Consider the following 57,671-nt stretch of genomic DNA (forward strand, 5'->3'; position numbering starts at 1 on the left):
GCAGAAGCAGGGATTTTGCTATTTATTCAAATGCTTGATTTATGCGTAATGGCTAAAACTGCTTACTTAAGCGATGCAAGTCATCAAACTAGCGTAAATCAACCTGCAGTGCGACACCTGAACTTTGGGGCTCACTCTGCACTGTGATGTAATACCAACCCACGTTTGGTGCATTGACTGTGATACTTTCCCGCGTGTTGGCGGGTGTCACAGAGGCTGCATCGAAGTGTTGAGCATTCGCCCAAGTCGTCCCCGAAAACAGGCTAACATCACCACTGCCGTGGGCGGAGTTTATACTTAGCTGATTCGTTCCCTCTGGTACCCAAAGGTAATAATCGTTGCGCCCATCGGCGGTGCAAATGGCTTTGCCAGCACTGAGCTCACCATAACTTAAGGGTGATTGCGTCGCGCAGGCGTTGGCAATGAGCACCGGATCGGGTGTGTTGCCCGTGCCTGTGCTAAAGGTCAGTGTTACGCCGCTAAACTCAGTGGCAGTATCAATCGTGATATAACGCCAGCCACGATTGGCGCTGAAGCTAAGCGACTCTTGATTTCCTGCTTGAGCACTCTTTGCATCGGCATTATCTGCGTCGGCCCACTGACTGGCATTGAAGTAAATATTGGCATCCCCAGAGCCGCCCTTAGTGGTGACAGTGAACTGGGTGTTATCTTCCTCAACCCAGAAGTAGAAGCTGTTACGCCCGCCACTGATGCACTCATTTTTGCCTAGGGTGAGCTTACCGTAATCTAAGGTCACTGCGCCACAATTGGCTGGTGGCTCAGGATCCACGCCGCCATCCCCCAGATCGGGGTCGATATCAGCAAATAGCTCAGTGGTGCTGACTTGCATATCGACGCCGCCAAAGTCCCCCGATAAGGTAATGTAGTGCCAATACTCGTTAGGGTTTAACTGCACCTTAATCACTTGATAATTACCATTACCGATACCAGCCCCTTGGTTTTGCTCTGGGCTTGCCCAGCCTCTAGAATCGAAATAAATGTCGGCATCTCCCCAACCACCGCCAATCTTGATCCAGAGCTCTTGGGCTGTGCGATCGGTATTGGTGAAGCTGAAACTGGCGCGGCCGAGTTTTGAATCGATACATTCCATCGGCACATCAATTTTCAGGCTGGCCGATTCAGTGTAACGGTAGGCTTCGTTCGTCACTTGGCAAGGTGAGTAATCCTTACTGATAGTGCCTGCTGGTCCTGTCCAGTTGCCTTCGCGGCCACTGGGCTCAGCGTCGACATCACTCGGGCCCTTATCGACTATGCCATCGTCAGCCGTGCTTAAACCACTGGCGAGCCAACCCTGCCATTCGTTATCGTAACGTGTGCCGATATTATCCATAAAGGCTTGATATTTTGCATATTGATCGTTGCGTAGGTAGGCCAGAATCTGTCTCACATCGTCCCTGTGGTGTTCAAACATGAAACGCACCGCTAGATAGCCCCAGCGATAGATGCGGTCTTGGCCAGATTCATAGTTGTTTTTGAATATGGTCGATAACATATACTCACCTGTTTCGCCCATGGCAATTGCCGCAGGGTTTGCGTCACGGTAAGAGATGTATTCCGCGAGGCCTTCAATCCACCAGATAGTATTGGCCGAAGTACCACGACTAAAGTCACCAAACAGGTTATAGCGTCCATCGAGGTAGTGTACGTATTCGTGTTGCAGGTTCCAGACGTGGAAATCCGGCGTGCGCCATTCGGCTTCATAGGCGATGAAACGTGCCTGATTTTTGAGTCCGGCGGGCGAACCTTCTAAATACATGCCGCCATTGTCGGTACTGATACCAAAGATACTGTTGGCTAAGGATTTATACTCAGACGAACTGCCGAAGATCACTAGCTCTAAGTCATCGTTGTTATCCTGCGCCACGGGTTGCATGCCCGTTTCGAGTTTACTGTGGAAATAACTTTCTTGGCTGGTCAGCACATCACAGGCCCATTTGGCTTGATCTTGATAGAGATCTTGGGCGCGGATCTTGAGGCTGTCGGAGCATTTCCAATTAAAAGGTAAAGCATCGGCTTCTAACTGCGCCTTAAAACCACAGATATTGTAATCGTTACAATGGCTGCGATCGTAATAGTCGGCCATTTCTGCCGCCGCGTACCAAAGCACTTTGCTCGGTTCGGTTTTGCTGGTGCTACTGAGGATGTTTTTGACCAGCTGGGTCACTCGCGGGCGCATGGCATCAATGTAATACAGCCTAGACAACTCTTTAACTGAATTGACCAAAAGGTACTCTGCATTGGTGCCTAACAAGTCGCGATGTTCGAGTTGGAAGTTATTCAGCGCATCTAAAATGCTTTGGTCACGCGCGAACAGCGCCTGCATGTCATCATTCCATTGAGCGCGGAATAAGGTGGTAAACACTGAGTTGGCTGCGGCGTTCATGGCGAAGCTGGCTTGCCAATTAGCATCATAGTCCGTAAGCACTTTGATAGTGACATGATTGAAATCGGCGCCGAGCTCGGCTGAGTCAATCAGGATTAAGGCTTCTTTCAACACGCCAGCATTAGCATCGGAGACTGTCCAAATCGCAGCGTTCGCAAATAAAGCGTTGAGGGCTGATTTTAAGCTGGCCTTAGCGGCGCTGCTGTAAGCGGGCACATCATTTGGGCTGTAAAACTGCACATAGAGGGCGGCGCGGACAAAGTAAATATGGGACTCAAGATGCTGAACATCGACCCCAGTGTAGTCCTTGGCTTTAGCGGCAATGGCATTAGCCACACTGATCACATTGGCCTCGCTAAATAGTGCGGTCGCGCTACTGCCTTTGAGGCTATAGAGTTTACCGACACATTCGGGAGTAGATTGGCTCAGTTCATTGACTAGTGCCTGACCTGATTTCCCAACAAAGTCACTGCAGTCGCTGACTTGCATCGCGGCGCTACGATTCTGCAACTTAAGTGGGGGTTGCTCCGAGACCTCTATCTGACGTTTTTGGCGTGAATGAATCTTAGGCTGCTCTGTCATCGTCGGATCATTAGGGGATGCCATCAATGGCGTCTCCCGCAGTAGCGGTCTATGTGATTCAATTAAGCTAATTGGTGCAGAGGGCGGTGGCGGGACGGGTTGAGCTGGTGAACTGTTTGGTGTGTTGTTGCCTAATGGGGGGCTTGCATGGGTGTTATGGGCAAGAACGGGAGTTGCAATCGCTAAGCTAATTGCTGCGAAGAGTAGTGTGTTTTTCATTGTGTATCCGTAGTTATCTAGTCTGCAAAGCAGATCTTCCTTGGGCGTTATTTGATGCATTTAACACAGACTTGCATCAAACCTCATTGGATTATTTGCGTGATAACAATAGCGCGACAAACATCGCAGTCAGCAAATAATGCCTCAGAATAATGGCTGTAAGTTTTTAATATATCTAGTATTTGTCATAATATTTTTTTGATACATCTTTTCTGTTCAGCTTAGGTTCAGCTTTCAGTTCAAATGGTTAACGTCAGCCGCTTGATTTAGTGCGATGGAATATAGAATGGAATAACTGTGGCTATTTGGCTTGAAATTGCGCTAGCTTAGCCGCATTAAGGTTTAGCAAACGAACCGTTTAAGCATAGCAATCTGCTATTAGGTTGGTGCCATTCTCACAGGAGCTTTTATGTCAGCTTTACCAAGCGAGTACACCCATATTCATGTTGAGCAACCTGGGGCGCCCGAGGTGATGCGGCTATCGTGCTCGCCTTTGCCTATCCCTGCGGCGGGGCAAGTGTTGATCCGCGTACATGCAGCAGGAGTGAATGGCCCCGATGTTAAACAAAGGGTGGGCGCGTATCCACCGCCACTGGGTGCATCACCGATTATTGGTCTTGAGGTTGCTGGGGATATTTGTGTCCTCGGTGACGGCGTGAGCCAATGGCAAGTTGGCGATAAGGTATGCGCCTTAGTGCCGGGCGGTGGTTATGGCGAGTATGCACTGACCTATGCGGCCCATTGTTTGCCGATCCCGACGGGCTTTAGTTATGTGCAGGCGGCTGCGCTGCCAGAAACCTTCTTCACCGTATGGGGTAACCTGTTTATGCGTGCGGGACTGAAAGCGGGCGAGACGGTACTGATCCACGGTGGCTCAGGTGGCATTGGTAGTACGGCTATTCAGTTGGCCAGTGCGCTGGGTTCAAAAGTGATAGCGACGACGGGACAGGATGAGAAACGCGATTATTGCTTGAGTCTTGGCGCCGCTGAAGTCATCAACTATCGTACTCAAAACTTTGTTGAACCTGTGATGGCACTCACTCAAGATAAGGGCGTAAACGTGGTATTTGATATCGCGGGTGGCGATTTTATCAATCTCGACTTACAAGCCTTAGCGATGGACGGGCGTATGGTGTCGGTAGCTATGCAACGGGGGCCTAAGGCCGAGGTCGAGATTTTCCGCCTGATGGCAAAACGTATCATGTGGACAGGGTCGACCCTAAGACCGCAGAGCGTGGAGGCCAAAGCAGCCATTGCTGCTGAATTATTGGAGAAAGTTTGGCCGTTGTTAAACGCCCATAAAATTGTCCCCAATATTTTTGCAACCTTTCCATTAGCACAGGCCGCTAAAGCCCATGCTTTGATGGAGTCGGGTGAGCACAGGGGCAAAGTAATACTGACTGTCATTTGAGCTAGGCATACTTGGTTTTGCAGCGACATATTTGCTTTAAGTCGCTGCCATTCGAGTCAATCTAGAAGACATTCTGACATCATAGTGGCTTAGTCATTGTTCGGTAAATATGAGTTTGTAGCGCTGTAATTAAATCTTCATGGATAACCTTGATGGTTAACTTTACAGCAACCTCGAATTGTTAACGTTGATGACTCATCAAACACCATAGATATGATTGCTTTTTCTTGGGAATAAAACTTGCCGCGTCGATTTTTTAGACTAAAGTCGTTAATGATTAAACTTTTTGGGTACTTTGGCAGAAATTAATACGTAATTAGTGAAAATTTCATGGTATGAGGCATTGATTATCGGAAATATTCTGTAAAAATACCCAGTTGAAAACGTCAGAGACTTTCAGGCGCTATTCGTGGATCAAAGCAAGCGATGCTTCGCTTATTCAGGCTAAAAAACTCATGGTGTATGTGTTGATTTAAGGGTATTAGCATATATGTATAACACAGCAAAGAAACAGGTTTGGTATGGTGAGCTGAGAACATCGAAAGGCAACGCGATTGTCGTCCATGACAACCAGCTGCCCGATGCCTCCCCAGGACGTATCTACCTATACAATACCGATCGCGATGCGATCATTGAGTATGTGGAAGATATAGTCAAAGTGAACCTATACGACTTAGATGAGGCTGCGTTAAAAGCTGCTGAGGCTAAGTTTGGTGGTGCATGGAAGGCGGCAAGATCTCAATTTATGAGTAAACATCAAGCTCGCATTGACTTGAACAACGTGAAGGAAACTGCGCCTGTACGTAAGGCTAAGCCTGAAGTTGAACCAGAAGTCGAATCTGATGCCGTTGGCGTGGATTTTGACGATGATTGGGGCGATGATTTTGATGATTAACACAGTGTCGGCCTAAGGGCTAACACTGTGAGTGTAAGGAATAAAGTAGTGTTTATTTTATTCCTTATCGCTTTATTTCCTTCTGATAAACAGCACTTTCCCTCGTTTTCTCAATTTTTTATTGCGAATTGCTACGCATCGGTATCGAACTGATAACGACTGATGTGGTGATAAACCTTGCCTGGCATTAACCAAACGTCATCACCAAAGCGCTCGCCTTGGTTCGGTGAGTCTGGCAGCATCTGCGGCTCTAAACACACAGCATGATGTTGATTTAATACCTGTTGATTGCGACCTACTGTGCCATTTAAAAAATTAGCACAGTACAGCTGCACACTCGGTTGATTAGTATAAACCGTCATAGCACGACCGCTAATGGGGCTGCTTAAACAGCCAAAACGGGCGAGTGAGCCATCGGGATTATTCATCATATAACAGTGATCATAACCGCGAGTGCTTGCGAGTTCAGCGGCATGCAGCTTGTCACCTAAGCGTATTGGTTGACTTAAATCGAAAATCGACCCAGTTGTATCGGCAATCCCAGTGGGAACACTGACATCATTCATGGTGAGATAGCGCTTGGCATCGATTTGCATCAGATGCTCATGATTGGTCTCTGTGCCATCGAGGTTGAAATAACTGTGTTGGGTGAGGCTTACGGGACAGGCTTTATCGACGGAGGCTAAGATTTCTACGTACAAATTATTGCCTGCGAGGCGGTAATCCAGCTGAACTGTGCAATTACCGGGGAAACCCATGTCGCCATCTGGGCTCATTAAGGTCAAACGCACACCATCGGGGAGTTGACCTAGTTGCCAGTTTTTACGATTAAACCCTTCACGGCCGCCGTGTAAACAGTTAGTCGCTTGGTTTACATCTAATTGATAATCATGACCTTGATAGTGCATTTTGCCGTTAGCGATGCGATTTGCAAAGCGGCCTGCAATGGCACCTAAATGAGCCGATTGGGTCAAGTAATCTTCGGCGCTATCACAACCTAAAACGATATTGGCACGTTCGCCGTGTTTATCAGGGGTCCACAGAGCGCGGATAATACCGCCTAAGCTGATGACTTCTAATGCGAGTATGCCATTGTCGATCCGAACCCGTTCGATTTCACCGCCGCGGGGATCGGTCCAAGGATCCAAAACACTGAAACGTACCATTTAGCTTCCCTCTGTGTTGAATATGCTCACTGCTTATTGTGTTAAATGAGTATGTTAACCCTATTATTTGCCATCAACAGCATAAAGTTCAGTGATGAATTCGTATGTTATCGACGGCGTAGTCACTCTATTCGGTTGTCTTTGGTTTAAGTGCGGCTAAGTGCTTGTTCTAGCAAATTGCCTGTTCTGGCTAGTTATCGATGCGACCCGCGCCAGCGCTGGCGGAACATAAATACACTGTGGCATCGATGGCGGTTTTTTCGAAGAATTCATGTTCAACGGCGGCAACAACAGCGTCAGTCAGTTCATGGTCGACCAAGGCGACCACGCAGCCGTCGGTCATGCGGATGCCACCACGTTCGCCGATCACTTGGCTAACAATTTCAACTAAAGTATCAAATTCGGGCAGTGTGACTTCAAAATCATCACGCAGAGAAGCATGGGATTCAGCCATTAAACGACTGAATTTTTGGATGTTATTTTGCTCTAAGGCGCGAGCAGCATTTTGAGTTCTTTGGTTCTCAGTGACTACGTGTTTCGCTCGGCGGTATAGCACTTCATCTAAATCGGCCTTTGCGCTTTCTAGTTGGCGTAAATCGAGGTGACGCAGTGCATCTAAGCCAAAGTACTCTGCCGCTTGTGCACACTCAGTGCGACGTTGCTCATTGGTCGCGGCTAAGCGTTGTTTCTCGATATGGGCATCTATGATGATAAGGCTTAGGTTTTCTGGAATGGGAATGGCTTCGCTATCGAGATCTAAGCAGTCAATCAGGAGTGCATGGTCTTGTTCACCCATGGCGCTGCACATTTGATCCATGATGCCACAGGCCGACTCAACATACCTGTGCTCGCCGCGCTGTGCGAGTTGCGCCACCGCCATTGGGGATAAATGCAGTTGGCTGGTATCACTAATGGCTGTACCGAAGGCGACAACGAGTGCGCCCGAAGATGAAAGACCTGCGGCAAGTGGCACATCGCCCACAATGGCTAAGTCTAAGCCCTTGGCTAATAAGCCAGTTTGCGCCATGGCCGCAGTAAAACCTTTGAGGTAATTCACCCAGCCATCTTGCGGGTCCATGTCGTTTTCTTGGCCGAAAACCCACTCTTTAATTTGTCCGGGAAACGCATCGGCGACGGCTCGAAACTTAGTATCGTCACGGCGTTTTACCGCAATCACTGTATGAAAATTAATGGCTGCCGGGAGTACAAAACCGTCGTTGTAATCCGTGTATTCACCGATCAGATTGACTCGCCCTGGGGCTTGATATAAATCATCGGCTTTAGTGCCAAAGGTTTGGACAAATAACTTAGTGGCGCGTTGCGCAGGGTTTGACATGCTGTAAAAAATTCCAAAAAAGCTGAGCTAATTTCGTTACCGTCATCGATTTATATCACGACTGAGTCAGTGATGTAACTGAGATTTTTTGCTGAAATGGCAATAGGCTGCAATGAGTAAATCGATACTGGGATGAGGAGGCAAAATAGCGTATTGAGTGTTTTATCTAGTTAATTGATTTGTAAAGATTAGTCAGCATTTAGTTGGATGCCGCACAAACTGGCAGAGGATGTTACTGCTCGTTTGTGCGACCTGTTATGGCGTGATTTTAATTTAATGCAGCATTAGCAGGCACTTAACTACGTGGCTCCACATTAAGTTTAGGATCAGGCACTTGTACTGTATCTTCCGCTTGAACCGTGTTTTTCTCTGAGTCTTGCAACAGCTCGTAAATCACATGATCCACAAAACCGGCACCAGCGGCTTCGTACAGGTTGTACACACTGTGTACCCCCGATTCTCGAAGCGCCGCTGCATCGTCACTGTACTGCACAATTGCGCTGATTTTGCCTTGATAATTCAGTTTTTTTAGTTGCTCAACTGCAAACATATTTCCCGCGTGGTGCGGCATGGCTAGCAGTACCAGTTCAAGATTAGGTGCTCTGTCGAGTTTCTCCCAAAAGTCGGTATCTGAGGCGTCACCTTGCACTACATTGCGACCCTTTGCTTTATGTAAGTCGACTAAGTCTTGCTTGTGTTCAATACCGAGAATTTCCCCATCAAACTGTTCTCTGAGTTCATCATAGGCACCGCTACCAATACGGCCCATGCCTAAGATTAAAAAGCGTGGATTACCAATGGCGATGGGTCTGTCTTCTGGGTGTAACGGGCGTTTTTCGAGCTTGATTAAACGCTGCTGGAATCGCTGGTAGATATTACCGACGGTGGCGTTAAGTGGCGCGGCGAGTAAAAAACTAAAACTTAATGCCACGGCGATGATCACTAGCCACTCGGGAGGTAACCAACCTTTATAGGTGGCTACTGCGGCGACGATCAAACCGAATTCACTGAAGTTACCTAGGTTAAATGAGCCCAACATAGAGGTACGTGAACGCAGCTTAAAGCGGGTAAGAATGTAAACAAACAGCAGAATTTTGAGTGGCACTAACAACACCAATAGCGCCGCGAGTACGATATCCGATACCGTAGGTAAGCCATTGAGCCCTATGGTTAAGAAGAAGGCAACGAGGAAGAGTTCTTTAAAATAGAACAGGGATTTTGCCAGCTCGGAGGATTTTTTGTGGCCCGCCAACAAGATACCGATAATCAGTGCGCCGAGATCGGGTTTTAAGCCAACAGATTCAAATAACCAAGCGCCAACCACGAGTGCCATGACTAGGCCGAAGAGCACTAAGAGTTCACCGTGGCCGACACGGTCGAACGCTTTATAGATGAGTGGTTTAGCCAGTGGCAGTAAGAGTAATGCAAAGGCCCATACCGAAGGTACATCGCCTTTAGAAATGGTTAAAAACAGTACGGCGAAGATATCCTGCATAATCAAGATACCAATAGCGACCCGGCCGTAGAGGGATTGCACGTCTCCTTTATCTTCTAACACTTTGACCGCAAATACGGTGCTGGAGAAGCTTAACGCGAAGGCAATTAACGTCAGTTGTTCTAGGTTCAGACTCGTGAGTTGGCTTAAGCCCAGTAAGCCGAAGAGTTTTAGAATCGGCACAAAAATCACGATCGAGAGCACTAAGTGCACACTCGAACCCGCCCACACTTCGGCCTTGAACAGGCTACGAATATCGAGTTTTAACCCTATGGCAAACAACAGTAAAGTGACGCCTAGGCTGGCGAGTTCTTGTAGTAATGGCAGGCTTTCTTTATCTATTCCTAAGATGAACAGTACAAAGCCTGCCACTAAGTAGCCGATGAGCGGAGGGAGTCCTATACGGCTGACGAGCATGCCGCAGATGAGTGTAATAATGAGGATGCCTGGTTCCATGATGCTCCAATCTAAAAAGTCTAAAATTGTAAGTGATTGTATAAGAAATCTATGACACTTGGATAAAAAAGCGGACTTTTAATGAAAAAAGTCCGCTTTTTATTGGTGTTGCGGTAAATACACTTGGCTGTTAAAACACGCGCGAACTAAATCACTCTGGTGGTCTAAGCCTAAATCGTCACTATTTCACGAGATGATCTAAATGGGTTGCAAAATCTTTGGGGCCCATAAAACCAGTCACGCGTAAATCTTCCCTTTGCTCACCTTGTTCGTTAAACATCAACAGCGTAGGCAAACCGAGCACATTGTATTTTTCGAGTAAGGCCACATCGACCTTGTCACTCTTAGTCACATCCGCTTGTAGCAGTACGATTTTATTCATGCGGGCTAACACGTCGGCATCTTTAAAGGTGATGGCTTCGAACTCTTTACAGGCAACACACCAATCGGCGTACAGATCGAGCATCACAGGCTTACCTTGGGCGGTAGCGGCTGCAATTTCTTGCTCAAGATCTTCAATCGATTTAATGCGTTTAAAGCCATGGACTTCTTCGGTCGTCGCCGCAGTGCCTACGGAATTGTTATTAAAACCAAAGTGTCCCATCACAGCTTGGAATCCGTAGGAGAAGCTCGCCAGTAGCGCCAGCGTTAATAGCACTGAACGTACAGTTTGTTTCCAGTTAAATTCACTGAGTTTGTTCTGATGCATCAAGTAGCCAGTGAAGCTTACGCCCCACAGTGACCAAAGCACATCGGATACTACGCCTGTCCAAATGCGGCCAAGCATCACGATAGATACAGCGATCAGCAGGAAGCCGAAGATAGTCTTGATGATGTCCATCCAAGCGCCGGCTCTCGGTAATAATTTACCGCCTGAGGTGCCGATAATCAGTAGTGGTAATCCCATACCCATACTCAGCACATACAGGGCTAAGAAGCCTTGGAGTAGGTCGCCGGTTTGGGCCACATAAACGAGTGCACCCGACAGCGGCGCGGTAGTACAAGGTGATGCGACAAGGCCAGAAATCACGCCCATCAAAAACACGCCAACTAAGTTGCCGCCTTTTTGATTATTCGAGACTGAGTTCATCTTCTCCTGCCAGCTCGATGGCAGTTTCAAATCGTATAGGCCAAACATAGATAAGCTGAGCACAAAGAACAAAATCGCGAGTACGACTAATACGGCAGGATGTTGTAATGCCGCTTGGTATTTTAGTCCCGCCGATGCAACCACTAACCCTAAGATAGAGTAAGTGATTGCCATGCCTTGGACGTAAGCCATGGACAGGGTAAAGGCTTTTGCGGTTGAGAGCTTTTGCCCTTGGCCGACAATAATACCCGACAAAATCGGATACATAGGGAATACGCAGGGCGTTAATGCCAGACCGACACCTAGACCAAAGAAAATCACTAAAGTCCAAATTAAACTGTCGTTCGACAGCATTTGGCTCAGGGTATCTTGCTGAGTAATGGGTTGCGTATTGGCTTTATCGGCAGTGCTTGGCTCAGTGCTGGTTTGCTCAGTCGTCGTGGTTGATTCGGCGCCTGCAATTAAGCCATCGTTGGCTGCAATCGCCTTTAAAACGACTTCATGCTTGGTCGGTGGATAACACAATTTACCTTCGGCACAACCCATAAAGGTCACTGTGAGTGTGGCATTTTCATCGGCCTGTTTTAAACCAACGGGAATATCGACATAGGTATAATAGACTTCTTGCTTACCAAAATACTCATCTTCATGGGGCTTTCCCTTTGGTAGAGCGACCGTGCCTAACTCGGCACCATTGACGCTAAATTTAAGCTTGTCGCGGTACATATAGTAACCGTCGGCAATCACCCAATTGAGTTTGACCTGATTACCTTCCTGCTTGGAATCGAAGACAAATGCTTGATCGACAGGCATCAATTCAGGCTCACCCTTCATGAAGTCGAATTTGTTACCGAAAACCCCTTCACTATGAGCTAAGGGCGCAAGAAGCAATAAGGAAGTGAAAATAAGGCTGAGTAGTTTTTTCATGGCTGAGTGTTGTCTTTTATCCAATCTAAGTAGGCTGGTAGCCCGTGGGTCACAGGCACGGCAATAATTTCGGGTACTTGATAAGGGTGAAGCCTAAGCACAAGTTGTTCTAACTCTGTATATCGACTTTGTAAACATTTAATCTGTAAGCTAAATTCTTGCTCTTCACAGATTTTTCCTTCCCAAGCATAAATTGAACGTATCGGGGCGGAAATCTGAACACAAGCGGCAATACGCGACTCAATTAAAGCTCGAGCCAAAGTATTGGCTTGTACTTCATCGGGGCAGGTTGTGCTAACCACTAAATACTGATGCTGCATGGTGTTAGGTATCGTCTCTTAAGAATCTTAAAGTTCGCTTAAGCCAACTCCGTTAGGCTACTTTACGTGTTTTAATGGTCTCATACATTAGTGGGTTAACAAAAGGGTGAGCTAAATATCAGTGTTTTGCTCCCTTACTTCGTCCTAATGGTTATCCTGACTTGAATTAAGACCGGATAACCCCCATTTAGTTTACAGAGATAGTCAGATAAACCTGAGGTCGGTATGTTTTTCATTATTTTTTTACTCTTTGTGCTGATCCCAGTAATAGAGCTGTCGGTGCTGATCCGTGTGGGTGAAGTGCTTGGCACTTGGACTACCATAGGTTTAGTGTTGTTTACTGCCGTGCTCGGGGTCTCTTTGGTTCGCAGCCAAGGCTTAAACACCTTAATGCAAGTACAACAAAAACTGGCTCGTGGTGAAGCACCGGGGCAAGAAATTGTCGAGGGCATGATGTTAGCTATGGCGGGCATCTTGCTCGTGATCCCCGGTTTTGTGACCGATGCCATTGGCCTATTATTCTTGACGCCATTAACCCGTCGCCCCATTGCTGCCTTGCTGTTCAAACGCATGCAGTTACGGGTTGTTGCCGGTTTACAGGGCACAATGCACGGTGGCTTTCAAGCGGGCCAAGGCCCCTTTGGGCCTAAGCCACAGGACCCATTTGGCCAAGCGCCATTTGATGATAGTGTGAAAAAGGACGGTAATGTGTTTGAGGGGGACTTCGAACATAAAGTCGATCCAAGTGATATCAAGCCCGCTAGCCATCAACTCTCTGATAAAGCGCAGGACAAAGAACAGGATAAAGATCCTAAGCCTTAGTATTAGTATTAGTCTCGTATTGTCTTAGTCGCTTGTTGCGTTAGTTTGTTATTGGATTAACTCAGTTGATTATCGCGTTTATTCGCTTGAGTTTTCTCCCTAATATGCCTTAGATACCAGTGGCCCACTGAATCAATCTGACCTATGCCGCTGGTTCACCTCCCCCGTAATAGCCATTTCACTCTTAAAAAACTCCAATCCTAATAACCCGCTCACTCAGCATAAGAGTGAACATGATATTAGAGAAAAGCTTTTTGATCGCATCCACGCGATAAAGTTAGGTATTATTAAATCATGACTCTGTACCCAAGAGAAAAAGCAATATCAGTGCTGTTGTCCATGTTGAGTAGGTTTTCGACGATAGTAAATTCAATTGCACTGTTATTCAGATAATACCTATAGCCTAGAAATACTTCGTGAGAAGGTTTTGAAAAGTCATTATCTGTTTTGAGTAAACCTTCATAGTGATGTAATTCAATAAGCCAACCATGGCGTCCCATTAAATACTCATAACCTAAAGATAACATTACTGCATGATCTTTATAGTCTATTCCAGATAGACTTTCATCATTTTGTCTAAAGCTTATACCTGTAGTGGAGTAAAAATGATGCATTCCAGATGTATAGCTATAATTCAGCTGTAATGCTTGTTCAAAACGGTTATCTACAAATGGGCCAGAGTTAACATGGTTGTAATATAAGCTGCCACCTATTGATAGACCATAATTATCCTCACTAAGTAATTGATATTCTAAATAGAAATTTAGGGCATTCGTTAGCGTATCGCCAGAAAGATCAGGTTGATTGATACCATTCTTTGAAAATATTTGGTTTTTGTCTTTGATTGTATTGTCGCGGCCATTTTGACCCACACCAAATGCATCATGAAACCAGATAGTGACTGAGTCAAGATGGTTATCCCCACTAAAACTCCACTTATAATTAGTATCAAACATCAATTTTTCAGTGAGTTGCCACTTTATTCCGCCATTAAGAGAATTATGATAATAGTCAGCATAGTAATCGTCAGTTTCAGCCCATACACTTGCTACTGTTGCAGATCCGTATATCTCTTTTTTCCCTTCAGGCAGTGCAAATCCTGAACGAAGTAGAGGCGTTAAGCTACCCGCATGTGTAGGTGATTGGGCATGCACACGAAGTGGCCCATAATGACTATAATTGATATTTTCTGCGAAAGTACTCGGTAAAAATATTACCGTATAAATTAGAGGTGCTCTAATAGTCACAAATAAAATTTTCTTTGCATATTTCATCGAAAACTCTTTTTTAGCTAATCTCTATTAAAAGCAATGTTTTGTAGTGAGGCTGATATTATGTATAAATGACTTAAATTTTGTCTGTTTGAAGCAATAAAGTTTTTGATTAGACAGATTTCTAATTAATTTTAGAATTAAAAACCACAAAAAACATACCATAATAGTACAAGTGCGAGCCAGAATGACCTACAGATAAACGGGATTGAATTGAGTATTAGTAAAGTGCTAATAACTGCCAGTAATATTGTCTGTTTACTCATTGTCTGGACGCTATCAAAGCGTAATTTCATGATGTTTCTCAAACATAAATTAGTATTTCAACAAAGTAATAACATTATTTATGCTGTTAGTTATAGGTAGTGGTATTACAGATAACATTGTAAATTAATAATCAGCACTAAATATACCGCTGCCATTTACTTGTGTAAATGTGTGTAACTGGTAATTGTCCCGTATTAGCGGTGAAAATATGGAACTGATAGTTCATATTTTTTAATTAATATATTTATTTATCAGTCATATTAGTTATCGTAATTAAAGACCAATCTCAGTTTGCCAAACTTGTTTATCTAATGGATGTGCTTGTTTAAATTGTCCCTCAAACCGCAATAGATCAAAAATGAAATGGCCAGCCAGCCCACTTGCATAGGGACTGACTGGCCGCGCCGGGAAGCGTTTTTGGATAAAATGCGGAGCAGGTTAGCTGGGTGATTGACCTCCTGTTGCCGTCGCTTTGATATTGAATACTAGGCTGTACATCACTGGCAGTACGATGAGCGTCAGCAGAGAAGCGAAGCCTAGACCGAAAATAATCGTAATCGCCATAGAACCGAAAAACGCGTCGGGGATCAGCGGTATCATCCCGAGCATAGTGGTTATCGCGGCCATCATCACTGGACGAACACGGCTGACACAGGAGTCGATTAAGGCAAAATAGGCTGGTTTACCTTCACTGAGCTCGAGGTTGATCTGATCGACCAAGACAATACCGTTTTTAATCACCATGCCCGACAAACTCAGTAATCCGAGTAGTGCCATAAAGCTGAAGGGCGCATCGAACAACAAGAGTCCCGCTGAAACCCCAATCAAGGCCAGTGGCACAGTAAACCAGATCACTAAGGGCTGACGCACTGAGTTGAACAAGAATACTGTAATCAAAAACATCGCTAGATAACCTAAGGGAATCGAGCTAAATACCGACGCTTGTGCTTCGCCTGCGGTTTCAAATTCACCGCCCCATTCCAAGCGGTAACCCGCGGGCAAGCTGATCGCTTCTACCTGGTCTTTGATTTTGCGCAGTACAGAATCGGCGGTTTCATTGCTACCAAGCTTAGGATCGGCCATCACAGCGAGCATGCGCATGCGATCGCGGCGCATCACCAGCGAATTTTCCCACTCAGTGTTGAAGCTACTGACTACTTGGGTGGCGGGCACAAAGGTATTGTGTTCGCTGCTCCAAATTTGCAGCTTCCATAGGCTGTCTGCTTGTAAACGTTCTTCGGCGGGCGCTCTGGCGACGATGGGCAGCAAGTGGCTGGTTTCTCGGTATAAACCAATTTGCTTACCGCTAAAGTTAACCAATAGGGCATTGTCGAGATCTTGCTTACTGATCCCTGTTTCGCGCGCTTGGGCATTTTCCAGTTGCGGACGGATCAACGGCACTTGATTACGCCAGTTGTGACGTATGCCATCCATGCTTGGTTCGGCGTGGAAAATGGCCTCGGCTTGGGCACCTAAAGCGCGCAGCACTTCGGGGTTATCACCGTAAAAGCGTGCCTCAATTTTGGCGGCGGGCGAAGGGCCGTTTTCCATGTTTTTTAAACGATATTGTGCCTGTGGGAAACGTTGATTTAACAAGGTTTCTAATTCTGGCATATAGGCTTTAACTGCGTCTAAATCCTGCATTTCTACAATCAACTGGGCAAAGGCGGGATAGCCTTTTTCTGGCTGATAGGGTAGTACGAAGCGCTGCGAACCTTGGCCAATAACGGTTGTTAAGTGTTTTAGCCCAACGTCTTTTTGCTCGTCCAGCGCAAGCATTAACTTCTCGATATCAGCGGTAAAACGCTCGGTCGCCTTGATGTCAGTCCCCTCTGGCATCCAGATATCCACAAAGAAAATCGGCGTGTTAGAAGCAGGAAAGAACACATTCTTGATATGACCAAAGCCCACTACAGCGCTGAAAAGCATAGCGATAACCAGCAGTACGCTCACCAGCCTAAAGCGCAGTGCCACAATTAAGCTTGTGCGATATAAGCTGAAGAACCAGCCCTTGTAGGGGTCTTGGGCTTCTTCATCGCTCGGCGCATCTTTAAATAACAGATGACAGAAAAACGGCGTGAGTGTGATGGCCGTGATCCAGCTGATAAACAGTGAAATCATCAACACTTGGAATAAAGAACGGCAGAACTCACCGGCGGCATTTTGCGATAAGCCAATGGGGGCAAAGGCAATAATGGCAATCACAGTCGCGCCCAATAACGGCCACTGGGTTTGGGACACTATCTGTTTGGCCGCTTCTAAACGGGTCTTACCGCGACGGATACCAATTAAAATGCCTTCAGTAACGACAATGGCGTTATCGACCAACATACCAAGGGCAATAATGAGTGCGCCGAGGGAGATGAGCTGTAGCTCAATCCCGAGCACTTTCATCACGATAAAAGTACCTAGAATCGTCAGCAGTAAGATCAGGCCCATCAATAGACCTGAGCGCAATCCCATAAACAGCAGAAGCACGGCGATCACTATGGCAATAGATTCCATTAGGTTGATTAAGAAGCCGTTAACTGTCTCATCTACCGCCTGACTCTGATTATAAACCGTCGCTAAATTCATGCCGATTGGGCGTTGTGATTCAAGCTCGGCTAAACGGTCACTGACCTTTTGCCCGATTTCGACTACATTCACACCGCTAGAGAAAGAAATCCCCAGCGATAACGCAGCTTCACCTTTATTGTGATAAAGCACGTTAGGGGTTTCGTCATAATCCCTTTCAATATTGGCAATGTCGCCAAGGTAAATCAGCTCAGAGCTACCTGGAGGGCTGACGATCAAACGCGCGAGATCCTGCACATTGCTAAATTCGCCCGTGGGATGAATGCGGATACGGTTATCGCCAATCACTAAGCTGCCCGCGTTAGAGACGACGTTTTGATTGTTCACTAAGCCATAGATATAGCTCTGATCTAACCCCAGTGCCGATAGCTTTTGCTGGGAGATTTCAATCACGACTTGCTCGGTGACGTTGCCAGCAACAGAAACCTTTTTCACTCCAGGTACTAGCACTAGCTCGCGGCGCAGATAGTCGGCGTAATTGCTCAACTCGCGGTTACTGTAATCAGGTCCCGAAAGGTTAAATAAAATGCCATACACATCGCCAAAGTCGTCCATCACCTGTGGCGTTGCTGTGCCCGGCGGCAAGTTTCCCGCAGCATCATTAACTTTACGACGCACTTCATCCCACACTTGCGGCAGGCTGGTTTTATCGTAACTTTCTTTAATCTCGATTTGGATTTGTGATAAACCCGCACTATTAATTGAAGTCACATGCTTAATGGCGTCGAGTTGCTGCAGGGCATCTTCGAGCGGTAATGTCACTTCTTCTTCAACTTGCTCAGGTGATGCACCGGGATAAGCCGTGATCACTAAAGCTTCTTTAATGGTAAATTCGGGGAATTCTAGTTGCCCCAAACCGGTAAAACTGACGCCACCACCCACGAGTAGTAGCAACACAAACATCCAACTGATGACTTTGTGGCGTATCGAATATTCTGCAATGTTCATCAATTACACCCCACGCTGCCAGCGTAGTGGTTTGACTTTCATGCCATCGGATAATTGAGACACTCCAGCGCTGACGATGAGATCGCCCTTGTTGACGCCCGTTAAAATCTCAACACCTTGATTACTCACGCGTCCTAGCGTCACCATCGTCGGTTTTACTTCACCCGATTGCGCTTGATAAATCCACACTTGCACTTGGCCATCTTGGTCGCGCTTATCGATAGCGGTCACTGGCACTACCGTTGACGCAAGGGCACTAGGATCTTTGACTAAGGCTAAGGTCAACTCGGCACTCATTCCTGGAAGTAACTGAATATCTTGAGGTTGAGGTAACGAAAACACCACTTCATAGGCTTGGGTACCCGGCGTGACTTGAGTCGAGTATTCTTTAAATTTGGCATCGAAACTTTGCTCGGGGAAGGCACTAAAACGCACCTTAGCTGTAAAGTGAGCTTGATCGGTATATTGCTTCAAACCTGCCGCCATCGACTCGGGAACTTGAATGCTAATATCAAGCAAGTTATTGTTTTGTAATGTTAATACCCCTTGGTTTGCTTGCACTATTTGGTGGTTATCCACTAAACGTTTGGCGACTGTACCGCTAAAAGGTGCCGTTAAACGGGTGTAACTCAGTTGATCGCGTGCAGCGGCTAAGGCGGCGGTGGCCGATTTGAGCTGCGCTTGAGTGCTATCAAACTCAGATTGTGAAATCAGCTTGCGATTGAGTAGCTCAACTTTACGTTTAAAGTCAGCGGCTAACAGTTCATGCTCCGCCTCGCGGGTCATTAAATTATTGTGGGCGTCCCTGTCATCAAGTTTTGCGAGCAAGCTACCTTGAGTGACTCTTTGCCCTTCAACTAATGCCAATTCTGTTAATTGTCCTGAAATGCGGAACGATAATTCTGCGCGACTATTGGCGGCAACGCGGGCTGGAAATGTTCTGAAATCTCCGTCTTCTACATTGAGTACTTCAAACAGTTTAACCGGACGAATTGTTGCCACTTGCACTGAACTTTCCGCAGGCGAACAACCACTGATCAGGGCTGGAAGCAGCATTGTCAGCGGCAAGAGTCGATATGATTTCATGGTGGAGATTTCCTAGTTAACAAATTGTCAGCATTTCTGGGCGCGAAGATACCAGCTAAATTAGTTGCAATAAACGGGATACTTTGGGATTATCAGTCCCACATAATGAGATTGAACTTAAGGTCAAAATGAAGACAGAGGACTTAGCGTTATTCCACCGAATTGCTGAAACCGGTAGTTTGATTGAAGCGGCGGATTTACTTAACTTACCTAAATCGACTGTGAGTCGACGTTTGCAAGCCTTGGAAGATGAGCTGAACATTAAATTGTTCCACCGTCAGAGCCGCTCTATGACGCTCACTTCTGCGGGCAGCCATTTTTACCAGCGTTCGCAGAATATTTTGGCTCAGCTCGACGAAACCCTCTTCGAAATGACCAATGACGATGCTGAGATCAGCGGGCATTTGCGCATTCAAATGTTCCCTATCCACAGCATGAAAATCTTGATGCAAGCCATTTTCCGCTTTATGGATATGCACCCTAAACTCACCTTAGAAGTCATCAGCAGTTCAGAATCCGTTGATATGGTGAAACATAATCTCGATGTGGCTTTTGTGGTTGAGCCTGCGTTGGATACCTTAGATTTAGTGGTGCGGCCAATTTTTACCACTGACTTACGTTTTTACGCCAGTCCGCAATATTTAGCGGCACACGGTACACCTAAAACACCGAAAGAGATTGAAGCGCATAATGTGTCTATGTTCCGTTTATCCAACGGCAAAATCTTTAATGAGTTATTTATCGGTTCAGAACAAGAGGTGAGAGTTAGAGGCAATTTCTGCTCGAACAGTATTGAAGTGGCGGTAGAGTTTGGATTGCAAGGACGCGGTATCGTGTATGCACCTTCTGAAGTCGTTGCCGAATATGTGGAAACTGGTGAGTTAGTGACCTTATTACCTGAAATCCAACCCCACCAAGGCGAGTGCTTCTTAGCTTATCCATCAAGACGTTACGTAAGTTTAGCCAGTCGGCGCTTTATCGACTATATCATGCAAGAGTTAGTGCCAAACGGCGTGCCGACTAATATGAGTGAGCAAGGCCCACGTCGATCCTGCAAAGCCTCTACGGGAGCGTTTTCAGACGACGTGTTGCGCTTTCCCGTTAAAAAATCAAGCTAGTTTACCCCTCGCTAATGGCGTTTGCGGTCGTGATCTTTGTGGGCTCACAGATCCGCTGCGCCAGCCAGTAACAGGCAATTCCCATCAAAATATTGGTCACAGGTAGCGCGAGCAGCAGGCCTTTAACGTCGCCTATATACGATCCCAAGGCCGCTAGCGGCAGCATGAGCAGCACTAAGCGGCACAGATTGATGACTAATGAACTCATAGGCCTGTGGTAGGCATTGAGCGAGGTCGCGACAATAATCACTATACCCAAAGGTCCGTAGGCGCAGGGCAGCACTAAGATATAAAAACTTAGCCATTCGATAACCTGCGGATCGGTACTGAATAAATGCGCGATAGGCTCGGCTAAAAAGATCAGGGGGATATAGAGTAAGGTTTGGAAAATAAAGATAAATTTGATCGATAACAGCAGGGCTTCTTTCGCCCTTTGTGGCTGTCCTGCCCCTAAGTTTTGCGCAATAAAGGGCATTAAACTCGACGATAGCGCCATCACTACGATTAATAGTACTGACTCTAATCGAGTACCGGCACCAAAGGCTGCCACGGCGCTGTGATCGATATGCGCCAACATGGCCATAATAATGGCATTGGCTAGTGGATTGATTAAATTCATCAAGGCGGCGGGTTGTGCGATATGGGCTAATTTGCTCCAGTTCGCGCGCATTCTGTCTATGTCAAAGGCGGCCCATTCGAGCATTTTACGCCTGACAATCAACAAATATCCCGACAAAGATAAGGCAATCAACCAAGCGAACAGGGTTGCAATTGCGGCGCCTTGGATTTCTAAACGTGGAAATGGCCCAATACCAAAAATCAATAACGGATCGAGGATAAGATTGATAATTGCCGCCAGCGCCATGATCATCGCCGGCGAGCGGGTGTCGCCAGTGGAACGTAAGCCTTGATTGCCTACCATCAACAATACCAGCAGCGGTGCGCTGACATACCAGTAAATCATATAGTCGTGGATCAGCGGCAAGCTGTCATCGTTTGCCCCGAGTAAGCGAAACAGTGGCGTAATAAAAATACTACCCAGTGCGGCTAAACTGGCGATCAAGACAAAGGTGAGCAATAAGGCATCATGCAAGAACACTTTGGCCTTGTGGGCATTACCCGAACCGATAAGTCGACCTAAATTGGTCGAGACTCCAGCGCCAATACCAATGGCGATGCTCGAGATCACTAAGGTCACCGGAAAGGTAAAACTGATGGCGGCTAAGGCTTCAGTGCCCAATTGGCTGATAAAAAAAGTGTCAGCGAGGCTGAAACCTAGAATGGTCATAATGCCAATTAAGTTGGGGAGGCTCATGTTGAGCAGTACACGACCAATTGGCGCGGTGAGCAGCCCGTGTCTGTCTTTCATGGAAAAATAGTGCCTTGTTAGCGAGCGGAGGCGAGATTCTAGCAGGATTGTGCGGACTTGAAAAAACCGACATCAAAAAATTGAAGTTTTTTTTGTAAATGCCCTTGGATCTCGACACTGTCAGCCCCATATCTCAGACAGCAAAAGAGCAGACTAAGGTGTCTGTTTTTTTAATCACAAATAGGCTCGATTGTAGGGCATCAAATCATTAGGAGAGTTCATAGATGAATATTCGTCCATTACATGACCGCGTAATCGTTAAGCGTCTAGAAGTTGAATCTACATCAGCGGGTGGCATAGTACTGACCGGTAGCGCCGCTGAAAAATCAACTCGCGGTGAAATCCTTGCTGTGGGCAATGGCCGTATTTTAGAAAATGGCACAGTTAAGCCACTGGATGTCAAAGTGGGTGACGTGGTGATCTTCAACGAAGGTTACGGCGTTAAGAAAGAAAAAATCGACGGTCAAGAAGTCTTGATCCTGTCGGAAGCTGACCTGATGGCAGTAGTGGGTTAATCCTCAGCATCAATTCGACATTCCAATTAATCATTAAAAATTTAAAGGATAATCAAGATGGCAGCTAAAGAAGTTGTATTTGGTAATGACGCTCGCGTAAGAATGCTGGCTGGCGTAAACATTCTCGCAAACGCAGTAAAAGTGACCTTAGGCCCTAAAGGCCGTAACGTGGTATTAGACAAGAGCTTCGGCTCACCACTGATCACTAAAGACGGTGTTTCTGTTGCCAAAGAAATCGAGTTAGAAGACAAATTCGAAAACATGGGCGCGCAAATGGTGAAAGAAGTTGCTTCTAAAGCCAACGACGCCGCCGGTGATGGTACTACTACTGCAACTGTACTGGCTCAAGCCATTGTCGTTGAAGGCTTAAAAGCCGTTGCAGCCGGTATGAACCCAATGGATCTGAAGCGCGGTATCGACAAAGCCGTTATCGCTGCAGTTGCTGAATTAAAAGCCTTATCACAACCTTGTGCAGATTCAAAAGCGATTGCACAAGTTGCGACTATCTCTGCAAACTCTGACGAATCTATCGGCGAAATCATCGCAACTGCGATGGAAAAAGTCGGTAAAGAAGGCGTGATCACAGTTGAAGAAGGCCAAGCGTTAGAAAACGAATTGGACGTAGTAGAAGGTATGCAGTTTGACCGTGGCTACCTATCTCCATACTTCATCAACAAGCCAGAAACGGGCAGCGTTGAATTAGATCACCCATTCGTACTGTTAGTAGACAAGAAAATCTCTAACATTCGTGAACTGTTACCAATCCTTGAAGGTCTGGCAAAAACTGGTAAGCCATTGCTTATCGTTGCTGAAGACGTTGAAGGCGAAGCATTAGCAACTTTAGTTGTGAACAACATGCGCGGTATCGTGAAAGTGGCTGCGGTTAAAGCACCTGGCTTTGGCGATCGTCGTAAGGCAATGCTGCAAGACGTAGCAATCCTGACTGGCGGTACTGTTATTGCTGAAGAAATCGGCCTAGAGCTTGAAAAAGCAACCCTGGAAGATTTAGGTACAGCTAAGCGTGTTGTGATCACTAAAGACAACACCACCATCATCGATGGTAACGGCGAGCAAACACAAATTGCTGCTCGTGTAAGCCAAATCAAACAACAAGTTGAAGAATCAACGTCAGACTACGACAAAGAAAAACTGCAAGAACGTATGGCTAAACTAGCTGGCGGCGTAGCAGTGATTAAAGTTGGCGCAGCGACTGAAGTTGAAATGAAAGAGAAAAAAGCCCGTGTTGAAGATGCTCTGCATGCAACTCGCGCTGCGGTAGAAGAAGGCGTGGTTCCTGGCGGCGGCGTTGCTCTGGTTCGCGTAGCTTCTAAGATCGCTGAAGTAGAAGTATTAAACGAAGACCAAAAACACGGTGTGGTTATCGCACTGCGTGCAATGGAAGCGCCACTACGTCAAATCGCCACTAACGCGGGTGAAGAAGCGTCAGTTGTTGCTAACACAGTGAAGAACGGCAGCGGTAACTTCGGTTATAACGCCGGTAATGACACTTACGGTGACATGTTAGAAATGGGTATCCTTGACCCAACTAAAGTGACCCGTTGTGCATTGCAATTCGCTGCGTCAATCGCAGGTCTGATGATCACTACAGAAGCTATGGTTGCTGAAATTCCACAAAATGCTAGCCAAGATATGGGCGGAATGGGTGGCATGGGCGGAATGGGCGGCATGATGTAATTTTTGCTGGTCTAAAACGTTGATTACGGCGTTGCTGCTCGCTCACATACACACAACGTATGCTACGCTCACAGCGCCTTGTACTGAACGTTTTATCCTGCGCAAAAACGTCTACGGTCTTTAGCTTAATCGCTTAAACCTAAATTGTTGTAAGAGAAAAATGAAAACCCCGACTCGGGTAACTGAGTCGGGGTTTTGTTTTTTGGCGCTGCCGCGCCATAGGGCTTAATAATTTCTTTTTATATTTGTGTTGCTAATAACGTGCAGCAGCGCTGCTAAGTTCTGTATTCCCTAATTGCCTGCCGCAGGCTCTTGCACTGTTACACCAGTGACACGCCGTGGATACTTCCCTGTAGGCTCTACTAAAACATCCATGTTTTAGAAGGTCACTGGTGCAACAATGCTGTATTTGGTGCAACCATTGCACGAAGAGTTATGCCTGTCCTTTTTTAATGTGTTTAAAGCAGCTGTCTTGTGGTAGAGACGTGACTCTTTGCACACTCTTAACAACAAGAAATTTTTGTTAGCTTCGGCTGTTTTAGATCGTATTCGACTTATGTTAGATATTATCTTTTGTTCTTTTCATAAGTTCGAAAGTTGTAGTTATTGCTATTATAGTTGACGGTCACAGTTCCGAGTTTATTGGACATTTCTTTAGCTATTATGAGTTCTGCTTGGCCCAATTTATCGCTATCTTCGTTATAAACTTCACCTCTATAAATAAACAAGACAGTATCTGAAAAATCTTCAAGTTCATGACACTCTGATAGGTCACTTAAAATAGGTCGTTTACATACTCTTTTTTCTATTTCAATTGGAACTGAAGAAGTGATGATTATTGGGATATTTAATTCTCTTGCTAAATTTTTCAACTGCTTAGGAATACTAATAGTAACATTCCCCTGAATGCTATTTGATGGGTTAAGATGTTGTATTGAATCAATTACAACTAGTTTTAGCTTTTGGACTGAGTATAATTCTATGCATTTTTTACGTAGTTCTTCGACTGTAGAGAATATACTTTCATCAATATACAGTGGTGATTCAAGTAAAAGGCCAATAGAAGCAGACGTTCTCGCCCATTGGTCATCGTCTAAAGTAGCACGAGATAAAGAATAACTATCAATAGAAGATACTGAAGAAACTAGTCGCTGTGTTAATTGTTCAGCCGTCATTGTCATCGTAAAATATGCAACTGGTAGCTTGTTACTCAATGCGGCATGAGTAGCGATATTTAAGGCTAAATCACCTTTCCCCATGTTTGGCCGAGAGGCAATGGTTATTAGCTGAGAAGAGTGCAGGCCATCTATTAGCATGTCTAAGTCAGTTATTCCTGTTTCTAGACCTGAAATTAAGCACTCACTTTTGCTGTTGTTTTGATGTTCTAATTTATCAACAAAGCGCTCTAGTAGGTCATTCATACTACGTAAGCCGGTACTTTTTTTCATTCTATTTTTTAATTCTATCCTTTGATTAATAGATTTTTTTAAGCCTTTAACAACATTTAACCAAGCTTCGTCATAATTACTCCAGCTAGTAACCGCTTTCGCATCTGCTGGTAGTGCTTGAAGTTTTGCAAAAGGTGCACCTTCCCAATCCGTAGGTCTTAATATCACAGGAATTACTATAGATTTGTTTGCTTCATGATTATCAATGGCTATTGCTAGCTCTTTTCCGTAACAATATTCCGATGCTATGAAATCTGAGCTGACAAGTAATAAAATTATGTCTGCACTTCTAATATTGTTGTCAATTTCTGTTGCCCATTCTTGGCCAGCAGAAATACATCGGTCATGCCAACTAGATATAAGGCCTTTTCTGAGTAAAAGAGATAAGTGAGTTTCTAAATCATCTCTAAGTTTCTCATCTTTATGAGAGTAGCTGTAAAAAATTGATACCGAATTATTTTCCATAAATTAGTGCCTAATTGAGCAAACGTGGAACACGTGAATATAGTTCTCTGTACAATAATATGAACACGTATGATTCTGAGAAAAGATTAGACAGGCATATCTTTTTGCTCAAGTACTGTTAGAGATGGTAAAAGGATCCTATTGTAATAACAAGCAATGAAAGATAGCGGGCAGGCATATCTTTTATGATGAATGAATTTAGGTAACCAGTTACGAGAGTCGTGGAGTCTCATTATTGAGTAATTAGGCAGTTTATCTGGTAATTAACATTTAACCTGATAACTTTGGTACATTCTTTATCAGAAATTTAGCGAAGCAGGTAGTTCATATGAAAAGAGTTTTTGTGATATGCCTTATTTGCTGTTTATTTGGCAGCGCGATGAGCTGTCAGGCAGCGGGTAGTTTTTCTGAGTTACAGTCGGAAGAACTGACACAGGTATTTGACCAAGCGATAGACTCCGCCTATGGATCTCAATCTGTCCTTTTAGAGAAAGAACTTCCAGCCTTAACTACCGATATTCAGAGTTGGAACAAACGCTACACTGGCTTTGATATCAACGAGAATAATTGGGGTTGCGGTCTTATTGGAAGTAACGCTAAGGCACACCGCATTGCTTATACCTTGTATTTTCAAACTGATAGAGAAGTATGGGTTCCACTGAATGGGAAAACCATCTATCAGTCATTTTGGCAGGTTGTCCATCCCAAACAGGAAGAGTATGTGTGGACATTTGACCAAAATTCGCAATAGCCGATGCGGCACTCGGCCGCGGTAAAAGTGGGGCTGAGCAAACTACAAGTAATTTAACGAGCCATCCATTGTTAAATTTGCAGAGTGTATGCTTGTAAAAAAGGCATACAGATAACTGGAGAGTTGGTTGGATTAAGCATTGGCATGTAAGTGACCGTTGACGGCATAGCCGCTCTTTCATATCTGACCCATAGGGATATGGGAAATGTCACTATGATGTCTGGAACATCATTGACCATGTGATCGCGGCATTTGCACTTCCGTATGCAGCAGATGCCGTCGTCGAGGCCTCATGGATACTCCTTGTGAAATAAAAGGGGTAGCGTGTCACTGGAATGACAGTGCTTAATAATCAGCTTCCGCTGTTAAGCAGCAAACGAGCAGTAAAAGAATCTAACGAGCCGTCCATTGTTAAATTTGCAGAGTGTACGCTTGTAGAAAGGCATACCGATAACTGGATAGTTGGTTGGATTAAGCATTGGCATGTAAGTGACCGTTGACGGCATGGCCGCTCTTTCACATCCATGAAAATTTAATGGGCCACGCATTGTTAAATTTTAAAAAAGGGATGGTGGGTATAATTCTGTTTGCTTTGCATGACTCGCAAGCAACACCAAATATAAAAGAGATACACCTTCCCCTGCGAAATTGTCGAAATACGCAGATAAAAATGCCGTGGCGACATCATGGATTATGGCGCAGGCTCGGGGGGACAGGGATGTCCCATCTGAGCCGTTAGGCAATTTTTATTGGAGTATGAGACCAGTAACTAATGCATGTAACTTCGCTAGGGGCGTCTTGGAGAATCCAAGGAGGATAGGACGAGCAGTCCTCCTTGGTCGGGTGTGGGGTGAAGCCCCACGATCTTGATTTACTTTGGCTGTTAAGCCGCAAACGAGCTGCAAAATAGTCTGCCAACCTTTGAAAGATCGAAAGCGAGGACTGACACATTTCTTTCTGAGTTATTTACAAGAAAAATATAGGTGTCTTTGAGTATTCCAAGCTTCTATCACTTGGCCGTAGGGTTATATAAAAATGGCAGTCTTATGTGTGATAGATTGGAGACTATTCTAATGATAAATTGGTTGAATACTAATGTATTGGTAGACATTTAAGCTGAACAAAAATAGTGGGTTAAGCTCTTATTCTCAATTACAATGCACTATTTTCATTCGCTAAATGCGGCATTAAATGAGCAGGAAACCCAGTATGAATATCCCAATGATTACCGCGCTTCAGAGTGCTATTACCGAAGCGCTCGCGAGTATACCAACCTCTGAGGCGGAGCAGATCTATGCATTGTCTTTCTATATCAACAACGAATATGACGATCCCCGTCTACCTACGCTGACAGTCGGCTATAACACAGTCGATGAGTGGCATGCCTCGATTCCAAATGCTTCTAGCTCTGACGAAGCAAAATGGAACTATGCCTTCTGGCTTCAAAACGAACTCCTCGTCTTTGGGGATTCTGACTCTCAGACTGCGGATATCTTAGCTCGCTGGGTGGCCGATCTAGGTCTCGGGTACAGTGATGCGGAGGAAGATGTCGATTTTGATCGCTGCCTTGAGCTCGGTCAGGAGATAACCGAGCAATTTGTTGCCGCAGTATGCGTTGTCGCTTCTACACTCCATTCCAACTTAACCGTTAGTCGCGTTTTTGGTCGTTCAGTACCCATCATAGTTCACGAGCTCGAGTACTATAACGAGATCGCAGATCAGACAGAGGCCTGTAACCCTCCCAGACTCGCCGAAGAGTTCGTTTCTTGGGTGCGCTCAATCTAACGTTGGTTATCAGTTATAGGTGGTAAGGATATAAGGCAGATTGGTTGGCGGTTTCAATAAGTCTAATCACATAGCTTAATCACATAAGAAAAAGGATGCATCGATGAACGATGAGCAATACGAGAAGGGGCTTGAGGTGCGTCGTGCTGTGATGGGCGATAGTTATGTGGATAAGGCGCTCAATAGTGCGACGGATTTTACGCAACCGCTGCAAGATTTAGTTACGGCCAATTGCTGGGGTGAGGTTTGGGTACGTGATGCCATCTCAAGGCAAACGCGCAGTTTGATTACCATAGCGACGCTGGCGGCATTAAAGGCGCCGACTGAGTTAAAGGGCCATGTGCGGGGCGCGCTAAACAATGGCTGCTCGGTTGAAGAGATCCAAGAAGTCTTACTGCATTGCACCGTTTACTGCGGTATGCCTGCGGGGATTGAGGCTTTTCGAGCGGCGAAAGAGGCGATTGAGGAGTGGCAGGCGCAACACAGTTAGCTCACTTGGTATTGATCATTTTGAGCGTCAATGGCTTTGAGGTTTAGTTGCTGTGAGATTTAGTTACTTTGAGGTTTAGTGGTTTTAACATTCGCTAGGGGAGCTGAGTTACGCGGATTCCCCTAGCGTATGATGGCTACAAACTTGAACAGTCTGCGCTTATTTTTGTAGCTGGGCTTTTGCGGCTTCTACTTTTGAGAAATCCAAACCGAGTTCAAGCACGGCTTCTTTGATCAAGGCCGGTTTCTGCATCACTAGTCCCAGCAGTTGTTGTAATTTTTCGGCTGGGATGCCTAATTGACCGAGCGTGCCCATCGCCATTAATGGATTTTCGGTTAATGTTTGAAACAGTTCTTGGATTTTAGCGTCACTGACGTTGTGTTCTTTTAAGATGGCAATAATGGGATTCATTGCATTACCTTGTTGATATGAAAGTTAAACAGGTGCCGATTTTATCACAGTTCTGCCAGAGTGGTTGCCTCACACATGCGTACCCGTTGGATGTTGCCACGCTTTGCCTATGCCATTAAGCGCATTAGATTTTATTCCCAATAAGCTTTACTCTGGTGACGTATTCCCCAAAATCTGCCGATAAAACCTGAGCGACTGTCGTGCATCGTGAGCCGTTGCATTGGATATTATGGCTCTAGATATTATTGCCTTAGATATCATGGAGCAATGCGATTGGGTAATCGCTGGCTTTTATCATCCCTTAAAAATGGAAAGGAACTGTGGTTATGCTTGATGTTGTCGCGAACCAAGACAAAAGTATTGTGGTTAAACAGTTACGATACGGGCGTGATAATGAGGTGTTAATCGTCGATGAGTGGCAACTGCATCCTGCTGAACACTGGGCGATTTTCGCGACCGACAGCTATTGTGGTTCCTTGCTCGGGCGAATATTAACGGGTGATATTCTGCCCGATGAAGGGACGATTGCTGGCCTGCCGCAACGTATCGGCTGGGTGTCACTTGGACTGCAGCAAGCGTTGCTGGAGCGCGAGTTAGAAAAAGACGAGTTGGATTACGGTTCGAGTGTCGAATCCTTAGTATTGGAATGCTGCCAAGATGCCAAGCAACTCCCAGCATTATTACAAAAGGTTGGGCTTGAGCCTCTGCGTCGGCGCGGTTTTCGGCAATTATCGACTGGTGAAACACGCCGAGTCATGCTGGCACGTGCACTGGCAATGTTACCGCAATTGCTGATTTTAGATGACCCTTACGCTGGGCTCGATGCTGAACATCAGGCGAGTTTATCTGAGCTGCTGAGTGAAGTGGCCGAGCATAGCCAGTTGCTGATCATTACCTCTCGCCAAGAAGAATTGCCGCCGTGCATCAGTCATGTGGCGCTGTTTAATGGTGAGATGCTCAAATCGGGGCAGAGTGTGCACAAACTCAGCCCGTCGATGTCGATTGAGCAATGGCACAATCATCCTGTGATGGCGCAGCTGAATGCGTTATCGGCGCAACGTAGCGATGAACTCTTGGCCTTGATGGAGCGGCAAAGACACAACGCCGAGGCGTTTGATCCTCTGGTCGAGATTAAAAATGGCAGAGTGGAATATGTCAGTGGGCTGATTTTCAGCGGCGTGAATTGGCGCATCGAGGCAGGGCAACATTGGCAAGTTCGTGGCCCAAATGGCTGCGGTAAAAGCACTTTGCTGGGGTTGATTTTAGGCGACCATCCTCAATGCTATAGCAATGACATCACGCTCTTTGGCCGACCTCGCGGAAGCGGCGAGAGTATTTGGCAGATTAAACAACGGATTGGCATAGTATCGTCGGCGCTACACTTGCAATATCGCGTCAGTTGCTCGGCATTAGATGTGCTGCTTTCGGGCTTTTTTGACTCTATTGGCCTGTACCATAAACCCACTAAACCTCAGCTAGATTTGGCGAAGGAATGGTTGGCGATTTTGCACATGACAGGGCTGGCGAGCACCAGCTTTAAGAAGCTCGATTATGGTCAGCAGCGATTATTGCTAATAGGTCGCGCCCTGATTAAACAGCCACTGTTGCTGATTTTAGATGAGCCGTATCAGGGCTTAGATTTTATCAATCGCACCTTAGTGATGCGGGCGTTGGAGATGATAGCCGAGCATCATCTGAGCCAATTGCTGTACGTGTCGCACCATAGGGAAGATGCCTTACCTGCGATTAAAAACTTTGTCGATTTTATCAAGCAAGATGACGGCTATTCGGTACAGGTGAACTACTGTGAGTCTGAGGATTTAACCCGTTTAAATCAGTAAATGCCACCTATCGCAGTCGCTTAACGGCTGCTTATTTGTTTGCAGAGTTTGTCATTATCCCTCGGCACCCTAATGCAGGTTAAGATTAACCTTACTGGGCGCTAGCCATTGAGTGTGTTAGTCACGCTCAATGGCAATATACCTGTGGTGCGAAAGATTTTCGTATTCAAGTGAAAACTGAGATACACCACATATCGATAATGAGGGCATCGCCCTAGTGCTTAATCCCCCATTCGCCAGACAGCAGTTCTGTTAATTAGTCATGCTTGATATAGGTAACTGTGAGCCGTCTTACAGTTTTGAATGTCGTTGGCGCGAATAATAGTTTCTGGCCTAGGCCAGAAACTCGTGACAGTTTTATGGTTCATCCACTGAACTTATTCATCAAGTCAGTTATCACGCTTGAGAATCCAGAACGATGGACTCCCTTAGCGAGATGAGCCCGAGTGTTACTCGTAGTACCGAAGATGTGCACTAAGACCTAAAACACGATTTCAAGACATATAAGACTATTTCAAGACATATAAGACTACTTAAAGTTAAAGATAAAAATATTTATGCCAAGACCCAAAAAATGCCGTCAATTATCGAGCTGTGTGCCCTGTAGCCTATTTAAGCCTAATGGGATCCCTGCGGTTAAATTAACCCATATTCAATTAGAGGCCGATGAGTTTGAGGCCCTCGAACTGGGTGACGTTAAAAGATTAAGCCAGATCGAAGCCGCGGCCTTGATGGGGATCTCTCGGCAAACCTTTGGATACCTTCTCGCCAATGCCCGTAAAAAGGTGGCGACGGCTATCACTCAAGGTCAAGCCTTGAGGCTGCCAACCCAAACAGACAAGGATTTATCATGATTATTGCCATGCCGATGAGCCGCGAACGCCTCGCCAGTCACTTTACGAAAGCCCTACAAATTGGCTTTTATAATGAACAGTTTCAACGAATCAAACTGGTCGATAACCCGGCAATTGAAGGTGACTGTAGTGCCAAAAAAGCCTTATTAGAGCTGATTATTCAACAAGGTACCGACATTGTACTTGTGCAGAATATCGGTGAGCGCATGTTAGGAAAGTTGCTCGATGCGAGGATTAGCGTGAGTAAAGGCAGTGCGAGCCAAACAGTGGCGACTTTACTTGCACAAACGGCGGATCTTAATCTTAGATTGACGGATGCATCCCAAGGCCGCGCTTCACTCAAACATGCAGCTAAGGGCGGATGTTGTCATTCTACAGGTGACGGCTGTGGTCGCAGCGGTAAAGCTAAAGCTGCACCTAGCTCAACACGTCTTATAAGCACGCCAGCAGTACAGGTTAAGCTCGATAAGTCAGTGCATTACGCTGGGTTTAGACCCTTGGTAAATAAATAATCTCAGTGTTTAATTTGAATTATTCCGCCACAGTTAAAGCGTAGGGGCGGGCTAGCGCCCCTCGAATATCCGCTAACGAAAACACCTTGGAAAACCGTCCAAAGGTTTTGCCATAAAACACACATTCCACCACAGGCAAGGCAAATACATTGCGGCTCGCCGCTATCTCACCTTGGGCTTGGCAATCAATATAGGCCATCCGCAACTGCGGGAATTCTTGCACTAACATCTCAGCAATTCTCGGTTTGAGCGTTTGGCACACACTGCAGTTTGGCGCGCCAAATAACAACAGCACCGCAGTATGCTCAGTTAACATGGACTCAAGCATCTCAGGTGAGTCAATTTGCGTGATGATATCAGTGTACATGCGTTGCCATTTGGAAGTTGTTATGGGTATGAATTCATGGGCTAGTTTGCGTATTTCTAGGGTTAAAGCCGGCCCATTGTTACCACGCTACTACCGATAAATTGACCAAGGTAGAATAAGCCAAGCATGAGAAGCCCGATACTGGCAGCAATCACTCCGATTTGCTGTATGTCTGTCAGGCTATCTCGCCATTGTTTTAGATTATTTATCATTTCACTACTAGTGACCTGCTACCTGCTACCTGCTACCTGCTCAGGCTTAAGGTTATACGCGTGACTTTACATATGTCGCATCGCTAACTGCACCACTGACGCTCGCAGGGAATGCCATCATCGTCACCATCCATTTGAGTATTGGGGCAATTTTGGATATAGAAAGTCGCCTCAGCACAGGAACTCATGTGGCTGCAATGGGTTTTACCCGCTTCACATTGGAAACTTGGTGTTGCCGTTGCTTGTGTTCGCGCTTTAGTTTCATACATGGGCATTGGCTGAGTGTCTTCATTCGTGAGGACTGGTACTTCATCGATTGCTGGAGCTTCATTGAATTCTTGGTATTGTTTAAAGCCAAAGATAACTATGGCCACGATTATTAGCAGCGGGATTATTGTATTAAAAGAGGATTTTCGTGGGCTATGGTAATGCGCTTTGTTTTTGTTATTGAAGTTTTCATTGCGTGATTGGATATGAGAGTGGGAGCGTGTTGTTGCACTCGCTGCAACGACTGCGACGCCTTCAATCGAGGCGATAACCGCTTTTCTTTTGCCGTCATTTTGCACTTCCGTTTGAAACAGAATGCTGTCGCCCACTATGGGTTTTCTCGCCATCTTTTTCAGCACCGAAATGTGAATAAACACATCTTGGGCTGCGTTTTTTTCAGGCTGAATAAAGCCAAATCCCTTTTCATCGTTCCAGCGTACCAGTACGCCTCTATCCATGAGCATTTTCTATGTCCTTAATTTAACGGCTTAATATTTTTAGTTATTGAATATCAATACTTACTTGAGTCGTGCCTATTTATCTCTTTTAAGGAGCAAACCGTACTTAGGTTGACGAGTCAGCGATTCAATGTTGGCAGCTAAGTTACTCAAGCATAGGAAGTTTTGCAATTTTTTATCTTGAATTTGCTTATGTGTGACTCATTCGCTTTGAGTGTATGGCGGTGGGGAAATGTGAGCACTTAGCAGAAACGGTTGGCATTTTTGTAAATTCAATACAAACAATAGATTGCATTAATAATAAACAAAGTGATCAAAAAATGTGCATGAAAACTTGCAATTTTACTGTGTGCTACATAGTATTTGCTGTGTGGCGCACAGTGTGTGTGACACAGTGTTAAGGACAGGAATTCGACAATGACAAGTTCACAGCTAGTCAAAATGCGACTCGAGTTGCGCCGTGGGGTATTAGTGTTGGCGGTACTGGGATTATTAAAACAAGCCCACTACGGTTATTCGCTCCGCAAACAGTTGCAGGAAGGTGGTATTGATATTGACGAAGGGACTCTGTATCCCTTAGTGCGCCGCCTAGCCGATCAAGGATTGTTGGATAGTGAGTGGCGACAGGCCGAAGGGCGTGAGCGTCGTTATTACCAATTGTCATCATTGGGGGCTGAGTTACTCAGTCAACTGACCGATGAATGGCAGCAACTTAATGGCGCCTTGGCTTTTTTACTGGAGCAAAGCGCTGACACTAATGGCTCTGATATGAAAAGCTCAGACGAGAGTGCAGAGGAGATTTGATATGGAATTAGTCGATCGCTATATCGCCGCGGTGCAGCGAGAATTGCCCGAGAACAAACGTCAGGAAATAGGCCGTGAATTAAAAGCCAATATCTGCGACCAATTGGATGCCCTATCTGAACAAGGTAAATTGACTGAAGCGCAAATTGTCGCGGTATTAAAGCAAATGGGTCATCCCTGTAAGGTCGCGCAGCAATTTGTTCCGGCAGTGCCTATTATTGCCTCTGAGGATATTCCGCTTTTTAAACATACACTTTTCACTGTGCTTGGGGTCTTGTTTGTGCTGCAGGTTGTGGGCGGCACGACTCAATGGTTGGGCTCGGCAGGGGGGGATCTATTAGGATTTATCCACCATATTGCTAAAGGTTTTATTGGCGATGCCTGTCTTGCCTTTACCGCTATCCTGTTAGCCTTTTGGAGTTTCTCGGCTCAGGGGAAACCCCTATCTGGCAGCAATTGCCAAAAATGGCAGCCGCAGAATTTGCCTAAGGTTGGGCCCGGTTGGCAGCATATTAGTTTAAGCGATGTGTTTACCGATCTGGCGACATATCTTTTTCTCTTACTTGTGATCTGGTGTTCTGTGTGGATGAGTAGCGAGCAATTAGCCGCGCGGACTGTGATTTTCAGCGCCAGTGCTCAGCAATTGTTGCAATGGTTTAGCCCTATTATTTTGCTGTCTATGGGCAATAGTCTCTGGCAACTACGCCGCCGAGTGTGGACTACTGAATTGTTACTGGCGAATATGGGGATCAATCTTGCTTATGCCTCGTTCTTAGTCTTTCTGGCCTTTAGTTCGCCACTATTACAAAGCCAAGTACAAAACCAAGGAGCTGAATTAAATGGGGAATTTACGTTATTACAGTTAGAACATTGGCTAAGTTATACTCTAGTGATTGCCGCTATGTTCCCAGGCTATGAGGTGATTCGCGATGGGTTGCGTTGGCGTAAACTCGCAAGCAAATAAGTAAGGTTTAGCCTAGGTTTTGTAGGTGAGTTTTATTCACTTTTTCATCGAATACATGGCCTGTTCAGTATGATTGAACAGGCTTTTTACATTAGTGCCATCTTCTGTGGGGAAAAGTAAGCCACGACTTTTACCGTCGATGCTGATTTATTCTGGGGTATCGCCATGATTCATTTCATTATTAAGCGATTTTTGGGCCTGTTGTTTGTAGGTGTCAAATATGCCTTCTTGCTTCATCTGTTTTAGCTCACGAGCAAGATTAACGGCGAGTGCCGCGTGACGTTTATTTAAGTAACCATAGCTGGTAAGTTCTTCTAGGGTGGCAATCGCGATTATTTTGCTGCCTTGAAACTCAGGCGTTTGTAATAGATCCAATGAGCTTGCCTCCGTATCAATATAGATATCGATTCGGTCGCGGAGCATTTTACGAAAGGAGCTCGCGGGGGACGAAGATTCAGTCAGACGCTCCTTAGGAATGAGTCCCTTTAGCTTTTGTTCTGCGAGGAACACGCCTCGATAGTATTCGATCTTGTATCGACTCTTTTGCAGCGCTTGCCAGTCAGGTATTTTGATTTCGGGATTGTGCGCGAAGGCAATTAAATGGGTATCGATAACCGGTTCTTCAATTCGAATGAGGTTGGTAAACTTTTCGCCATAATGAGATACACGCCCCGGCTCACCATCCACTTTACCTGAGTCCGCCATCATACTGGCGCGGGCTGCGGGAACCACTTGATAGGAGAAGTCATATCCTAAGCGTTCAAAGGCTTGGGCGTAAATCAGTTCAGCCCATTTAAAGTAGAAGTTATGTTTGGGGTCCTCATAAAACGCCATCGTAATGATAGGTTTATCAGCAATCATTACTGTGGTTTCTGCTGTTGATTTGCTGGTTGCATGAACCGAGACACAAAAGAAAAGGCCTACCCACACACTCCAAATGTGCATATTGCTCCATCGTTGCATAGCGTGTCTCTCAAAGTGTTGAGTTATTTAGAGTATAGCTAGCCTGATAAATGGGTTCATTTTTATTCAAGCAAGATTATTTTATTTCCATGATTTCGCACTAACACACGGTTGAAATGTGATCTGTTGGCGGACATTTTGTCCTTTTGGGTTTAAAAATGTGAGATACGGCACGTAGAAATGATATTTGCCTGTATTTTGCTGGTTTTTTATTCATCAGAGTTTGAGCTTGATCGGTTTTTTGCTTGTAAATAAGGCGTTAAATCCCTGCCGTCTATCACCTGTAGTAGGAAAGAAAGGATGAAATCGGGACTGGGATTATCAGGAATGCGGTTATCAAAGCTTTGGTTATCAATGACGTGGTTATTACCTCTTTGTTGTTTATCGAGTGCCGTAGTGGCAGAGGCGGCAACGGACAATATCGAACGCCTTGAGGTGCGCGGCAGGCAAATTAACACCTTAGGCCATAGTACTTCGGCATCTGAGGGGATAGTCGGCGCGGCAGAAATCGAGAGTCGCCCCCTATTACGAACCGGCGAAATCCTCGAATTTGTTCCTGGGATGATAGTCACTCAGCACAGTGGTTCGGGTAAGGCGAATCAGTATTTCTTACGCGGCTTTAATTTGGATCATGGCACAGACTTTAATACTCGAGTCGATGGTATGCCTGTGAATATGCGAACCCATGGGCACGGTCAGGGTTATACGGATCTTAACTTTTTGATCCCTGAACTTATAGGCGAGATCCATTATGCCAAAGGCGCTTATTATCCTGAGGTGGCCGATTTTTCTGGCGCGGGTGCAGCCCAATTACTGCTGGCAGATCAACTCCCCCATAACCAAGTTGGGGTGACGTTGGGTGAATATGGCTACCAGCGACTCGTGGCGACTCAGGAGTTAAACACTGACATGGGGCGTTTTATTTGGGGTGGTGAGGCACAAACCTATGATGGCCCGTGGACGGATATTGATGAGGATGTGAGTAAGATCAGTCTCGTCGGGCGTTATTTAACTCGGCTCGGCGAGGGTGACTTGAGCGTCACTATGATGGCCTACGACAACAGCTGGAATTCGGCGGATCAGATCCCCGCCCGTGCGGTGGATTCTGGATTAATTGATTTTTATGGATCTTTAGATAAAGACGTCGGCGGTGAATCTAACCGTTATAGCGTTTCAGCTAATTACGATGCGGGTGATTGGCAGGGAAATGTCTACGCCATTCGCTCGACTATGAATTTATTCTCTAATTTTACCTATTTTTTAAACGATCCCATCAATGGTGATGAGTTTGAACAAGTCGATGAACGCACGATTTGGGGCGGTGATCTTAAGCGTGATTGGCAGACTTCACTTGGTGGCACTCAACTGAATTACAGTGTGGGCGGCGATGTGCGTTATGACGATATTGGCGCAGTGGGTTTGTATAACACTCAGGCGCGACAACGGCTGAATACGGTAAGGCTTGATGAAGTGCAAGAGTTATCGAGTGGCATCTTTGGCAAAGTTGAGTGGCTGCCAGCTGAGCAATGGCGTTTTAATCTTGGGCTGCGTTACGATTATTTTGATGTGCAGGTCGACAGTGATAATCCGCTTAACAGTGGCGATGCGTCCGATGGTATGTTCAGCCTCAAAGCCGGCGCTTCTTATTTGTGGAGCGATAATCTTGAGTTATATGTTAATGCAGGCCAAGGGCTACATTCGAACGATGCCCGCGGTGCAACGATCAAGGTTGACCCTGTGAGTGGCGATGAGGTCGAAAAAGTCGATCTGCTCGTGCGCTCAAATGGCGGCGAATTTGGGGTGAAATACTATGACAGGGACTTTATTAATTTCTCTGCTGCGATCTGGTATCTGCAACTAGATTCAGAATTAGTATTTGTGGGCGATGCGGGTAACACTGAGCCGAGTCGTGCATCTGAACGTTATGGTGCTGAATTAACAGCTTATTATTGGCTGAATGAGGCAATCAGTATCGATATGGAATTAGCGTGGACTAACGCCAGATTTACTGAAAATGAATTTGAAGAGGGCAAGTATATCGATGGCGCAGTTCCCTTTGTTGCCAGTGCGGGCATCACCTATCGACCCGACGGAGATGGCCTGTATTCGAGTGTACGCGTGCGGCACCTTGGCGAGCGGGTGCTCGACAGCTTTAATGACCACAAGGCTGATGCGACCACATTAGTTAACCTCGCATTAGGATACGAGTTCCGCCGTTTCGACACTAAGCTTGAGCTGCTCAATGTGTTTGATAGTAAAGATCACGACATAGATTATTTTTATGCCTCTCGTTTGCCCGGCGAAGCTGCCGAAGGCGTTGAAGATCAGCATTATCATCCTGTTGAGCCACGAATGGTGAGAGTCAGCGTGAGTTATCATTTCTAGTGGTATTCATCGGTTAAGGCGATATCGAAGGTTATTATGTATTTCGCCGAGCAAAAATGTATCTCATTAAGCGTCCAGATAGTTGGGCGCTTTTTTCTGCTGCACTCATTTAAGCGCTAATCTAAGCCCAAATCGCTTCAAACTATGTGGCTGCAATAATTTACTATTCCCACGCTGACAATGGAGGCTAGAATGATGACGAGTCGATCTGAGTTTCCCCCTGTTTTACAGCTGATGCTATAGGTAGTCGCCGCGAGTTATGAGTACTGCAACACCCATTGAAAACATTAATTATTGGCGTCATCCTAGCTTATCAGGCATAGAACTGAGTCAGGCGGAATTTACGCATTTCAGTTTTGATAAACATGTGCATCTGGATTACCACTTAGGCGTAGTCACTCAAGGCGCGCAGCAGTTTGTGAATAAGGGCTGCAGTTATCAGCTTGGTCAGCATAGTTTATCGACCTTAAATCCCGACGAAACCCACGATGGTCAAAGCCGCGATGCCGACGGTTATCGGGTGAAAGTGATGTCGATTCCTGTGGAATACATGAATGAAGTCAGCCAAGAACTGGGTTTGAAGGAGCACTTTTTCAGCACGCCTATGGTGGATGACCCGACGCTTTATCAATATTTTATTCAGCTACACGAGCTATTAATTCAAGGTCAATGCAGTGCGCTAGCGGGTGAGTCCCACTTACTGAATTTTATTCATCTGCTGCTGGAGCGTTACCCAAGCGGTATTTCATCTTGCCTATCTAGGCCGAGTGAACAACTCGGGTTATCTAAGTTGCAGGTGAGCTTAGTGAAACAGCGAATTCACGATGAGCCTTGGCATAATACTCAACTTGAAACCTTAGCCAATGAAGTTAATTTAAGTAAGTTTCAGTTTTTGCGGCAATTTAAACAGGCAACAGGGATGACTCCCCATGCGTACCTTAAACGGGTGCGTTTAGAGTTGGCGAAAAAGTCCTTAAGTCATGGCGCTTTAGTAGCGGATGTGGCGCAGCAGTTCGGATTTTTCGATCAAAGTCATTTAAACAAAGCTTTTAAGCAGGCATTCCTATTATCGCCAGTGCAATTTCAGCGGCGTATGCTCTAATTTCCCCGTCTTTCGACGCCGCTGGTTTTTAAAAAACACTGAATAGTGCAATTTATTACAATTCAGCGCTGCGACAAATTGCCATACTGGCTGCCTTAGTTATCGTTATTAACTTTTTTTGCGGAGCTGCATATCTATGGATTTATCTTTATTACTCACCTTGGCTGTAATCCATGCCGTTGCTTTAATCAGTCCCGGGCCCGATTTCGCTATTATGGTGAAGATTGCGACTCAGCAGTCCAGAAGCACTGCGGTTGCCGCCGCTGTGGGGATTTCAATCGCCATTTTAGCTCATACGATTTTGAGTCTGACCGGTGTGAGTCTACTCATTAAGAGTTCGCACACTCTGTATCTCTTAGTGCAAATTGTGGGTGCTTCTTACCTCGCTTGGATGGGTTTTGGTGCCCTGCGTGCCAGTCTTGCGATACTCGCTAAACGTAAAATGAGTGCCAGAGTACATGCAGGGACAAATGATGATGCTGTTGGTGACGTTGAAGGCGTGGCGTCTGTTGCTGGTGGCTTAGGTGGCGCTATGTCGCGCAGGCAAGGTTTTTTGACTGGGCTTTATACCAATCTATTGAATCCGAAAGCATTAGTGTTTTTCTTAACCCTGTTTTCGGCCTTGATTACCCCAAGTGTTACAACGAGCACTAAAATCGCTTCCGCTATTTTGTTGTTGTCTTTGTCATTGGCATGGTTTGGCTTTTTAGCGGTAATGTTGTCAAAGGTGCAGGTGCAACTTAAATTGCAGCGACTAACACCGGTTATCGATGCGGTTATTGGTGTCATCTTTATGTCAGTAGCCTTGGCGATTTACTCAAACCTATTATTAACCGCTTTGTCAGGCGCAGTGTAAATCACCTTAGGTTTTAGTCTGAGGCACTTATGGTATTCTTGGCCTTTAGTCTCAGCAGAGACATTTGGAGTAAGGGATAAAGATGCCATTCGCCTCACGACTCAAGGGAAGCAAATTAGCTGTTTTCAGCCAAGTTAAACTGATGAATATCGCGTTTTCTGCGGCGTTAATATTCAGCGTTATGGGTTTAAGCATCAATGCAAACGCCGCTGATGAAGCCATGCCACAGGAATACATCCCTCTGGTGCAGGGGCTTATCGACGCCGCCAAGGCCAATGATCTTGAGGTGATTGCTAAGCGTGTGGCTTACCCGCTTAAACGTGAATATCCTATCCCCGCGATTCAAAATACGCAGGAAATGATCGCACGTTTCGATCAGGTTTTTGATCCTAAGCTGCTTGAGCAGATCGCCCATTCTAAGATTGAAGCCGATTGGCAGACAATGGGCTGGCGCGGCATTATGCTCGGTAGCGGTGTTGTGTGGCTGGATTTTGATGGCAAGATCATCGCCATTAACTATCAAACACCGGTAGAGGCAAAACTGAAAGCAGAGCTTATTGCTAAGCAACAAACGGAATTACATCCGAGTGTGAGTGAGTTTGTCAGCCCAGCGTTATCTTGGGAGACAGCCAAGTTTACCATTCGTGTCGATGATATGGGGAACAGCCAATACCGCTATGCCGCATGGGCAAAGGGTAAGGCATTGAGTGAAAAGCCAGATTTAGTACTGAATAAAGGCAAACTCGTTTTTGATGGCAGTGGAGGGAATCATTCATACCAATTTCGCAGCGGCCCATACCAGTATTATTGTTATGTCACCGTCTTAGGCGGCAGCGATAGTTCTCTAGGCGAGCTAGTGGTGTTTAAGAATGACCAAGAAATACTGACACAAGCTGTCATTAAAGCAGACTAGTCTCGTTTCCCTATCCCTATGAGTGAGATTTAAAGCCGCGACTATCCGTTGATGGTCGCTGCTTTAATCTTCCATATTTTAGAAAGTTACTGGTGCAACAATGCTAATCTTAGGTAAGTTCTCAATATATAATTCGTCCTAAAAAGCTAATGTATCACTCCCTTTTGTAAGCAAACTTGCATGCAAGTCTAAAGATAACGTCATACAGGAATTTATTAACACTATGAATAAAAAAAAATTGGAAGTAATGACACCGAAATTTGCTAGTGACTTCGCCTGTATTGGCAGTGATTGTACTGCTCATTGCTGTAATACTTGGACAGTAGAAGTAGACAAACAGACTTATAAAACCTTAAAAAAGCACGGTGATATTGTAATTCGTCAACTTGCTTCTTCAACCTTCAAGCTAACTAGAAAATCAGAAAAAGATTACGCCAGTATAAAAATGTCCAACAATGGTGATTGCCCTGTTTTAGATGAAAAAAACTTATGCAATATACATAAAAAATGTGGTCCAAAACTACTACCACATGTATGCCAAGATTATCCGCGTACACCTCGTTGGTTTGGCGAACAAGCTGAGATGAGTATGGCGATTTCTTGCCCTGAAGTCGTTAAAAATGTCTTATATGATCCTGAAGCCATGATGATATCAACTGTAACTCAATACCAAAATGAATTAAGTCATGGCAATATCCGTGGTTTAACTGCTGCTAATCTACCTGCGTATTTAGCATTTATTCGTGATTTTTGCTTTAGTATTGCTTTAAATTCTGAACTCAACTTTGAACAACAACTATTTATAATTGGCTTATTTTTAAAACAGTCTGATTCTCATTTAAATAATATCACTCGTTTGTCAGAACTTGCTGAGAACTTTAATATCATGATTAGTGATGGTACTTTGCTTGAGCATTTTCAAGCACTGCCTTCAGTATCGGCTATAAAGTGGCATTTCTTTGCAACTCAAGATTCATTTTTCGTTACCCATATATATAAAAATAAAGAGATCCCCACATGCAATATTAAAAAGTTTGATGATTTCATCGAATGCCAACAGATGCTAATGAGAAGCCTCAACACTAATGAGGCCTCCAGTAACAATGATAATATTTTCATAGTCGCCAATCCAAATCGAGAGCATCATGCCTACACTGAAATATTAAAAATCTCACAAAAAATAATAGATGAGCATTTAGCAGAATATCCTCATCTTTTAAATAACTTTTTGTTATATAGTATTTATAACGACCAATTTATGGCTCACTTAGGCAAGCGACCAACTGAGTATTTTAAGTTTCTAATACTTGATATATTAATGCTAAAAAGTTACTTGGCAGGAATTGCTATGCAGCAAGAAAAGTTAACCAAAGACTCCGTTGTAAAATTGTTTCAGAGTTATTTTAGACGTAGACAGCATTATCCTGGATTACTAGCTTTCATGGATGAAAAAATAAAAGAGGCTGAATTGCAGAGTGAGTATGTTATTTTTTCACTCCTAAAAAATTAAATCAGCTTATAATTAATCATTTTTAACGATAGATGACACTCTAGTGGTGTCAGCACCGGAATAACTCTAAAATTACAGAAGACACCTACTCCACTCGAAACGACCACAGTTATTCGCCAAGTCCATTGCATGTTCGAGATATGGTTATGAGTGTAGTGGCCAATAAAAATTGGCTACATCTTTAGAAGTTTTAAATATAAATACTTATCTGAAATAAGCCCGATTAGAATTTATTTCTAGCGGACTTCTATCCAAATGTGAGTTATAACATTCTGTGGAAATGACTATTCACGTAGCATTATTCAGTCGGTTTTAATTCGCGAAATAAAAAGAGCATTAAGGATGAACTTAATGCTCTTTTTTATGGATAAATGCCTGCTCAAACTGTGTTGCGGTAATGGGTTTACCGTAGAGGTAGCCTTGGCCTAAGTCGCATTCTTCGTGACGAATAAAGGCATCTTGTTCTAGGGTTTCTACGCCTTCGGCGATCACTTCCAAGTCTAGTTTCTTACCAATGGCAATAATTGCCTTTGTTAACTCTCTATTTTGTTCGTTTTCTTCGAGTTTACTAATAAAGCAGCGATCGATTTTTAAGGTGTCGAAAGAGTATTTTTGTAGATAACTTAAGGATGAGTAGCCTGTGCCAAAATCATCTAGGGAGATGCGGATACCGAGTTCTTGTAGTTTTTGGATAGCATTGTGGGCAATGTGTTCATCCTGCATCAGCATGCCTTCGGTAATTTCAAGTTCTAAGGCGGTCGGTGGCAATTGATAGAGGGTGAGTAAGTCGGCTATGTGTTCGCTAAAGCGGGGATTGCGCATTTGCAAAGGGGAAATATTGATGGCGATTTTAAACTCTTGGCCTACCTCGCGACACCATTTTGCCGCCTGAGACAGTGCGGTATGCAATACAAAATTGCCAATATCGATAATCTGGCCATTACGTTCAGCTAAGGCGATGAATCTGTCTGGGGCGACATTGCCAAGGATGGGATTATGCCAGCGCAGCAGGGCTTCAGCACCAATCACTTGCTTCGTCTTTAAGTTAATAAAGGGTTGGTAATGCAGGCTTAACTCGTTCTTGTTCAGTGCATCGACCAAGTGGGATTCCAGTTGATAGCGTAGGTTTAAAGCGGCTTGCGTATCTTGATTAAAGAAGCTGTGAGTTGAGCCATCAGCCTTGCTGATCGTCATGGCCGCTCCGGCTTTTTGCAGCAGGATGGCGGCATCGATACCATCCATAGGTGCTTGTGCTATGCCCATGCTCGAGGGAATCGTGATTACAAAATCAGCCACACCAAAGGGCGTGTTACAGCAGTTAAGCACTTTATTGATGAGTTTATTGGTTTCGTTATTCGAAGGTTTGTGGGCTTGAATAATCACAAATTCGGCGCCAGCGATGCGGGCGATAAAGGTGTTTTCATCGGTATAGTGCTGTAAACGTTGGCTGAGAATTGTGAGAATTTTATCGCCAATCAGGTAACCATAACTGTCGTTGATGGATTTGAAATTGCGCAGCCCAAGATAGAGTACTGAAATCTTTTCTTTGCGATTCACTTTTTCGAGCATGATAGACAGACTATTAATCAAATTGATGCGATTGGGTAATCCCGTCAGTGGATCATAGCTTTTATGGTATTCCAGTGAGGTTTCGGTGGAGGTGCGGTTTTCGATTTCTTTGATGAGCTTGCCGCTAAGTTCGGCGAGTTCATGGGTGCGCTGTTGTACTTTTTGCTCTAGCTGCTGATTGTGCAGTTGTAGCTTAGCCTGTTGATAAAGGGTGACTAGGTTAGCTTCGATACCATTTTGAAACCGAGCGAGTAAGCTGCGAAAAGATTGGGGGTAATTATGCTCTTGGCTATCGAGCATGCAGATAGTGCCAAAGGCACTGCTATCTGGCCAACGTAAAGGTAAACCACAGTATGCGATCATGCCGAGTTTAATGTCAGGATTTTTGTCCCAGTTTTTATCCTTTAGGGCGTTAGGAATGTGGAGTTCCTTACCTTCTTTGATCACTGTTTCGCAGTAAAGCCCGTGGCCTAAACTGTCTTTATCATGTTTTTTATAGGGATTACCTTGGGTGCGGCTCGAGGTAAAGACCTCAATATCGGTTTGATGGACACGCATGATCAAAGCGGCGGGGGTGTCGACTAATTCAGAGAGTAAATCTAAGGTTTGTTGCCAGTTATCAACCATTTCTTGGGGAACAACGATTTTGTCTGTGTCGATAGCAATGTCGGCAAATAAACGATCTTTTTGAGACTGGTTAATGGCGAGGTTGTATGGCATGAATGCTCAGTCCTAGAGGCGCGATACTATTCATAAACTATAGTCTTTTTACTCATGATGTGAGTCTTTTCGGTAAATTTAGTTACTGCAAAATCTCGGTTCTATCTTAAATACTGCGCTGTTAGATCTCTTAAGTGTTAGGTAAGAATTCAACGGTACTCTAACACTAAATGTTCTGGTTTTTGGATTTATTAGTGAATAACTATCTGAAAGATAAAGTTATGATGACATTTATGGATTTTGCTAAGGGGCATTTAATTACGCCGCTTTTAGTGTTTGCAGTGATCATAGTGGGGCTTGAATGGACTCACGCTGATATGAAAGTCGCGACTTTGTTATTTCATTGGCAAGGGGGCATCGACTCTTGGCCATTGAGAGGATATTGGTTGACCGAAGATTTACTGCATGTCACTGGGCGTAACTTTGTCATCTTGTTGGCGGTGAGTGTCGTAGTCGGCATTGCCTTTAGTTTTCGAAGTGACAGGGTAAAACCGTACCGCAAGGGCCTGATTTACCTATTTAGTAGCGTATTGGCGAGTGTGTTGCTGGTCCGAATTGGCAAGAGCGTTACTCACATGACCTGCCCGTGGGATGTGATTGAGTTTGGCGGCCATATGATACATTCATCCTTGTTTTCTCGTTTACCTAAAAGTGCTGAGTTTGGTCAATGTTTCCCGGGTGGCCATGCCAGCGGCGGGTTTGCTTGGGTTGCCTTGTATTACGTGCTGCGTGAGTATCGCCCGCATTTAGCTAAGTTTGGATTAATCTTTGGTTTGAGTTTAGGCCTAGTATTTGGCATTGGCCAAGAGTTACGCGGTGCCCACTTCTTGAGTCATGATTTATGGAGTTTAGCCATAGCATGGACGTCCGCTAGCCTACTCTACTATGTGTTTTTTCTGCGCTCGCCTGCGTTTAGAAAGTCTAAATTGGTCGCTTTGGGTCAAATGTTCAAGGTTGCAAGTAGTGGAATATCGCAAAAATAACGAGCTGTGAAGCTAACGCCCTGAGTCCTTATTGGGTTCAGTATTTTTTTATGGCTTAAAATCTAAATTCGAAGCGCATATCAGGTCTGCGTAGGCGAGATCTTTCATCTAACAGTTGGTTTTTTTCGTTGAGTAGGCTGTTTTTCTGTTTCAATAAGTCAGCCTTGTCGGTGAGATTATTGATCTTGCCATCAAGACTGCTTATTTCCCTCTCTATGGTATTTAAGCGATCGGCAATCTCAGTTAAACGTTTGTTGGTCAGGTATTGTTGATGGCCTTGGTTATAGCGCTCAACAAACTGGTTATTACTGCAAACCCCATAATAACTTTCTCCCGTTAAGCCTACGCGGTAGCCATTTTCTGGCACGCAGTAACTGGCTAACCCTTGCTGGTATCCTTGTTTCCACTGCGCGGTATCGACAGTGAGATTAAATTCACGACAATCTTTTTGATATTGATTTAATTGCCCAGAACTTGTCCCACGGTTGCCATCGGCAAGCCCAAGGGCAAACCAATCACTATTGGCGCATTCTTCAATAGATAAGCTGCTGCATTGAGTCAGGGATAGGACTGAAAGTGCGAGGAAAATGCTGGGATAGTGCATGGATAAGTTCTCTATATGTTGTGGCGTTTAGGATAAAGGCTCTTATGGGGGAGATCTAGCTATATATACCGCCATTTATACGGTCATAGATGCGTTTTGTTGGGCTGAATCCATCACAGTTTAGCGGATGAATACATGATAACCAGCTGATATTGTGTTAGTTTGTGGTTAACACTTTAAATGTCTGCTTTGGTGCTCGCTATGATTTCACTTATTTCATCTGCGTATTCAGCTTCATTACCGGCAGTTAAGTCGGCTCATCAATCCCTTGATACCGCCGAGCCAAGCGGACTTAAATCCTTTACCTATGGTGCATTAGGACTGGCGGCTCCTAAAGCTGAGGTCAGTTTTGATGGCACTGCAAGGAGTAAAATACCTGAGCCTAGTGCGGATGATGTAGATGACGTTAAGAGTTCAAACGACACCTATTACAGTGCAGGCCAAATATTGAAAGCGGCGGCGACCGTGGGCAGTGTGATTGCCTTGTTTGTTTGAGTTAAGTTCCTGCACCAATTTAGCTATGGGTATTATTTCAACTGGCTTTGATTGGCATATTTGCCGTGGAATATGGCTTGTTGTTTTGAGTCTGGTTTTATTGGGGTGAGCATAAAAGAATATTCTTTTAGTTAAAGCGGTATTTTCAGTCTCTTTCTTTGCCAAAGTGCTGAGTAAATCTGGTATTGTGTTTAACACGCAAGTGCATTAGTTTTTACTTAAAATTCGTATAACAATCCTAAACTATATTCATCAAACTTCCGCTGGAGACCGCTTTTGTATGAAGATTTGCCCGCAGTATTCCATATCATGCCTAAGTAAGGTATAAGGGCGCTATGAAAACTCCGAAACGAATCCAACCCCTGGTTGATGAAGGACTGGTCGATGAGGTCATTAGCCAGTTAATGAGCGGTAAAGAAGCGACTGTGTACGTTGTACGCAGTGGTGATGATATCCGCTGTGCCAAAGTCTATAAAGAAGCGGACAAGCGCAGTTTTAAGCAAGCTGTGTTATATCAAGAAGGCCGAAAAGTCCGTAACAGTCGTCGTGCGCGCGCGATGGAAAAAGGGTCTAAATTTGGCCGCGATCAGCAGGAAGAAGCTTGGCAAAATGCCGAGGTTGAAGCACTTTACCGTTTAGCGAATGCAGGTGTGCGGGTGCCAACGCCTTACGGCTGTTTCGATGGTGTGTTGCTGATGGAGTTAGTGACGGATGCCGAGGGCAATGTCGCGCCGAGATTAAACGATGTCAGTATGTCGGCAGAAAAAGCATTGAAGGATCATGCGTTGGTGATGACCTATGTTAAACGTATGCTCTGTGCGGGGTTAGTGCACGGTGACTTGTCTGAGTTTAACGTGTTAGTTGATAGTGAAGGGCCAGTGATTATCGACTTACCTCAGGCCGTCGATGCCGCTGCAAATAACCATGCTAAATGGATGTTAGCGCGTGATGTGAATAACATGACTCAATACTATGGTTTGTATGCTCCTGAGCTGCTAAAAACACAATACGCCAAAGAAATTTGGGCCTTGTTTGAAGCCGGTGAATTGAAGCCTGAAACGCCATTAACGGGTGAGTTTACCGAAGTGCTGGTTGAAGCCGATGTTAGTGCGGTCTTGGAAGAAATCCAAGCAGCCTTCGAAGAGGCACAAGAGCGTAAGCAGCGGATCCAAGAGGCAAACGAAGAAGACTATTAATCGTCAGTCGTTGTTTTTCACCCATAAAAAAGACGCTCAAAGTAGCGTCTTTTTTATGCTAAAAATTAAGTGAAATTATTATTTTTGTTATTGATTTTATTATTGTTATTTAATTTTTGGCGTTAGCCAATCCTTGGCTTAATCCCCGATGGAAGCTGGGGCCATCCTTGTTGCTACAAACAAGCTAGCAATCATCGAACAGTGTGATAAAAGGACAAGAGCTGAGAGAGAAATATGTTCATGACTTGGGGGAGCACAATTCACATATTTAATCTTTGGGGAAGATAACGCCCTCAATCCTTGCCGAAACCTTGGTCACTCTTCAGTCAATCTATGTAATACCAATCACGGCCTTCCTTGGCGCACTACACTCATTGCAGTGCTGGATCATCATTGATCCTGTGAATAAAATGACAAGACCAGAGAGAGAAATATGTTCATGACTTGGGGGAGCACAATTTACATATTTGATCTTGGGGGAGATAACTCCCTCCCTAGTCTTGCCGAAACTTTTGCATTGTCCCTATCCGTTTGTTGCTGTTAATACTATTTCCCAATCTTCGCTGGGTTCATCAATTTGGACGACAAGGCCGGACTAAAAAGGGCGCTGTTATTATTGTTGTTAGCACATCTTTTACATCGTTAGCGTTATCAGCAGGGCGATATGCAATCTCGTCCGGCCTTGTCTATTCGGGCACGTTTAGCTTGTTGTACAGGCTAACCTATCGTGCGTAGCTCTTGATTGAGCTGTTTAATTTTTTTCTGTAGCTGGGCAATCTCACTCATTAATGCGCATTCTCTTTGCTGGGGTTGCAGATCGCTTTCTCGCACCCATTGGTAGACTGCCTTGGCAGATAAACCGTATTGGCGTGCAACATCCGACAGTAAGCGACCTTGTACTTTAACCTCGGTGATAACATGTAGCTTGAGACTATTTTCTGCGATTCCCATGAGCGTTCCCTCTTTTACTGCCTTCGAACCAAAATATGACCGTTTGCGTTGCCTTTTATTGATGATAGTGACGCTGTTCTAAATCCCACTGGCTCAAACCTAGATGGCGCAGACAAATCCATTCGTGGCGACATAGTGCGATAAAGTTCATGACCGTTTTCATACTTCCTCCTTCATGACCCTAAATACTCGAGCCCATTTTCTGTCTCGATAGGTCCATTTAATTTGGATTAATCCTGTTGAAGTCGACTCTAGTTTTCGGCGATGTTTACCGCGTCTGACTGTCTACTCACTTAGTAGTATGTAAAATTCGTGCCAATATTCTAATTTTTATTTTATCCTTTTAAATCATTGCATTGCACCTTCGATTAAAACGGCGTTATTTTTTAGTGCTGCCAATAAAGGTGCAAGGTGCACTATTTCGGTGCCATAGACTTGATATGAAATTGGGCGGTACAAGCCATGATTGAAGCCCGAAATCTGTATCTTTGCTGACTAAAATCTGGATTAGCATAATTGAAGATGGATAAAGGATTGTCTCCAGCGCAATTGCTTATATACTGCCTGCTTTGTGGCAATCCCTAGGTCATTCGTATTACCTAATGGACGTGATATTTCTTGCCCTTTTGAGCGGTATTCACAGTCATCAATCATATAAAGAGGTTATAAATGATGAAGTGTTTTCAGGCAGTGCAATCTAAACCATCCCTGTTAGCCATAGTGGTAATGACAACCGCGCTAGTTGCATCGGGTTGTACAACAATCAATCCCTATTCAAACGAAGAACAAACCGCTAAAGCGACCAGTGGCGCATTGATTGGTGCCGTCGCGGGTGCCGCAATTGGAGTGGTATCTTCGAGCAAGAGCGACCGCGGTAAAGGTGCCTTAATTGGTGCTGCATCGGGCGCTGCAGTCGGTGGTGGTATTGGTTATTACATGGATGTGCAAGAGACCAAATTACGCCAACAATTAGCCTCAACGGGCGTGAGTGTGACCCGTAACGGCGATAACATCATTTTGAATATGCCTAATGAAGTGACCTTCGGCGTAGATCAAACCGAGTTAAGTGACGGTGCTAAACGCGTGCTGAATTCAGTGGCGGTTGTGGCCAAGGAATACAGCAAAACGCAGCTTAACGTATTAGGTTATACCGACAGCAGTGGTTCAGATTCTTACAATTTACGTCTGTCACAGGTCCGGGCTAGCGAAGTGGGTAATTACTTGATGAATAAAGGTGTTGCCTCTGCCCGTGTAAAATCAAAAGGTATGGGTGAAGCGAGTCCTATTGCATCAAATGCTAATGCAAATGGCCGAGCACAAAACCGCCGCGTTGAGATCGTACTAATACCAACAGGTAAATAGTCTGGTCTAAGCGCAAAGTTCTCGCTGAAAAAGTCGCCAGAGGCGACTTTTTTGTTTTCAGTGGTGGGCTAATTGAGTGATTAGCTTGCCGTGCTTCAATTAGACAATTTGTCCTTTATGAAGCGCACCTTGAGTGACCTGCACCACAAACATATCACTGCTCATTACCTTGGGATGACTTCAGCTTGATCCCTTTATCGATTTCACGTTCTGTATGGGAATAAGTCACAAGAATGACTTTTAGTGCCTAAAGGAGAATATGACTATGATAAGCAAAAATGTGTTAGTAGCCTTGAGTTTAAGTCCTGTCATCATGGTGACGGCTGTACAAGGAGTGCCGATGAAAGCCGAAGTGACCACAGGAGGTGCGTCGATAGAACTGCGCGCCGCAGGCAGTTTAAAGGCTGCGATGAGTGATATTATTGCTGCTTATCAAGCACAGTCGCAAATGAGTGTTGTAGCGCAATATGCGCCCTCAGGTTTATTGTTAAAACGTATTCAAGAGGGCGAGAAAGTCGATATCTTTGCCTCGGCGAATATGAAACATCCACAGGCATTAGTGGATTCGGGTCAGGGCGAAGCGGTGCAAATGTTTGCCCGTAATCAACTCTGCGCTGTTGCTCAAGACACAGTTCAGGTGACGAGTTCGACGTTACTCGATACCTTGTTAGATCCTAAGATTAAAGTCGGCACCTCAACCCCGAAAGCCGATCCCGCGGGTGATTATGCCTGGGCCGTTTTTGCTAAGGCCGAAGCGGTAAAACCCAATGCGAAAGCTGCGTTAGAGACCAAGGCATTACAACTGGCGGGCGGCCCTGAGAGCGTTAAACCGCCTAAAGATCGCAACCCCTATGGCTGGGTGATGGAAAACAAGCAAGCGGATATCTTTTTAACCTATTGCACTAATGCTGTGCTGGCTAAAAAAGAAGTGCCGAGTTTACAAATCATCGACTTACCGCAGGAGCTCGCCGTGGGTGCCGACTATGGTTTACTGGTTTTACAAGGCGCTAATACTGCCGCTAAGCCGTTAGCTGAGTTTATTCTATCGACAAAAGGCCAAGCGATTTTGAGCAGTTATGGTTTCCAACCTCCGGCAAAATAGCCTTCTTTAGTTTTCCTGCGGGATAAAAAACGGCACCTTTGAGGTGCCGTTTTTGTTATTAGCTCAAACTGTTAAAGCGTTAGTTCATCAAGTAGATCGTCGCTAACCCGAGGAAGGCGAACAGGCCAACCACGTCAGTGACTGTGGTGAGCACCATACCGCCGGCGAGGGCAGGATCGATTTTAAGTCTTTTTAAAATCAATGGAATACTCGCACCTGCAAGCCCTGCTACTGTCATGTTGATCAGCATGGCGCTACCAATTAATCCCGCCAGTGCCATATCATCCTTCCATAGCCACACGGCGACAAAGACTAAAATAGACCACATCAAGCCATTGAGAAAACCAATAGATAGCTCTTTACCGATAAGCCAGCGGGCGTTGCTTTGGCCGATATGGCCTAAAGCAATACCACGGATCACGAGCGCTAAGGTCTGATTACCGGCAACACCGCCCATGCTAGGGACAATCGTCATTAGGATGGCGATAGTGGCAAATTGCTCAATAGTGCCTTCAAACATATTGCTGACCGACGAGGCAAGCAGGGCGGCGAATAAGTTTATAGTGAGCCAGAGCGAGCGACGTAGGGTACTTTTTAGCACAGGACCAAAAGTATCTTCATCTCCGTCCATCCCCGCCATACCCATCATGGAATGTTCAGCATCTTCGCGGATAACATCGACTACGTCATCGATTGTGATACGCCCGAGCAGCTTACCATCACAGTCGACGACAGGTGCCGATACCCAGTCATTGCGTTCGAATTTCTGCGCGACTTCGCTGTCGGACATGCTCACCGGAATACTTTGAATATTGGGATCCATGATATTGCGAATTGTGGTGCTTGGCGCGCAAGTCAGCAGATCTGCCAGCCTAACACCGCCAAGGACTTTGTCCTGTTTGTCGACCACATATAAGGTATCTGTGGTGTCGGGTAGGTTGCCCCTTTGCCGAAGATAGCGCAGCACCACATCGATATTCACATCGGGTCTTAAGGTGACTGTATCCGTATTCATCAAGCTGCCGGCGGTCTCATCTGGATAAGATAGGGCTTGTTCTACCCTCAGGCGATTTTGCTCCGTCATCGACTGCAATACTTGTTTGTAAACGGCGTCGGGAAGACTTCGCAGAATATAGGCGAGATCGTCGGTGTCCATGCTTGCTGTCGCTTTCGCGACTCGCTCAGGGCTCATGCTGCGGATCAGTGGGTCTTTGAGTTCTTCACTCAACTCATCGAGTATGTCGCCTATTTGTTCCTGATCGATGAGCTGCCACAATACTTGTCTGGCACTTGGCGGTGATGATTCTAAGATCAGCGCGATATCTGAGGCGGCCATTTTTTGCAGCATATTACGCACATGCACGAACATGCCGCTGCTAAGCGCTTGGTTTAACTGGTCAAGACTATGTCCGGTGTGATCGTTTTCTGCATTATCTACGGGCATTTGTCCTCCATTGTGCGGCAAATTGGTTTGAGATCTTAGTGTTGGGCTAGGATTTTGCGGTGACTAAGCGTCAGTCGATGACATAGATTAAGACGGCTAAGGTAAGGTTAAGGCCAGCGCAATGACCGCTAGTGTAATCGCCTGTGGCTTGTATCGTCGAGCGACAAATGTTTTGCCATGTGTGAATGGCAAGTTTTTAAAACTAGACATGAAGTGAAACTAACGATGAAGTGCTTAGTGTGAAGTGAAACTAACAGGCTTCGTCAAACTTAGCGTCGATTAAGGCACAAATGGCATCGAGAGCCGGCTCTGCATCTGGGCCTTCGGCGATAAGCTTGATGGTTTTACCCATGCCAGTTTCAAGCATCAGCAAGCCAAGCACACTGGCGGCCGATGCTTGTTTATCGCCTTGGATTAAGGTGATGGTCGCATCAAACTCGGAAGCCAGTACCACCAACTTAGTGGCGGCACGGGCATGTAAACCGAGCTTATTACAGATGGTTATCTGACGTTCAAGCTTTGGCATTGTTGAGCTCTCGATGACGGGCATAAACTTTATGTTTACCGTTACTAAAGCGTTTTGCCAATTGCTCTGCGACGTAAACTGATCTGTGCTGTCCACCTGTGCAGCCAATGGCCACAGTTAAATAACTGCGATTGTTACGCTCGAGGTGCGGCAGCCAAGTCTCCAGTAAATTTTCTATTTGCCAGATGAACTTATTGACCAGTGGTTGGCGATTTAAGAACTCAGCCACGGGTTCATCTAAGCCAGTCAATGGCCGCAGCGCCAACTCCCAGTGGGGATTGGGCAGAAAGCGTACATCGAACATAAAGTCGGCTTCGGTGGGCATTCCGTGCTTAAAGCCAAAGGACTCGAAGTTGATCACGAGTTCTTTATCGACACTACCAAGGAGAATTTGTCTGACTTGGTCGCTTAAATCATAGATATTCAAATTCGACGTATCTATGTAGTGATCGACCAGTTTTGACATAGGCTCGAGCAGTTTCCCCTCCAGCTTTATCGCTTCTTGCAAAGAGACTCGGCTCTTCGACAAAGGATGCAAACGGCGGGTTTCGCTGTAACGCTTGAGCAGAATTTTATCGCTGGAGTTAAGGAAGAAGCTCGTTAACTCAGTATCTGGAGGTAGGCTAGCGAGTTGTTTCACTAAGACCTTATCCTGCTCAGGCATGTTACGCACGTCGACACTGATGGCGACGAGATCGTTACTGCCTTTGAGTTGCTCAAGCAAACTGCCAATCAATGGCAAGGGAAGGTTATCGACACAATAATAGCCGAGATCTTCGAGTACCCTAAGGGCGACAGATTTGCCTGAGCCTGAGCGGCCCGACACTATGACCAGTTTCATCCAGTGATTACCTGATAGAGTTCCGTTTCATCATGCGTCTTGCGTAATTGCTTTAATATTTGCTTGTCGCTCAGCTTTTCGGCCATGCAAGACAAGGTACTTAAGTGCTGCTGACATTGGTCTGCAGGCACCAGTAGTGCAAATAAAATATCAACAGGTTGCTTATCGATAGCATCAAATGCTATCGGCTCTTCACACTTAATTAGTATGGCAATGGGCTGATCTATATCGGCTAGTCGACCATGTGGAATGGCGATGCCGTTACCTATACCTGTGCTCCCCATCTTTTCGCGCGCCACTAGGCTTTCGAATATCTCTTGAGATGAGAGGGTCGGGTACTGGGCAGCGACTAAGTCGCTGATGAGTTCCAGTACCTTTTTCTTGCTGCCCGGAGTGGCGCAGGTAGTGCACTCCGGCCGCAGTATGGTACAAAGTTCCATTATTAGTGTTTTGTTAACTTCTCTTTGTGTTTAATAACCTGACGGTCAAGCTTGTCAATCAGGGCGTCTATAGCGGCATACATGTCAGCATGCTCTGAAGTTGCAAAAACTTCACCACCTATGAGGTTTATTCTCGCTTCAGCAATCTGTTGCATTTTCTCAACATTGAGCACAACGTGCACATTATTGATCTGTTCGAAATGGCGTTCAAGTTTTGAAAACTTTTCTTCTACATATGCACGTAACGATTCGGTAATTTCGACATGGTGTCCACTTAGGTTTATTTGCATAGAAACGTCCTCCGATATCCACTGTAGGTTATAAACTTTTACGCTGATTAGAAGGTGGAATAAGCATAGCCTCTCGGTACTTCGCAATGGTTCTGCGGGCTACGTTGATCCCTTGTTCTGCCAGAAGTTGTGCCATCTTACTATCGCTTAATGGTTTTTTCTGGTTTTCCGCTGCCACCAGTTTCTTTATAAAGGCTCTGATTGCTGTGGATGAGCACTCACCACCATCGTCAGTCCCGACGTGGCTAGAGAAGAAGTATTTTAGTTCAAAAAGTCCCTTAGGGGTATGCATGTATTTTTGAGTTGTGACCCGTGAGATGGTGGACTCATGCATTTCTACCGCTTCAGCAATATCGTTAAGCACCATAGGCTTCATGGCTTCTTCACCATACTCAAAGAAACCTTGCTGATATTGCACTATGCAATTAGCAACTTTAAGCAAAGTGTCGTTACGGCTTTCTAGACTCTTAATAAACCATTTAGCCTCTTGCAGATGGCCGCGAATAAATTGGCTATCGGCTTGGTTTTTTGTGCTGCGTGCCATAGAAGCATAATGTTGATTTACATTGATTTTGGGCATGCAGTCAGGATTAAGCTCAACGACCCAGCGGCCATTTTTCTTCGACACAGACACATCTGGGATAACGTATTCGTCATTATTGGGCGTGATCAACAAACCTGGGCGAGGATTGAGGGTTTGGATGAGTGCTATACCATCCCTTAATTCATCTTCTTTTAATTTAGTCTTACGCATCAACAACCTAAAATCACGGGCGGCGATCAGATCTAAATGATCTTTGATCAGCATACGGGCGTTTTCTAGGTTGGGAGTATCAGCGGCGAAATGCGACAGTTGGATCAGCAGGCATTCACTTAAATCGCGGGCGGCAACGCCTATGGGATCAAAATGCTGAATGCGCTTGAGTACGGCTTCGACTTCGTCAAGCTCAACTTCAGGATTGCCCATGGCTTCGAGAATTTCTTCAGTGCTTTGGGTGAGATAGCCCTGATCGTCGATTGCATCAATAATGGCGGTGGCAATGGCTAAATCGGTTTCAGAAAACGGCGTGAGGTTTTTTTGCCATTCTAAGTGTTCGTACAAACCTTCACTGGTCTCGCCTTGGAAGGGCATATCGTCTTCACGACTGCCGCCGGGGCCTGAGTTTGGGGAGGCGGTAAACACTTCATCCCATGTGGTGTCCATGGGGAGCTCATCGGGCATGGATTCTTTGGTTAGCGACTCTGCCGTGTCTATGGTGGAGCTGTCTTTTTCTGGTGGCAGAGTGCTAGATTCACTGAAATCCGTATCGGATAGCGTTTGGTTTACAGGGGTTTTAGTGGCGTCGAATTGATCCTCTTCCAGCTCGAGAAGGGGATTAGAATCTAATGCTTGCTGGATCTCTTGCTGCAGTTCTAATGACGACAGTTGCAACAGACGTATGGCCTGTTGTAATTGTGGCGTCATGGTTAACTGTTGACCCAGTTTGAGCTGGAGTGACGCTTTCATGTTACCGCTGATCCCTACGTTATTATTGTTGGATGAGGTCGCTTATTATTATCTTGAGTGAAGCCCAATGGCGGTATAAATTGCCTCCATTGGCTTCGCTCGATTAACTATAGCCTGAATTGTTCACCTAAGTACACAGCCCTAACTTGCTGATTGTCTAAGATCTCTGCTGGAGTTCCTTCGGCAATCAGGTTTCCGTGACTCACAATATAAGCATGTTCACATACATCTAATGTCTCGCGGACATTATGGTCTGTGATCAGTACGCCAAGGCCGCGACTTTTGAGTTGTTCGATAATCTTCTTGATGTCGAT

At 45.3% G+C, this 57,671-nt stretch carries 49 protein-coding genes (1 of these 49 running past the window's edge); 24 read left to right on the forward strand and 25 right to left on the reverse strand.

The genetic code is table 11. The features are described 5' to 3' along the window. Positions 1-88: 88 nt before the first annotated feature. Positions 89-3,205, reverse strand: a complete 3,117-nt coding sequence (locus AAA952_RS09940) for a M9 family metallopeptidase (protein ID WP_338256592.1) — start codon at positions 3,203-3,205, stop codon at positions 89-91. Positions 3,206-3,614: 409 nt separating this feature from the next. Here AAA952_RS09940 and AAA952_RS09945 point away from each other — a divergent pair, with 409 nt between their 5' ends. Further along, a complete protein-coding gene (locus AAA952_RS09945) occupies positions 3,615-4,616 on the forward strand; it encodes an NAD(P)H-quinone oxidoreductase (RefSeq protein WP_263209434.1) in 1,002 nt (333 codons plus the stop codon). A 490-nt stretch (positions 4,617-5,106) separates the two neighbouring features. After that, positions 5,107-5,511: a hypothetical protein gene (locus AAA952_RS09950; RefSeq protein ID WP_105251357.1), complete on the forward strand. Its 405-nt coding sequence runs from the start codon at positions 5,107-5,109 to the stop codon at positions 5,509-5,511. A gap of 131 nt (positions 5,512-5,642) precedes the next feature. On the opposite strand, the gene AAA952_RS09955 is transcribed toward AAA952_RS09950, so the two are convergent. From AAA952_RS09955 to cutA, 5 genes are all read right to left on the reverse strand, one after another. After that, positions 5,643-6,677 (reverse strand): aldose epimerase family protein, encoded by a 1,035-nt coding sequence (locus tag AAA952_RS09955; RefSeq protein WP_263209432.1) that lies wholly within the window; start codon positions 6,675-6,677, stop codon positions 5,643-5,645. Positions 6,678-6,867: 190 nt separating this feature from the next. Then, positions 6,868-8,013, reverse strand: a complete 1,146-nt coding sequence (gene galK, locus AAA952_RS09960; RefSeq protein WP_028761840.1) for a galactokinase — start codon at positions 8,011-8,013, stop codon at positions 6,868-6,870. Between the two features lie 295 nt (positions 8,014-8,308). After that, positions 8,309-9,964 (reverse strand): cation:proton antiporter family protein, encoded by a 1,656-nt coding sequence (locus AAA952_RS09965; RefSeq protein WP_263198252.1) that lies wholly within the window; start codon positions 9,962-9,964, stop codon positions 8,309-8,311. Between the two features lie 181 nt (positions 9,965-10,145). Next, positions 10,146-11,981: a protein-disulfide reductase DsbD gene (locus tag AAA952_RS09970; RefSeq protein ID WP_338256601.1), complete on the reverse strand. Its 1,836-nt coding sequence runs from the start codon at positions 11,979-11,981 to the stop codon at positions 10,146-10,148. After that, positions 11,978-12,301 carry a divalent-cation tolerance protein CutA gene (gene cutA, locus AAA952_RS09975; protein WP_113940010.1) on the reverse strand — a complete coding sequence of 108 codons (324 nt, stop codon included), beginning with the start codon at positions 12,299-12,301 and terminating at the stop codon, positions 11,978-11,980. Before cutA ends, AAA952_RS09970 begins: the two co-directional genes overlap by 4 nt. A gap of 225 nt (positions 12,302-12,526) precedes the next feature. On the opposite strand from cutA, the gene AAA952_RS09980 reads away from it, so the two are divergent. Continuing rightward, complete coding sequence (locus tag AAA952_RS09980; protein ID WP_105251362.1) at positions 12,527-13,123, forward strand: FxsA family protein; 597 nt, start codon at positions 12,527-12,529, stop codon at positions 13,121-13,123. 287 nt (positions 13,124-13,410) lie between these two features. Here AAA952_RS09980 and AAA952_RS09985 read toward each other — a convergent pair whose 3' ends face one another. From AAA952_RS09985 to AAA952_RS09995, 3 genes are all read right to left on the reverse strand, one after another. Further along, positions 13,411-14,397, reverse strand: a complete 987-nt coding sequence (locus AAA952_RS09985; protein WP_338256606.1) for a DUF3187 family protein — start codon at positions 14,395-14,397, stop codon at positions 13,411-13,413. Positions 14,398-15,099: 702 nt separating this feature from the next. Beyond that, positions 15,100-18,186, reverse strand: coding sequence for an efflux RND transporter permease subunit (locus tag AAA952_RS09990; protein WP_338256608.1), 3,087 nt, complete (start codon positions 18,184-18,186; stop codon positions 15,100-15,102). Positions 18,187-18,189: 3 nt separating this feature from the next. Continuing rightward, positions 18,190-19,272, reverse strand: coding sequence for an efflux RND transporter periplasmic adaptor subunit (locus AAA952_RS09995; RefSeq protein ID WP_105251364.1), 1,083 nt, complete (start codon positions 19,270-19,272; stop codon positions 18,190-18,192). 128 nt (positions 19,273-19,400) lie between these two features. On the opposite strand from AAA952_RS09995, the gene AAA952_RS10000 reads away from it, so the two are divergent. Beyond that, complete coding sequence (locus AAA952_RS10000) at positions 19,401-20,390, forward strand: LysR family transcriptional regulator (protein ID WP_006086115.1); 990 nt, start codon at positions 19,401-19,403, stop codon at positions 20,388-20,390. A gap of 1 nt (position 20,391) precedes the next feature. On the opposite strand, the gene AAA952_RS10005 is transcribed toward AAA952_RS10000, so the two are convergent. Continuing rightward, positions 20,392-21,759 carry an MATE family efflux transporter gene (locus tag AAA952_RS10005; RefSeq protein ID WP_338256610.1) on the reverse strand — a complete coding sequence of 456 codons (1,368 nt, stop codon included), beginning with the start codon at positions 21,757-21,759 and terminating at the stop codon, positions 20,392-20,394. Positions 21,760-21,983: 224 nt separating this feature from the next. Between AAA952_RS10005 and AAA952_RS10010 the strand changes: the two genes are divergently transcribed. Then, the gene (locus tag AAA952_RS10010; protein WP_006086113.1) at positions 21,984-22,274 is read left to right on the forward strand and encodes a co-chaperone GroES; all 291 of its coding nucleotides are present in this window, start codon (positions 21,984-21,986) and stop codon (positions 22,272-22,274) included. 57 nt (positions 22,275-22,331) lie between these two features. Beyond that, positions 22,332-23,969, forward strand: a complete 1,638-nt coding sequence (gene groL, locus AAA952_RS10015; RefSeq protein WP_011847850.1) for a chaperonin GroEL — start codon at positions 22,332-22,334, stop codon at positions 23,967-23,969. A 566-nt stretch (positions 23,970-24,535) separates the two neighbouring features. On the opposite strand, the gene AAA952_RS10020 is transcribed toward groL, so the two are convergent. Beyond that, positions 24,536-25,882: a DnaB-like helicase C-terminal domain-containing protein gene (locus AAA952_RS10020; protein ID WP_338256619.1), complete on the reverse strand. Its 1,347-nt coding sequence runs from the start codon at positions 25,880-25,882 to the stop codon at positions 24,536-24,538. A gap of 379 nt (positions 25,883-26,261) precedes the next feature. On the opposite strand from AAA952_RS10020, the gene AAA952_RS10025 reads away from it, so the two are divergent. The 3 genes from AAA952_RS10025 (at position 26,262) to AAA952_RS10035 (ending at position 28,908) form a co-directional block, all read left to right on the forward strand. Next, positions 26,262-26,633, forward strand: coding sequence for a hypothetical protein (locus AAA952_RS10025; protein WP_338256622.1), 372 nt, complete (start codon positions 26,262-26,264; stop codon positions 26,631-26,633). A 1,209-nt stretch (positions 26,634-27,842) separates the two neighbouring features. Beyond that, positions 27,843-28,418 carry a hypothetical protein gene (locus tag AAA952_RS10030; RefSeq protein ID WP_263164462.1) on the forward strand — a complete coding sequence of 192 codons (576 nt, stop codon included), beginning with the start codon at positions 27,843-27,845 and terminating at the stop codon, positions 28,416-28,418. Positions 28,419-28,521: 103 nt separating this feature from the next. Beyond that, complete coding sequence (locus tag AAA952_RS10035; RefSeq protein ID WP_131524148.1) at positions 28,522-28,908, forward strand: carboxymuconolactone decarboxylase family protein; 387 nt, start codon at positions 28,522-28,524, stop codon at positions 28,906-28,908. Between the two features lie 159 nt (positions 28,909-29,067). Here the strand turns inward: AAA952_RS10035 and AAA952_RS10040 are convergent, their stop codons facing one another. Then, positions 29,068-29,319 carry a DUF2999 family protein gene (locus AAA952_RS10040; protein WP_006083102.1) on the reverse strand — a complete coding sequence of 84 codons (252 nt, stop codon included), beginning with the start codon at positions 29,317-29,319 and terminating at the stop codon, positions 29,068-29,070. Between the two features lie 326 nt (positions 29,320-29,645). On the opposite strand from AAA952_RS10040, the gene AAA952_RS10045 reads away from it, so the two are divergent. The 3 genes from AAA952_RS10045 (at position 29,646) to AAA952_RS10055 (ending at position 32,526) form a co-directional block, all read left to right on the forward strand. Further along, entirely contained in the window at positions 29,646-31,160 is a 1,515-nt protein-coding gene (locus tag AAA952_RS10045; RefSeq protein WP_338256630.1) for an ATP-binding cassette domain-containing protein, read from the forward strand. Positions 31,161-31,717: 557 nt separating this feature from the next. Then, positions 31,718-32,014, forward strand: coding sequence for a DUF134 domain-containing protein (locus AAA952_RS10050; RefSeq protein WP_012088215.1), 297 nt, complete (start codon positions 31,718-31,720; stop codon positions 32,012-32,014). After that, complete coding sequence (locus AAA952_RS10055) at positions 32,011-32,526, forward strand: NifB/NifX family molybdenum-iron cluster-binding protein (RefSeq protein WP_338256635.1); 516 nt, start codon at positions 32,011-32,013, stop codon at positions 32,524-32,526. The genes AAA952_RS10050 and AAA952_RS10055 overlap by 4 nt, the downstream gene beginning before the upstream one ends. A 19-nt stretch (positions 32,527-32,545) precedes the next feature. Here AAA952_RS10055 and AAA952_RS10060 read toward each other — a convergent pair whose 3' ends face one another. Beyond that, positions 32,546-32,893 (reverse strand): thioredoxin family protein, encoded by a 348-nt coding sequence (locus AAA952_RS10060; protein WP_338256637.1) that lies wholly within the window; start codon positions 32,891-32,893, stop codon positions 32,546-32,548. A gap of 295 nt (positions 32,894-33,188) precedes the next feature. Then, positions 33,189-33,836, reverse strand: a complete 648-nt coding sequence (locus AAA952_RS10065; RefSeq protein WP_263169188.1) for an excalibur calcium-binding domain-containing protein — start codon at positions 33,834-33,836, stop codon at positions 33,189-33,191. Between the two features lie 411 nt (positions 33,837-34,247). On the opposite strand from AAA952_RS10065, the gene AAA952_RS10070 reads away from it, so the two are divergent. Together AAA952_RS10070 and AAA952_RS10075 are read left to right on the forward strand one after the other, a co-directional pair. Continuing rightward, positions 34,248-34,634: a PadR family transcriptional regulator gene (locus AAA952_RS10070; RefSeq protein ID WP_105251375.1), complete on the forward strand. Its 387-nt coding sequence runs from the start codon at positions 34,248-34,250 to the stop codon at positions 34,632-34,634. Position 34,635: 1 nt separating this feature from the next. After that, the gene (locus AAA952_RS10075; protein WP_263200631.1) at positions 34,636-35,598 is read left to right on the forward strand and encodes a hypothetical protein; all 963 of its coding nucleotides are present in this window, start codon (positions 34,636-34,638) and stop codon (positions 35,596-35,598) included. Between the two features lie 147 nt (positions 35,599-35,745). Here the strand turns inward: AAA952_RS10075 and AAA952_RS10080 are convergent, their stop codons facing one another. Beyond that, positions 35,746-36,561 carry a substrate-binding periplasmic protein gene (locus AAA952_RS10080; RefSeq protein WP_338256644.1) on the reverse strand — a complete coding sequence of 272 codons (816 nt, stop codon included), beginning with the start codon at positions 36,559-36,561 and terminating at the stop codon, positions 35,746-35,748. A 327-nt stretch (positions 36,562-36,888) separates the two neighbouring features. Between AAA952_RS10080 and AAA952_RS10085 the strand changes: the two genes are divergently transcribed. The 5 genes from AAA952_RS10085 (at position 36,889) to fliB (ending at position 43,327) form a co-directional block, all read left to right on the forward strand. Beyond that, on the forward strand, positions 36,889-38,946 hold the full coding sequence (locus AAA952_RS10085; protein WP_445190377.1) for a TonB-dependent receptor: 2,058 nt from the start codon (positions 36,889-36,891) through the stop codon (positions 38,944-38,946). A gap of 259 nt (positions 38,947-39,205) precedes the next feature. Then, positions 39,206-40,048 carry an AraC family transcriptional regulator gene (locus AAA952_RS10090; protein WP_338256649.1) on the forward strand — a complete coding sequence of 281 codons (843 nt, stop codon included), beginning with the start codon at positions 39,206-39,208 and terminating at the stop codon, positions 40,046-40,048. A gap of 136 nt (positions 40,049-40,184) precedes the next feature. Further along, positions 40,185-40,904 (forward strand): LysE family translocator, encoded by a 720-nt coding sequence (locus tag AAA952_RS10095; protein WP_113939989.1) that lies wholly within the window; start codon positions 40,185-40,187, stop codon positions 40,902-40,904. A gap of 82 nt (positions 40,905-40,986) precedes the next feature. After that, positions 40,987-41,817, forward strand: a complete 831-nt coding sequence (locus AAA952_RS10100; RefSeq protein WP_338256651.1) for a hypothetical protein — start codon at positions 40,987-40,989, stop codon at positions 41,815-41,817. Between the two features lie 223 nt (positions 41,818-42,040). After that, positions 42,041-43,327, forward strand: coding sequence for a flagellin lysine-N-methylase (gene fliB / locus AAA952_RS10105; protein WP_263208419.1), 1,287 nt, complete (start codon positions 42,041-42,043; stop codon positions 43,325-43,327). Positions 43,328-43,675: 348 nt separating this feature from the next. Here the strand turns inward: fliB and AAA952_RS10110 are convergent, their stop codons facing one another. Continuing rightward, positions 43,676-45,616, reverse strand: a complete 1,941-nt coding sequence (locus AAA952_RS10110; RefSeq protein ID WP_306684530.1) for a bifunctional diguanylate cyclase/phosphodiesterase — start codon at positions 45,614-45,616, stop codon at positions 43,676-43,678. Between the two features lie 224 nt (positions 45,617-45,840). On the opposite strand from AAA952_RS10110, the gene AAA952_RS10115 reads away from it, so the two are divergent. Further along, positions 45,841-46,599 (forward strand): phosphatase PAP2 family protein, encoded by a 759-nt coding sequence (locus AAA952_RS10115; protein ID WP_338256917.1) that lies wholly within the window; start codon positions 45,841-45,843, stop codon positions 46,597-46,599. Between the two features lie 55 nt (positions 46,600-46,654). Here AAA952_RS10115 and AAA952_RS10120 read toward each other — a convergent pair whose 3' ends face one another. After that, entirely contained in the window at positions 46,655-47,203 is a 549-nt protein-coding gene (locus AAA952_RS10120) for a DUF2799 domain-containing protein (RefSeq protein WP_338256658.1), read from the reverse strand. A gap of 180 nt (positions 47,204-47,383) precedes the next feature. Between AAA952_RS10120 and AAA952_RS10125 the strand changes: the two genes are divergently transcribed. Together AAA952_RS10125 and AAA952_RS10130 are read left to right on the forward strand one after the other, a co-directional pair. Further along, complete coding sequence (locus AAA952_RS10125; RefSeq protein ID WP_317630181.1) at positions 47,384-47,698, forward strand: hypothetical protein; 315 nt, start codon at positions 47,384-47,386, stop codon at positions 47,696-47,698. 335 nt (positions 47,699-48,033) lie between these two features. Beyond that, positions 48,034-48,894, forward strand: coding sequence for a PA4780 family RIO1-like protein kinase (locus tag AAA952_RS10130; protein WP_028759534.1), 861 nt, complete (start codon positions 48,034-48,036; stop codon positions 48,892-48,894). 717 nt (positions 48,895-49,611) lie between these two features. Here AAA952_RS10130 and AAA952_RS10135 read toward each other — a convergent pair. Continuing rightward, positions 49,612-49,845, reverse strand: a complete 234-nt coding sequence (locus AAA952_RS10135) for a transposase (RefSeq protein ID WP_106649408.1) — start codon at positions 49,843-49,845, stop codon at positions 49,612-49,614. 672 nt (positions 49,846-50,517) lie between these two features. On the opposite strand from AAA952_RS10135, the gene AAA952_RS10140 reads away from it, so the two are divergent. Together AAA952_RS10140 and AAA952_RS10145 are read left to right on the forward strand one after the other, a co-directional pair. After that, the gene (locus AAA952_RS10140; protein WP_338256919.1) at positions 50,518-51,207 is read left to right on the forward strand and encodes an OmpA family protein; all 690 of its coding nucleotides are present in this window, start codon (positions 50,518-50,520) and stop codon (positions 51,205-51,207) included. A gap of 265 nt (positions 51,208-51,472) precedes the next feature. After that, positions 51,473-52,309, forward strand: coding sequence for a molybdate ABC transporter substrate-binding protein (locus AAA952_RS10145; protein ID WP_338256670.1), 837 nt, complete (start codon positions 51,473-51,475; stop codon positions 52,307-52,309). Between the two features lie 79 nt (positions 52,310-52,388). Here the strand turns inward: AAA952_RS10145 and mgtE are convergent, their stop codons facing one another. The 7 genes from mgtE to lptB form a co-directional block, all read right to left on the reverse strand. Then, complete coding sequence (gene mgtE, locus AAA952_RS10150; protein WP_338256672.1) at positions 52,389-53,753, reverse strand: magnesium transporter; 1,365 nt, start codon at positions 53,751-53,753, stop codon at positions 52,389-52,391. A 250-nt stretch (positions 53,754-54,003) separates the two neighbouring features. Next, a complete protein-coding gene (locus tag AAA952_RS10155) occupies positions 54,004-54,279 on the reverse strand; it encodes an HPr family phosphocarrier protein (RefSeq protein WP_006083073.1) in 276 nt (91 codons plus the stop codon). Then, entirely contained in the window at positions 54,266-55,120 is an 855-nt protein-coding gene (gene rapZ, locus AAA952_RS10160) for an RNase adapter RapZ (protein WP_105251390.1), read from the reverse strand. Before rapZ ends, AAA952_RS10155 begins: the two co-directional genes overlap by 14 nt. After that, positions 55,117-55,560, reverse strand: a complete 444-nt coding sequence (ptsN, locus tag AAA952_RS10165) for a PTS IIA-like nitrogen regulatory protein PtsN (protein WP_006083071.1) — start codon at positions 55,558-55,560, stop codon at positions 55,117-55,119. Before ptsN ends, rapZ begins: the two co-directional genes overlap by 4 nt. 2 nt (positions 55,561-55,562) lie before the next feature. Further along, a complete protein-coding gene (gene hpf / locus AAA952_RS10170; protein ID WP_006083070.1) occupies positions 55,563-55,850 on the reverse strand; it encodes a ribosome hibernation promoting factor in 288 nt (95 codons plus the stop codon). A gap of 28 nt (positions 55,851-55,878) precedes the next feature. After that, a complete protein-coding gene (locus AAA952_RS10175) occupies positions 55,879-57,357 on the reverse strand; it encodes an RNA polymerase factor sigma-54 (RefSeq protein ID WP_105251391.1) in 1,479 nt (492 codons plus the stop codon). A gap of 107 nt (positions 57,358-57,464) precedes the next feature. Next, on the reverse strand, positions 57,465-57,671 hold the final stretch of the coding sequence (gene lptB, locus AAA952_RS10180; RefSeq protein ID WP_105251392.1) for an LPS export ABC transporter ATP-binding protein. 525 nt of this gene lie beyond the right edge of the window; only the last 207 of its 732 coding nucleotides appear in the window; its start codon lies off the right edge, out of view; the stop codon is at positions 57,465-57,467.

The organism is Shewanella sp. M-Br (genome assembly GCF_036245925.1).
Classification (GTDB): domain Bacteria; phylum Pseudomonadota; class Gammaproteobacteria; order Enterobacterales; family Shewanellaceae; genus Shewanella; species Shewanella oncorhynchi.

Bases quoted from the DNA above. Each gene is read 5' to 3' on its own strand.
- AAA952_RS09940 (WP_338256592.1), bottom strand. From the start codon at position 3,205: ATGAAAAACACACTACTCTTCGCAGCAATTAGCTTAGCGATTGCAACT.
- AAA952_RS09945 (WP_263209434.1), top strand. From the start codon at position 3,615: ATGTCAGCTTTACCAAGCGAGTACACCCATATTCATGTTGAGCAACCT.
- AAA952_RS09950 (WP_105251357.1), top strand. From the start codon at position 5,107: ATGTATAACACAGCAAAGAAACAGGTTTGGTATGGTGAGCTGAGAACA.
- AAA952_RS09955 (WP_263209432.1), bottom strand. From the start codon at position 6,677: ATGGTACGTTTCAGTGTTTTGGATCCTTGGACCGATCCCCGCGGCGGT.
- galK (WP_028761840.1), bottom strand. From the start codon at position 8,013: ATGTCAAACCCTGCGCAACGCGCCACTAAGTTATTTGTCCAAACCTTT.
- AAA952_RS09965 (WP_263198252.1), bottom strand. From the start codon at position 9,964: ATGGAACCAGGCATCCTCATTATTACACTCATCTGCGGCATGCTCGTC.
- AAA952_RS09970 (WP_338256601.1), bottom strand. From the start codon at position 11,981: ATGAAAAAACTACTCAGCCTTATTTTCACTTCCTTATTGCTTCTTGCG.
- cutA (WP_113940010.1), bottom strand. From the start codon at position 12,301: ATGCAGCATCAGTATTTAGTGGTTAGCACAACCTGCCCCGATGAAGTA.
- AAA952_RS09980 (WP_105251362.1), top strand. From the start codon at position 12,527: ATGTTTTTCATTATTTTTTTACTCTTTGTGCTGATCCCAGTAATAGAG.
- AAA952_RS09985 (WP_338256606.1), bottom strand. From the start codon at position 14,397: ATGAAATATGCAAAGAAAATTTTATTTGTGACTATTAGAGCACCTCTA.
- AAA952_RS09990 (WP_338256608.1), bottom strand. From the start codon at position 18,186: ATGAACATTGCAGAATATTCGATACGCCACAAAGTCATCAGTTGGATG.
- AAA952_RS09995 (WP_105251364.1), bottom strand. From the start codon at position 19,272: ATGAAATCATATCGACTCTTGCCGCTGACAATGCTGCTTCCAGCCCTG.
- AAA952_RS10000 (WP_006086115.1), top strand. From the start codon at position 19,401: ATGAAGACAGAGGACTTAGCGTTATTCCACCGAATTGCTGAAACCGGT.
- AAA952_RS10005 (WP_338256610.1), bottom strand. From the start codon at position 21,759: ATGAAAGACAGACACGGGCTGCTCACCGCGCCAATTGGTCGTGTACTG.
- AAA952_RS10010 (WP_006086113.1), top strand. From the start codon at position 21,984: ATGAATATTCGTCCATTACATGACCGCGTAATCGTTAAGCGTCTAGAA.
- groL (WP_011847850.1), top strand. From the start codon at position 22,332: ATGGCAGCTAAAGAAGTTGTATTTGGTAATGACGCTCGCGTAAGAATG.
- AAA952_RS10020 (WP_338256619.1), bottom strand. From the start codon at position 25,882: ATGGAAAATAATTCGGTATCAATTTTTTACAGCTACTCTCATAAAGAT.
- AAA952_RS10025 (WP_338256622.1), top strand. From the start codon at position 26,262: ATGAGCTGTCAGGCAGCGGGTAGTTTTTCTGAGTTACAGTCGGAAGAA.
- AAA952_RS10030 (WP_263164462.1), top strand. From the start codon at position 27,843: ATGAATATCCCAATGATTACCGCGCTTCAGAGTGCTATTACCGAAGCG.
- AAA952_RS10035 (WP_131524148.1), top strand. From the start codon at position 28,522: ATGAACGATGAGCAATACGAGAAGGGGCTTGAGGTGCGTCGTGCTGTG.
- AAA952_RS10040 (WP_006083102.1), bottom strand. From the start codon at position 29,319: ATGAATCCCATTATTGCCATCTTAAAAGAACACAACGTCAGTGACGCT.
- AAA952_RS10045 (WP_338256630.1), top strand. From the start codon at position 29,646: ATGCTTGATGTTGTCGCGAACCAAGACAAAAGTATTGTGGTTAAACAG.
- AAA952_RS10050 (WP_012088215.1), top strand. From the start codon at position 31,718: ATGCCAAGACCCAAAAAATGCCGTCAATTATCGAGCTGTGTGCCCTGT.
- AAA952_RS10055 (WP_338256635.1), top strand. From the start codon at position 32,011: ATGATTATTGCCATGCCGATGAGCCGCGAACGCCTCGCCAGTCACTTT.
- AAA952_RS10060 (WP_338256637.1), bottom strand. From the start codon at position 32,893: ATGTACACTGATATCATCACGCAAATTGACTCACCTGAGATGCTTGAG.
- AAA952_RS10065 (WP_263169188.1), bottom strand. From the start codon at position 33,836: ATGCTCATGGATAGAGGCGTACTGGTACGCTGGAACGATGAAAAGGGA.
- AAA952_RS10070 (WP_105251375.1), top strand. From the start codon at position 34,248: ATGACAAGTTCACAGCTAGTCAAAATGCGACTCGAGTTGCGCCGTGGG.
- AAA952_RS10075 (WP_263200631.1), top strand. From the start codon at position 34,636: ATGGAATTAGTCGATCGCTATATCGCCGCGGTGCAGCGAGAATTGCCC.
- AAA952_RS10080 (WP_338256644.1), bottom strand. From the start codon at position 36,561: ATGCAACGATGGAGCAATATGCACATTTGGAGTGTGTGGGTAGGCCTT.
- AAA952_RS10085 (WP_445190377.1), top strand. From the start codon at position 36,889: ATGCGGTTATCAAAGCTTTGGTTATCAATGACGTGGTTATTACCTCTT.
- AAA952_RS10090 (WP_338256649.1), top strand. From the start codon at position 39,206: ATGAGTACTGCAACACCCATTGAAAACATTAATTATTGGCGTCATCCT.
- AAA952_RS10095 (WP_113939989.1), top strand. From the start codon at position 40,185: ATGGATTTATCTTTATTACTCACCTTGGCTGTAATCCATGCCGTTGCT.
- AAA952_RS10100 (WP_338256651.1), top strand. From the start codon at position 40,987: ATGCCATTCGCCTCACGACTCAAGGGAAGCAAATTAGCTGTTTTCAGC.
- fliB (WP_263208419.1), top strand. From the start codon at position 42,041: ATGAATAAAAAAAAATTGGAAGTAATGACACCGAAATTTGCTAGTGAC.
- AAA952_RS10110 (WP_306684530.1), bottom strand. From the start codon at position 45,616: ATGCCATACAACCTCGCCATTAACCAGTCTCAAAAAGATCGTTTATTT.
- AAA952_RS10115 (WP_338256917.1), top strand. From the start codon at position 45,841: ATGACATTTATGGATTTTGCTAAGGGGCATTTAATTACGCCGCTTTTA.
- AAA952_RS10120 (WP_338256658.1), bottom strand. From the start codon at position 47,203: ATGCACTATCCCAGCATTTTCCTCGCACTTTCAGTCCTATCCCTGACT.
- AAA952_RS10125 (WP_317630181.1), top strand. From the start codon at position 47,384: ATGTCTGCTTTGGTGCTCGCTATGATTTCACTTATTTCATCTGCGTAT.
- AAA952_RS10130 (WP_028759534.1), top strand. From the start codon at position 48,034: ATGAAAACTCCGAAACGAATCCAACCCCTGGTTGATGAAGGACTGGTC.
- AAA952_RS10135 (WP_106649408.1), bottom strand. From the start codon at position 49,845: ATGGGAATCGCAGAAAATAGTCTCAAGCTACATGTTATCACCGAGGTT.
- AAA952_RS10140 (WP_338256919.1), top strand. From the start codon at position 50,518: ATGAAGTGTTTTCAGGCAGTGCAATCTAAACCATCCCTGTTAGCCATA.
- AAA952_RS10145 (WP_338256670.1), top strand. From the start codon at position 51,473: ATGATAAGCAAAAATGTGTTAGTAGCCTTGAGTTTAAGTCCTGTCATC.
- mgtE (WP_338256672.1), bottom strand. From the start codon at position 53,753: ATGCCCGTAGATAATGCAGAAAACGATCACACCGGACATAGTCTTGAC.
- AAA952_RS10155 (WP_006083073.1), bottom strand. From the start codon at position 54,279: ATGCCAAAGCTTGAACGTCAGATAACCATCTGTAATAAGCTCGGTTTA.
- rapZ (WP_105251390.1), bottom strand. From the start codon at position 55,120: ATGAAACTGGTCATAGTGTCGGGCCGCTCAGGCTCAGGCAAATCTGTC.
- ptsN (WP_006083071.1), bottom strand. From the start codon at position 55,560: ATGGAACTTTGTACCATACTGCGGCCGGAGTGCACTACCTGCGCCACT.
- hpf (WP_006083070.1), bottom strand. From the start codon at position 55,850: ATGCAAATAAACCTAAGTGGACACCATGTCGAAATTACCGAATCGTTA.
- AAA952_RS10175 (WP_105251391.1), bottom strand. From the start codon at position 57,357: ATGAAAGCGTCACTCCAGCTCAAACTGGGTCAACAGTTAACCATGACG.